The sequence below is a fragment of the Streptomyces sp. B8-7 genome (assembly GCF_058833805.1).
Genome location: NZ_JBYRRL010000001.1, coordinates 1,493,904 through 1,551,041, shown reverse-complemented (window position 1 = coordinate 1,551,041; position 57,138 = coordinate 1,493,904). Strand labels below are relative to the sequence as shown.

Below are 57,138 nucleotides of genomic sequence, written 5' to 3'. Positions count from 1 at the left end.
ACCAGGTGTGCGCCGAGAACGCGGGGCCGGTCGAGCAGGTGGTCACCCACCTCGCCGAACGGGGCCATCGGCGTATCGGCCTGGTCGCCGGGCTGCCCGGGCTCAGCACCACCCGAGAACGGATCACCGGCTACCGTCACGGCCTCGCCGCCGCCGGCCTCCCCCACGACGACCGCCTCGTCGTCCACGGGGACTCGGCCGCATCCGGCGGCGAGCTCGCCACCGCCGCCCTGCTCTCGCTCGGTGCCCCACCGACCGCCCTGGTCACCGCCAACAACGCGATGACCATCGGAGCCCTGCGGGCCCTGCGGGAGCGCGGGGCGTCCGTGCCCGACGACATCGCCCTGTGCTGCTTCGACGACTTCCCGTGGGCGGACCTCTTCTCCCCCCGCCTCACCGCGATCGCCCAGCCCAGCAGGGACATCGGCGCCCGCGCGGTGCAGATCCTCCTCGACCGGCTCGCCGCACCGGACGCCCCCGCCCGGACGCTGCGACTCCCGTGCACCCTCGTGCACCGCACATCGTGCGGGTGCCCACCGGAGCGGCCCGGCTCCCGGAAGGGACGCGCCGTCCCACCCGGCCCCGGTCCCGCCGCATCGCCGTGACACCGGCCCGGGCCACCGGCCACGCGCCGACCTGCCGAGCCGGCACCCGGCACCCGGCACCCGGCACCACTCTTGTCCCTGTCCGTGCCCCTGTCCCGTCAGCCGGCACTTCGCGCCGCACCGAAAGGAACCCCGCCGTGATCGTCGTCGCCGGTGAAGCCCTGATCGACCTCGTGCCGCAGGGGCAGGGCGCCCTCTCCGACCTGAGGCCCGCGCTCGGCGGCGGCCCGTACAACACGGCCGTGGCGCTCGGCCGGCTCGGCTCCCCCACCGCCTTCTGCTCACGCACCTCCCGGGACGCCTTCGGTGCGGCGCTGCTCGACGGGCTGCGCGCGGCCGGTGTGGACGTGTCGGCGGTGCAGCGCGGCGATGAACCCACCACGCTGGCGGTCGCCTCGGTCGACGGCCACGGCTCTGCCGCCTACTCCTTCTACGTCGAGGGCACCGCGGACCGACTCTTCACCGCTCCCTCGCAGCTGCCCGCGGGAACCCGCGCGCTCTCGCTGGGCACCTGCTCGCTGGTGCTGGAGCCGGGTGCGACGCAGTACGAGGAGCTGATGCGGGCCGCCGACACTCGCGGCGTGTTCACGGCGCTGGACCCGAACATCCGGGCGGGGCTGATCCCCGACGCGGACGCCTACCGCGCCCGGTTCCGCGGCTGGCTGCCGTCCGTGGCCCTGCTGAAGCTGTCGGACCAGGACGCGCGGTGGCTGGGCGGCGGCCCCCGTGAGTGGCTCTCCGCCGGGCCCGAGGCGGTGGTGATCACTCGTGGCGGGGACGGGATGACCGTGTTCACCCGGGACGGCGCGGAGCACTCCGTCCCGGGTGCGCACGTCGGCGTCGTCGACACCATCGGAGCGGGTGACACGGTCAACGCGGCCCTGCTGCACGGCCTGTCCACGTGGGACGCCCTCAGCCGGGAGGCACTGGCGGGGCTGGACGGCGGCCGCTGGAGCCGGCTCCTGCGGTTCGCCGCCCGTGCCGCCGCGATCACCTGCTCCCGCGCCGGTGCCGAGCCCCCGTACGCCGCGGAGCTGGTCGGCCCCGACGGCCTGGACGAGCTGCACAAGCCGGACGAGCAGGCCGGCCGGGCCGGGCCGGACGGATTCGGCACGCGCTAGGCGCACTGCCCCGGAGGGTTTGCCGAGCCGGTGGACGCGTCCGGTCGCGGCACCGGCTGTTCTGCCCGGGGCGGTTGTGGCCGTTGCGGCGGTTGTGGCCGTTGCGGCGGTTGCGGAGGGAGCGCCGCCGGCTCGGGATGCCCGGCGCGCCTCTCCGGCCGGAGGACGGGGACCGCCGAGGCCCGGGGCCGGCTCCCCTCACGAGGTGCGCCGGCCCCGGCCCCCTGGCCTCGCTGCTCCGCCGCCGGGCGGGCTCAGGCCTTGCGGGCTCTCGGGGTCTTCGCCGTGGCCTTCGCGACGCTCTTCGCCGTCGTCTTGGCGGCGCTCTTCGCCGTGGTCTTCGTCGCGGTCTTCCTGGCCGCCGTCTTCTTCGCGGGGGCCGCCTTCTTGGCCGCGGCGGTCCTGGCCGCGGCCTTGTGCGGAGCCTGCACGGAGGCGGCGTCGCTGACCCGGTCGGCGCCGAGGATCTCCCGCAGGAACTTGCCGGTGTGGGACGCCGGTACTCCGGCCACCTCCTCGGGTGTGCCCTCGGCCACGACCAGGCCGCCGCCCGCGCCGCCTTCGGGGCCCATGTCGACGACCCAGTCCGCAGTCTTGATCACGTCGAGGTTGTGCTCGATGACGATGACCGTGTTGCCCTTGTCGACGAGACCGGCCAGCACCTTGAGCAGCTTGCTGATGTCCTCGAAGTGCAGACCGGTGGTCGGCTCGTCCAGGACGTAGACGGTACGTCCGGTGGAGCGCTTCTGCAGCTCGCTGGCGAGCTTCACGCGCTGGGCCTCGCCACCGGAGAGGGTGGTCGCCGACTGGCCGAGCCGGACGTAGCCGAGGCCGACGTCCTTCAGCGTGTTCAGATGCCGGGCGATCGCGGGCACCGCCTCGAAGAACTCCGTCGCCTCCTCGATCGGCATGTTCAGCACGTCGGCGATGGACTTGCCCTTGTAGTGGACCTCCAGGGTCTCCCGGTTGTACCGGGCTCCGTGGCAGACCTCGCACGGGACGTAGACGTCCGGGAGGAAGTTCATCTCGATCTTGATCGTGCCGTCACCGGCGCAGTTCTCGCACCGGCCGCCCTTGACGTTGAACGAGAACCTGCCCGGCTGGTAGCCGCGGACCTTGGCCTCGGTCGTCTCCGCGAACAGTCTGCGGACGTGGTCGAACACCCCGGTGTACGTCGCCGGGTTGGAGCGCGGCGTGCGGCCGATGGGCGACTGGTCGACGTGCACGACCTTGTCGACGAGGTCGTCGCCGTCGACCCGGGTGTGGCGGCCGGGCACGTTGCGGGCGCCGTTGAGTTCACGGGCCAGGTGCGTGTAGAGGATGTCGTTGACGAGGGTCGACTTGCCGGACCCCGAGACACCGGTGACGGCGGTGAACAGGCCGAGCGGGAACGACACGTCGATGTCGCGCAGGTTGTTCTCGCGGGCGCCGTGCACGGTGAGCCGCCGTCCCCGGTCGCGCGGGCGGCGGACGTCCGGCAGCGGAATCGACTTCCGGCCGGACAGGTACTGCCCGGTCTGCGAGTCATCGGTGGCGAGCAGTTCCTTCAGGGATCCGCTGTGCACGACCTTGCCGCCGTGCTCGCCGGCGCCGGGGCCGATGTCGACGATCCAGTCGGCGACCTTGATGGTGTCCTCGTCGTGCTCGACGACGATGAGGGTGTTGCCCATGTCCCGCAGCCGCACCAGCGTCTCGATGAGCCGGTGGTTGTCGCGCTGGTGCAGGCCGATGGACGGCTCGTCGAGGACGTAGAGGACGCCGACGAGGCCGGAGCCGATCTGGGTGGCGAGGCGGATCCGCTGGGCCTCCCCGCCGGACAGGGTGCCCGCCGCGCGGTTCAGCGAGAGGTAGTCGAGGCCCACGTCGACCAGGAACCGCAGGCGTTCGTTGACCTCCTTCAGCACCCGCTCGGCGATCTTCTTGTCGCGGGCGTTGAGCTTCATCTCGCCCAGGAAGTCCGCACAGTCGCTGATGGACATCGCGGAGACCTCGGCGATCGACTTCCCCATGATCGTGACCGCGAGGACGATGGGCTTCAGGCGCGTTCCCTCGCAGGTGGGGCAGGGCACCTCACGCATGTAGCCCTCGAAGCGCTCCCGGCTCGCGTCGGACTCCGCCTCGCTGTGCCGCCGCTTGACGAAGGGCACGGCGCCCTCGAACGGGGTCGTGTACACGCGCTCGCGGCCGTACCGGTTGCGGTACCGGACCTCGATCTGCGTCTTGTGGCCGTGCAGCAGCGCCTTCCTGGCACGCTGCGGCAGGCCCGCGAAGGGGATGTCGGTGCGGAAGCCGAGGGCGTCGGCCAGGGCGCCGATGAGACGGCCGAAGTAGTCCTTGGTGTGACCGTGCGACCAGGGATGGATGGCGCCCTCGTCGAGGCTCTTGTCCTCGTCGGGAACGATCAGCTCCGGGTCGACCTCCATGCGCGTGCCGATGCCGGTGCACTCGGGGCAGGCGCCGAACGGCGAGTTGAAGGAGAAGGAGCGCGGCTCCAGCTCCTCGAAGGAGAGGTCGTCGTACGGGCAGTACAGGTGCTCCGAGTACATGCGTTCGCGCTCGGGATCGTCCTCGGGGAGGTCGACGAAGTCGAGCACGACCATGCCGCCGGACAGACCGAGGGCGGTCTCCACCGAGTCGGTCAGGCGGCGCTTGGCGGAGTCCTTGACGGTGAGGCGGTCCACGACCACCTCGATGGTGTGCTTCTCCTGCTTCTTGAGCGCGGGCGGATCGGACAGCTGGACGGTCGTCCCGTCCACGCGCGCACGGGAGTAGCCCTTGGTCTGGAGGTCGGCGAAGAGGTCGACGAACTCGCCCTTGCGTTCGCGCACCAGCGGTGACAGCACCTGGAAGCGGCTGCCCTCGGGCAGTTCCAGCACCTTGTCGACGATCGCCTGGGGCGACTGGCGCGAGATGGGGCGCCCGCACCGGGGGCAGTGCGGCTTGCCGACGCGTGCGAACAGCAGCCGCAGGTAGTCGTAGACCTCCGTGATGGTGCCGACCGTGGAGCGCGGGTTGCGCGAGGTCGACTTCTGGTCGATCGAGACCGCCGGCGACAGACCCTCGATGAAGTCGACGTCCGGCTTGTCCATCTGGCCCAGGAACTGGCGGGCGTACGAGGAGAGGGACTCCACGTACCGCCGCTGGCCCTCGGCGAAGATCGTGTCGAACGCCAGCGAGGACTTGCCCGATCCCGACAGGCCCGTGAAGACGATGAGGGCGTCCCGTGGGAGGTCGAGCGAGACATTCTTCAGGTTGTGCTCGCGCGCGCCACGGACGATGAGACGGTCGGCCACGCCGGTCCGCACCTTTCTTGAGAGAAGAGACAGGGGCGGGGCCCCCGTCCTTGCTCAGACTAAGGGGAGCCACTGACAACGCCGGACGGATTCACCGGTTGCCAACAATCCCCGGCCTTCCAGCATGCCCGACGCCGTCACCGACCATATAGCACGCGCATTCGATTTACGGGCGGGTTCGCACTCCTTCACCCGAACGAGTGGTGGCACTAAGGTCAGCAGCATGAATGATCACGCTCATGACCTGGACCGAGTGCAGGACGCGACCGCGCGACTGCTGACCGCGCTCGCCACGCTGGACGACGCCGCTGTGACCGACCCGTCACGCCTGCCCGGCTGGAGCCGCGGCCATGTGCTCGCCCACCTCGCCCGCAACGCGGAGGCCCTGGTGAACGTCCTGGAGGGGCGGCCCATGTACCTCTCCGCAGAGGCGCGCGACGCCGACATCGAGGAAGGCGCCCCGCGCCCGCTGGACGTGCAGGTCACGGACGTCCGCGAGACCGCGGCCCGGTTCCGCGCCCTGGGCGAGGTGCCTGCCGACTGGTCGCGCACCGTGGAACTGCGCAACGGCGTCACCGACTCCGCGGCGCGCGTGCCGTTCCGGCGCTGGGCCGAGGTCGAACTGCACCACGTCGACCTCGGGATCGGCTACGAGCTGGAGGACCTGCCGGCGGAGTTCACGGAGCGGGAGATCGACTTCCTCGTCCGGCGCTTCTCCGGCAGCCCGGACGTGCCGCCGACCCGGCTGACCGACGGCACGCGCGCATGGCACACCGGCCGCGAGGCCGACCGGCCCGCGGTCACGGTCACGGGCTCCCGCGCCGACCTGCTCGGATGGCTCGCCGGACGCCGGGACGGCACATCCCTGACGCCGGAGGGCGGCGCCCTGCCGAAGCTGCCGCCCCTGTAGCGCGCGGCGTCGGCCCGCGGCCCCGGCCCGCTCCCGGCGATAGGCTGCCGCCATGACGTACAGCGGACAGGTGACGGTCGGCGGACCGGCGGACGTGCACGAGCTCAAGGACCTGATGATCACCAAGATCGCGGTCGGCCCGATGGACAACAACGCCTACCTGCTGCGCTGCCGGGCCACCGACGAGCAGCTGCTGATCGACGCGGCCGACGGGGCCGGCACCCTGCTCGGCATGATCGGTGACGACGGCATCGCGTCCGTCGTCACCACTCACCGGCACGCGGACCACTGGCGGGCGCTCGCCGACGTCGTCGCGGCCACCGGGGCGCGCACCTACGCCGGCCGGGACGACGCCGGGGGCATCCCCGTACCGACCGACGTCCTCGTCGACGACGGCGACACGCTCCGCGTGGGGCGCGTGGAGCTGACCGCCCGCCACCTCGTCGGACACACTCCGGGATCGATCGCCCTGGTCTACGACGACCCGCACGGCCACCCCCATGTGTTCACCGGAGACTGCCTCTTCCCCGGGGGGCCTGGGAGGACAACACGTCCCGAGGACTTCGAGTCGTTGATGTCGGGTCTGGAGGCGAAGGTCTTCGTGCTCCCGGACGAGACCTGGATCTACCCGGGCCACGGCGACGACACCACGCTCGGCGCCGAGCGGCCGCACCTCGGCGAGTGGCACGAGCGGGGCTGGTAGGTCGGCGGCATCGCCGCCCCGGTGGCCGATGGGGAATGGCCCCGCGCCTCTGGCATTCAGTTGGAGCCAGCATCCACCGCACGAAGACGGTCAGTTGAAGAGCCCCGTACCCGCCGCGATGGCCGCCTGGACAGCTGCACCGGCACCCGCCGCCGCAGCTGCAGGCAGGGCGGGCGTGACGATGCGTGCGATTCGACGCATGGTCCTGCGGCCCCGGGTCGGCTCGGCTCCTTCGCTCTCAAGGGTGTCGACCCGAGTGACCCGCGCGCCGGTCCGCGCCCGAGGAGGGGGCGCGCACCCCGTGTGGACCGCGTACACGCACCGGCGGTTCACGGGCGTTCCCTGCACGGGTGCGCAGGCGGTCGACTGGAGGCAGGCCCGGACGGGAAGGACGGTTCCCCGCACGGCCGGAGCCGCCGGCCTGCCCTCCCCGCCCTCGGACGGCGGCCCCGGCCGCACCCGTGTGCCCGGCGGCCCCGGCCGCACCCGGCTGCCCCTCGGACCGGGCGCCCCCGGCGCGCCTGCGTGGGGAGGCGCCGTCCCGCTCTCACGCCTCGGCCCGTGCGGCCCCCGCCAACGCCACGACCCGCTCCACTGCGAACGCGTACCCCTGGACCCCGCACCCCGCGATGACGCCGTCGGCGCGCTGTGAGACGTAGGAGTGGTGCCGGAAGGCCTCGCGCCGGTGGATGTTGGAGATGTGCACCTCCACCACCGGCAGCCCGTCGCAGGCGTTCAGCGCGTCGAGGATCGCGACGGAGGTGTGCGAGTACGCGGCGGGGTTGATCACGATGCCGCAGTGGCGGAGCCGGGCCTGAAGGATCCAGTCGACCAGTTCACCCTCGTGGTTCGACTGGCGGAAGTCGATCGTGCCGCCGTGCGCGGCCGCCGTCTTCGCGCACAGGGCCTCGACGTCGGCGAGGGTGTCCGAGCCGTAGATCTCCGGCTGGCGCTGGCCGAGCAGGTGCAGCGTGGGCCCGTTGAGGATCATGATCGGGGCGTCGGCCACGGTACGGGGCACTGTTTCCTCCGGTCCGTTCTGGTGGGGCGGCCCGACGGGGCCGCGTTCGCCCTTGGTCTATCACGGGCGGGCCGGCCCGCGGCCGTCCCCCGGGAGCCGGTGTGGACCGCGGACACACCGATCCGCGACTCGTGTCCTCCCACGGCGGTGTCGTCCGCGTCGACGGCCCGCCCGGCGCGTCACCGCCACCCGATGAGGGGCGTCGCGCTTCCCCGCGCCCCGTAACTCCGGGTGAGGGCTGGTGGTTGACGCGGCATGCACGACGTACACTCCGTGACCCCGGTGACAGCGCCCGGAATGCTGCGGCTCGCGACGGCCTCGCTGGCCGGCACGGCCATCGAGTTCTACGACTTCTTCGTCTACGGCACGGCCGCCGCCCTCGTCCTGGGGCCGTTGTTCTTCCCGACGTTCTCGCCGCTGGCGGGGACCCTGGCCGCCTTCGGGACGTTCGGGGTGGGCTTCGTGGCGCGGCCGCTGGGCTCGGTGCTGTTCGGGCACATCGGGGACCGGCACGGCAGACGGCCTGTCCTGGTGCTGTCACTGCTGCTGACCGGCGCCTCCACGGTCGCGGTCGGCTGTGTGCCCTCCTACGGCACCATCGGGGTCGCGGCGCCCGTACTGCTGCTGGTGCTGCGGTTCCTGCAGGGGCTCGGGCTCGGCGGGGAGTGGGGTGGGGCGGTGCTGCTGACGGCCGAGCACGCCCCCGCCCGGCGGCGCGGGCTCTGGTCGAGCTTCCCGCAGGTGGGGCCGGCCGTGGGCTTCGTGCTCGCCAACGGGGTGACGCTGGCGCTGGCGGCCACGCTGTCCGAGGCGCGGTTCGCTCAGTGGGGCTGGCGCGTGCCGTTCTGGGCGGCGGGGCTGCTGGCCGTGGCGGGACTCTGGCTGCGCTCGTCGCTGACCGAGAGCCCGCGGTTCCTGGAGATCGACGCCCCCGCGCGCGTGCCGCTCGCCGAGGTCGTACGCCGCCACGGGCGGCTGGTGGTGCTGACGGCGGGCGGCCTCGCGATCGGGTACGCGATCTTCTACGCCGTGACGACCTGGTCCCTGGCGTACGCCACCGAGCGGCTCGGCGTGAGCCGCACGGTGATGCTGGCCTGCATCATGGCGGCGGTGGTCGTCAAGGGGGCGCTCACACCCGTGGCCGCCCTGCTCGGCGACCGGCACGGGCGGCGGCCGATGTGCCTGGCCGGGTGCGCGGCGGCCGCCGTGTGGATGTTCCCGATGGTGGCGCTGCTGTCGACCGGTGAGCCGCTGCTGATGTTCCTCGGCTTCCTGGGGGCCCTGCTGGCGTTCGTCACGATGTTCGCCGTTGTCGCGGCGTATCTGCCGGAACTGTACGAGCCGCGCGTGCGGTGCACGGGTGCGGCGGTCGGCTACAACCTGGGCGGGGTGCTCGGTGGCGCCCTCACTCCGATCGTGGCCACGGCCCTGGCCGAGCAGGGCGGCCGGGTGCCGTGGGGGGTGGCCGCCTATCTCACCGGCATCGCACTGGTGAGCCTGTGCTGCTTCGCGCTGCTGCCGGAGACACGGCCGGCGCTGACGGCGGAGCCGGCCCGCGGGCTGACGCCCACGCGGTGACCGCCGGTTCCTGGCAGACCGCGAGCGGCACCGGGTGCACGCCGTCCCGCAAGGGACCGCCCGGCCCGGTACGGCGGTCGGCGGGCCCACGAGGGTCGGCGCGAGCAGCGTCATGTGGGTGGCCGAGGCCGGGGACGGCCCTGGGGACGGCCGTGCGGAGACCGGGCACGCGGAGACGGGCGTGCGGAGACCGGGCACGCGGACCGGTCGGCGCGGCTGCGGGGACCGCGTACGCCGGAGACCGGGAAGTCTTCCTGCCTCCGGCGTACGTGGTGCGCGGGCCGGACGCGGTCAGGCGTCGGCACCGTCCTTCGGCGCGTCCTGACCGCCGTGCGCGGGCTCGGCCGTGGGCTGCTTCCGGCTCGCCATCAGACTGGTGACCGTGGTGACGGCCAGGACCGTGCAGATCACCCCGAGCGAGACGGGGATGCTGATCTCCGGTGCGGGGACCCCGGACTCGTGCAGCGCGTGGAGCACGAGTTTGACGCCGATGAAGCCGAGGATCACCGACAGGCCGTAGGAGAGGTGGACCAGCTTTCTCAGCAGTCCGCCGATGAGGAAGTACAGCTGCCGCAGACCCATCAGCGCGAACGCGTTGGCGGTGAAGACGATGTACGGGTCCTGCGTCAGGCCGAAGATCGCGGGGATCGAGTCGAGGGCGAACAGGACGTCGGTGGTGCCGATGGCGAGCATCACGACCAGCATCGGGGTCATGACCCGCTTGCCGTTCTGCCGAATCCACAGCTTGGTGCCGTGGTACCGGTCGGCGACGCCGAAGCGGCGCTCGGCGGCCTTGAGGAGCTTGCTCTCCTCGTACTCCTCGTCGTGCTCCTCGGCGCGGGCCTCCTGGACGAGCTTCCAGGCCGTCCAGATGAGGAAGGCGCCGAACAGGTAGAACACCCAGGAGAAGCTCGCGATGATCGCGGCTCCGGCTGCGATGAAGACGGCGCGCAGGACCAGGGCTATGAGGACGCCGACGAGCAGCACCCGCTGCTGGTACTGCGAGGGCACCGCGAACTTCGCCATGATCAGCACGAAGACGAAGAGGTTGTCGACGCTGAGGGACTTCTCGGTGATGTAGCCCGCGAAGAACTCGCCCGCGGGCTGTCCCCCGGCATGAACCAGCAGGCCGATCCCGAAGAGGACGGCGAGAACGATCCAGACGACCGTCCAGATGCCGGCTTCCCTGACCGACACGTCATGAGGTGTGCGGCCGATGAAGAAGTCGACCGCGATCAGGGCGGCGAGGCCCACGATCGTGAGGACCCACAGGGTCACGGATACATCCACTGCGCCTCCGGCAGTACGTCACGGCGAACTGTCAGTCAGCGTCGTCGCTGCCGGAGGTCTCTTCCACCCGGAGGCGCGGTGCGGCCCGGGCCGACGCCCCGGGATCTGGCCTGATCCGTATTGACGGGGTCGCCGCAACTGGCAGGGAGTACTCCCCTCCGTACGGACCAGGGTACCCATATCACCAAGGGAAGGTAAAGAGGAAAGTAAAGAGACGTCCAAACACGCAGGTCGGAGCAGCTTTACGCGGGCTTGGCCGAGTCAGCGGTTCCAGGTGCGCCGGGTCTCGGCGACCTGCGTGAGGACCTGCCGGACCACCTGGCTGCCGGCCGGCACGAGCGCCGGCTCGTACGTCCAGCAGTGCCCGACCCAGGGGTCGGCGAGGTGGTCGTCGGGCACCGGGGTGAGGCGCAGCAGCGACCGCCACAGCGGATCCAGCAGCGGCCCGTAGCCCGCCGCGTCCTCACGGTCGGCGACCAGCATCAGGTGGACGCCGACGGCCGGGCCCTCGTCCGCGAGATAGCGCAGCTGGTTCACCGCCCGGTCGTCGAAACCGTGCGGGAAGTCGTTGACGATCACCAGGTGGTGCGAGGCGTCGAAGCCGGGCGGCAGCGCCTCGGACGCGCCGCCGCGCACCGCCATCTGCACGAGGTCCACCCGCTGGGTGAGCCTCGCCAGCACGTCCGCGACCCCGGCCGCGCCCTGCGCGGGCGGGCCCGCGAGCACGCCGCACCGGACCAGCGGGTCCAGCGCCGCGACACCCGCGCCCGCCGGGTCGATGACATGCACGGTGAACTCGCCCGCCGGATGCACCGCGAGCAGCCGCGCCGCGTGTGCGACCGCCGTGTCCATGCTCAAGCGGCGCAGTTCGTGGGAGTCCGTGGCAGCGCCCTCGGCCGAGCCGGAGCGGCCGCTGTCGATCCACAGGCCGCGCTCCAGCGGCAGCCGGACCAGCATCGGGATGCGCAGCCCGGCGCATTCGGGCAGGTGGAGATCGCCCAGGCGCATCGCCATCGGCATCTCCATGGGAACGCGGTACCCGTGCCAGACGGGGTTGTCCCAGCGGGCGTACGCGGCCGGGAGGGCGGGCTCGACGACGTCCGACTCGGCGGTCAGCTGGGCGAGGTCGCGGTCCAGCGCCTGTCTGGCCTGTTCGACGAGCTGGTCCCGTCGGCCCTGTGCGGCCTGGCGCGCGGCGTCGCCCCGGCCGTCGAGGCGGGCGCGCGGGTCGGAGAGCGCCTGCCCGAGTTCCTTCTCCATCCGGGAGTCGGCGAAGTCGACGGCGCCGCGGTACGAGGCGGTGGTGCGGGCGAGGTCCTCGAACATGCCCCACACCTGGTTGTAGAGCCGCTCGTCCATCGACCACCCGCTGGCGTCGCCCGCCACGGGGGGCGCGGGCCGGCCTGGCTGGGCCGGAGGCGGCGGGGCGCTCCGCCTGCGAGGGTGGCGGTAGTCGACCGGACCGCCGGAAGCGGTGCCGGAAGCGGTGCGGGAGGCCGCGGTGCCGGCTCCGGCCGGGGCAGGTTCTTCCGCCGGGACCGCCGCCGACTGCGGTGTGCCCGTCCCGGGCCGCCGGCCGCGGTCCGCTGCGGCTGTCCCGGCCGGGGACTCCGGCCCGGCGGGAGGGCCGTCGTACGGCGGGCCGGCGGACGGGCCGGTGTGCGCGGTGGTGTCACCGTACGGCGGACCGGGCCGCGAGGCCGTGCCGCCCTCGTGGCGCTCGCCGCTGCCCCCGCGGGTGCTCCCGTGCGTGGCTCCGCCCTGGTCGGCTCCGGCGGCGGGCAGTGCCGTCTGCCGGGCACGGCCGGTGTCCCCCGTGCGCTGCGGGGGCGCCGCCGGGGACCGGGGCATGCCGCGTGTCACGGCTTCGTCGATCTCCCGGGCGAGCTGGGCCGCCGTCGCCAGCCCCTGATCGGTGAGCAGCTCGGCCAAGCCGCCCGCATAACCCTGGCCGACCGCACGCACCTTCCACGCGCCCTGCCTGCGGTACAGCTCCAGGGCGACGACGGCGGACTCGGCGTCGAGGCCGGTGATGGTGTAGCGGGCGACCCCGGTGCCGTCGGCGCCGGTGACGGCGAGGGCCGGTGCGGCCACGGCGCCGAAGCGGACCGGTCCGCCGATGCCCGGCGGCAGGGCGAGCAGGATGCTCACCCGGTGCACGGCGTCCGGGACGGCCGACAGGTCCACGGCCAGACGGTGATCGGCCGCCGCCCGGCGGGGGACCTCCAGTCCCGGCAGGGTGGGCGCGCCCGGGTGGGCGACGTCCTCGGCGCCACCGGCCCTGCCGCTGCGGTCCCCGAGCACGGCACCGGCCACGACCGGTTCGCCGGCCGAGACCCGGATCTCCAGGCGGGTCTGGGAGAGCGGATGGTTCTGCCCCCGCACCAGCTCGGCCGTCATCGCCTCGGTCCCCCTGTGTCGTTCGTGGTGATGTCGTGTCCCGCTCGCCGGGCCGGGCCTCCGCGGAGCCCGGACGCCGGTCCTACAGGACGGGCAGGATGGCCGGCATCAGGTCCTGGAAGGTGCGGCCGTTGGCCGGGGTGCCCAGGGCGGTCATCGTCCAGCCGCTGCCGCTGCGGTGCACCTTGGCCATGATCTGCGCGGTGTAGGCGCCGCCTCCGGCCAGCGTGTAGCGGGCCAGCTCCTGGCCGTTGGTCTCGTCGACCAGGCGGCAGAACGCGTTCTGCACCTCCTGGAAGGTCTGGCCCGTGAAGGAGTTCACGGTGAAGACGATCTGGTCGATGTGGACCGGTACGCGCTGGAGGTCGACGAGGATGGCCTCGTCGTCGCCGCCCTGGCCGACACCGCCGACGAGGTTGTCGCCGGTGTGGCGCACGGAGCCGTCGTCGCTCACCAGATGGCGGAAGAACACGACGTCGACCGGCTGCTTGTCGGCGAACAGGACCGCGGAGGCGTCCAGGTCGATCTCGCGCGTACGCGAGCCGAACAGGCCGCGCCGGGGGGCCGCCTGCCATCCGAGACCCATGCGCACCGCGCTCAGGCTGCCGCCGTCGTTCTTCTGCAGACTGATGGCCTGACCCTTGGTCATGTTGACGGTCACGCGCTGATTCCCCTCTCGAACGTCCCCTGTTGCCGCGAACTGTGCGGCTGACCGAAACCCTACGCAGCGCCACTGACACTGCCGAACCCGGGACCGTACTTTGTGTCGGTCTTGCAACACTGCACGCGCACGGGAAGGGACCGGGGTGCCCGGCGGTCCCCCGGTGTCCCCGTGGCCCGGTCAGGCCAGGCCGGCCTCCTTCATCTGGCGCAGTTCCCTCTTCATCTCCGACACCTCGTCGCGCAGCCGTGCCGCGATCTCGAACTGCAGGTCGGCCGCGGCGGCCCGCATCCGAGCGGTCAGCTCCTCGATCTGCTCGGCGAGTTCCGCCGCCGGACGGTCGGTCGGCACCGTCGCGGTCCCGCCCTTGGCGGACCTGCCCGCCTTGGCGCCCGTCCCGGCCGCCCCGCCGCCCTTGGCGCCGCTGCCGCCGAGCGACGGGACCGGTGCCTTGGCTCCCTTGCCGTCCTGGTGCCCCCGGTAGCCGGAGCCGAGGAGCTGCTCGGTGTCGACCTCCTCGCGGGCGATCTGCGCGACGATGTCGTTGATCTTCTTCCGCAGGGGCTGCGGGTCGATGCCGTTCGCCCTGTTGTAGGCGATCTGCTTCTCCCGGCGGCGGTTGGTCTCGTCGATGGCCTTCTCCATCGCCGGGGTGATCTTGTCGGCGTACATGTGGACCTGGCCGGAGACGTTGCGCGCGGCGCGGCCGATGGTCTGGATCAGGGAGGTGCCGGAGCGCAGGAAGCCCTCCTTGTCGGCGTCGAGGATCGCCACCAGGGACACCTCGGGCAGGTCGAGTCCCTCGCGCAGCAGGTTGATGCCGACCAGCACGTCGAACTCGCCGCTGCGCAGCTCGCGCAGCAGCTCCACGCGGCGCAGCGTGTCGACGTCGCTGTGGAGGTAGCGCACCTGGATCCCGAGTTCGAGGAAGTAGTCGGTGAGGTCCTCGGCCATCTTCTTGGTGAGCGTGGTGACCAGGACGCGCTCGTCCTTCTCGACCCGGGTGCGGATCTCGTGCACCAGGTCGTCGATCTGCCCCTCGGTGGGCTTGACGACGACCTCGGGGTCGACGAGGCCGGTGGGGCGGATGATCTGCTCGACGACGCCGTCCCCGCGGGACAGTTCGTAGGTGCCGGGTGTCGCCGAGAGGTACACGGTCTGGCCGATGCGCTCCTGGAACTCCTCCCACTTCAGCGGACGGTTGTCGAGGGCGGAGGGCAGCCGGAAGCCGTGGTCGACGAGAGTCCGCTTGCGGGAGGCGTCGCCCTCGTACATGGCGCCGATCTGCGGGACCGTCACGTGGGACTCGTCGATGACGAGGAGGAAGTCGTCGGGGAAGTAGTCCAGCAGGGTGTTGGGCGGCGAGCCCGGCTGCCGTCCGTCGAAGTGCATCGAGTAGTTCTCCACACCGGAGCAGGAGCCGATCTGGCGGAGCATCTCGAGGTCGTAGGTGGTGCGCATCCGCAGGCGCTGGGCCTCCAGCAGCTTGCCCTGCTTCTCCAGCTCGGCCAGCCGCTCGCCGAGCTCCTTCTCGATGTCGTTGACGGCCCGCTCCATGCGCTCCGGACCGGCCACGTAGTGGGAGGCCGGGAAGACGTACAGCAGCTCGTCGTCGCTGATGATCTCGCCGGTGAGCGGGTGCAGGGTCGACAGGGCCTCGATCTCGTCGCCGAACATCTCGATCCGGACGGCGAGCTCCTCGTAGACCGGGAAGATCTCGATGGTGTCGCCGCGCACCCGGAAGGTGCCGCGGGTGAACGCCATGTCGTTGCGCGTGTACTGGATGTCCACGAAACGGCGCAGCAGCTCGTCGCGGTCGATCTCGTCGCCGACGCGCAGCGGGACCATGCGGTCGACGTACTCCTGCGGGGTGCCGAGGCCGTAGATGCAGGACACGGAGGCCACCACGATGACGTCCCGGCGGGTGAGCAGGGAGTTGGTCGCGGAGTGCCGCAGCCGCTCCACCTCCTCGTTGATCGAGGAGTCCTTCTCGATGTAGGTGTCCGACTGCGGGACGTAGGCCTCGGGCTGGTAGTAGTCGTAGTACGACACGAAGTACTCGACCGCGTTGTTCGGCAGGAGCTCGCGGAACTCGTTCGCCAGCTGGGCGGCCAGGGTCTTGTTCGGCGCCATCACCAGGGTGGGGCGCTGGAGCTTCTCGATCATCCACGCGGTGGTGGCGGATTTGCCGGTACCGGTCGCACCCAGCAGGACGACGTCCTTCTCGCCTGCCTCGATGCGCCGGGCCAGGTCGGCGATGGCGGTCGGCTGGTCGCCGTTGGGCTGGTAGGGGCTGACGACCTCGAAGGGCGCCACCGTGCGTTCGATGTGGGAAACGGGCCGCATGGAGTCCACCGTACGACCCGGCACTGACAACGGGGCGGGTTCGGGCCCGCGGCCGGCCGCCCGGAGGGGCGCTCGGGCCGGGCCGGGCCTGGTCCGAGCGGACCGCCGGGACGGGTCAGCGGTGCTGTGAGGCCCGCGGACCGCGGGCGAGGCGTCGGGCGGGGTGGGGCTCCACCGGCGTGCGGACGGGTACGCCCGGCTTGCGTTCCGCGCGGGGCCGGTCGGGGCGGCCCGCGACCGTCAGCGGGTCGGACAGGACGACCATCGCCGCGAGACCGAGGAAGACCACAGGCCCGATGAGCACCGGCGCGAGCAGGGCCGCGGGCGGGTCACCGGCGGCCGGGGCGGTGCCGTGGAGGCGGACGCTGACCGCGGCCATGCCCAGGTAGTGCGTGCCGGCCACGCCGAGCGCCAGGACGAGGCTCGCTCCGACGCTCCGGGCGAAGCCCCGCGCCTGGCCGGCCGCCCGGAGCGCGGCGGTGGCGGCCGCCATGGCGATCACGACGGACGCGGCGACGGTGGGCGTGTCGTACTCCAGTTCGCCGTCCAGGCGCATCCCCGCCATGCCCAGGTAGTGCATCGTGGCGATGCCCAGTCCGGCGACCGCGCCGCCGGTGAACAGGGCCGCGCCGCGGGCGCCCCGGTAGCCGACGATGAAGACCCCGATGCCCACCATGCCGATGGCGACGCCGAGACTGGCGTAGGTGACGGGCCGGTCGTAGTGGACCGGGGCCTCCCCGACCGCGAAGCCCATCATCGCGATGAAGTGCATCGTCCAGACGCCCGAGCCGATGGCGGCCGAGCCCAGGGCGAGCCATCCGGGGCGCCACGTCTGCGTGACCAGCAGGGACCGTGCGGTGCAGTGCAGGCCGAGGGCACCGCCGAGCCAGGCCGTCAGAGTGGCCGCCACGGGGGTGACCAGCCCGTAGCTGAATCCGTCGATCGTGCCCTGCATGTGCGGCAGCCCTTCCGCCCTGTGCGTCCCGCGATGTCCTGACATCCCTCCTCCCGGGAACCGCCGGACGGTCGGGCGAGGTGCAGAGAGTATGACCCCCGTCTGAACAGCCGAACGATTTTCCCGCGAAGAAACACAGACCCGCCCCGGTCCCCGACGGGTGTGCACGACCGGAGGCACCCGTCTCACATGTCCGCGCAGCCGTCGCCTCGCCCCCGCGTCCACCGCGCGCCCGCCCCCACGCGGCCCTGGCCCTCCGCCGCGACGGCGGGCGTGAAGGTGCCCCCTCGGCCTGCGGGGCGGCAGGAGCCCGCAAGGACGCGCGCGGACCGCCACGACGGCGGCGCTGTTGCCGCCGCGGCCGCCCGGGGCCGCCCGGGGCCGCCCGGGGCCGCCCGGGGCCGCCCGGGGCCGCCCGGGGCCGCCCGGGGCCGCCTGGACGGACGGCGGGGGCCGGGCAGACCCACGCGTCTTACGCCGTCTGGTCCCTTCCTCCCGGCGGCCGGGATGCCCACCGGGTCCTCGGCTGGCTGAATGACAGAGCGGCCCCGGCACGCGGTGATGTGGTCGAGCAGGGAGGACTTCCATGGCAGGTGTTCGTGTCAACGGCGTCGGTCTCTTCTACGAGACGGTCGGCGCCGGTGACCCGCTGGTGCTGGTGCACGGCTCATGGGGTGATCACCACAGCTGGGAGCCGGTCCTGGCCGGCCTCGCCCAGCGGTACCAGGTGCTGGTCTACGACCGGCGCGGCCACAGTCGGAGCGAGCGCCCGCCGGGACAGGGCTCCCGCGCCGAGGACGAGGACGACCTGGGCGCACTGATGGAAGAGCTGGGCCTCGCACCGGCGTATGTCGCGGGGAACTCCTTCGGTGCGTCGATCGTTCTGGGCCTGGCCGGCCGACGCCCTGAACTCTTCCGGGGCCTGATCGTGCACGAGCCCCCTCTGATGGGCATGGTCGCCGATGAGCCCGATCTCCTGCCCCTGATGAACGCCACCGACCGGAAGATCGGTGCTGTCCTGGACCACCTGCGCGCGGGCGAGACGCACGCCGGTGCCCGCCTGTTCGTGGAAGAGGTGGCCTTCGGCCCCGGCGCCTGGGAACAGCTCCCGGACAGGATGCGTGAGACGTTCCTGGGAAACGCCCCCACCTTCCTCGACGAGCAGCAGGATCCCGGCTGGGCGGTGCCGGACCCCGGCGCCCTGTCGCGTTTCACCGCGCCCGCGCTGGTGACCCGGGGGACCGCGAGCCCGCCGTGGTTCGCCACCATCACGACCCGGATCGCCGACGCCCTGCCGCAGGCACGGCTGCACACCTTCGACGGGGCCGGGCACGTTCCTCACGTGACCCACCCGCAGGACTACGTGGAAGCCGTGACCGGCTTCCTTCGGACGGCGGGCCGTCGGCCGTAGCCCATGCGCCGCCGGCGCCGCGGCAGCACACGTCGCCGGGGCGGCCGGGCTGCGGCCGCGAGGGGACACCCGCCCCGGCGGACACCCCGCTCGCCGCGGACTCGGAGCGCGGCCCCGCGCCGGGCGGCGGCGCCGTCACCGGCCGGCCTCCCCGCGGACCGCGGGGAGGCCGGGAGAATCCCCGTTCGCGCCGCGTTGTCGGTGGCGGGCCGTACGGTGGTCGCATGAACAGCGATGGGCAGGACGGGCAGCGGGTGGTGTGGGCCGTCGTCACCACCGACATCGGACCGCTGCTGCTGGCGGCGACCCGCGAGGGACTGGTCAACGTCGTCTTCCACGCCACCGACGAGGTGCGCGACCGGGCTCTGGAACACCTGCGCTCACGGCTGGGCTCCGAACCGGTCCAGGCTCCCGGATCGCCCCTGCTGGCCGAGGCGATACGTCAGGTGGAGGCCTATCTGTCCGGTGCGCGGAACGGCTTCGAACTGCCCCTGGACTGGTCGCTGATCTCCGGCTTCAACCGTCAGGTGCTGCGCGAACTGGCCGCGGGCGTCCCGTACGGAGCGGTCGTCGGATACGGCGACCTGGCCCAGCGGGTCGGCCAGCCGGGCGCCGCGCAGGCCGTGGGGGTCGCGATGGGCTCCAACCCGTTGCCGGTGGTGGTGCCCTGCCACCGGGTCGTGGAGAGCGACGGCGGCATCGGCGGGTTCGGCGGCGGCCTGGAGACGAAACGCAAGCTGCTCGCACTGGAGGGCGTGCTGCCCGAGCCTCTCTTCTGAGCCTGCCCGGCGCTCCGGGCGTGCCCGGCGCTCCGAGCGGGCTCGGACGCCGCGGTCCACGGCCCACCGCCTCCGGCGCGCCACTCCAGCGGGGCCACACGGGCCGCTGCCGGCCTTCTCCCGCAGGACCCGGCCGTGCGCGGCCGGCTGCCGCCCCCGGTCAAACCCGGTCGGGCTCACCGCCCGGGTTTGACCGGGGGCGGCAGCCGCCAGAGATGAGGGGAGAGGGAGTCCTGCAGACGGAAGGCGGGCGCATGGTGCTGGTGGTGTCCGAGGAGGTCCGGGAGGCGGTCGAGGGGCGTCGCCCGGTGGTGGCTCTCGAGTCCACGATCATCGCGCACGGGCTGCCCCGGCCGCGCAATCTGGAGGTGGCACGGGAGCTGGAGGCCGCCGTCCGGCGCGAAGGGGCGGTACCGGCCACGATCGCGGTGCTGGACGGGCGGCCGCTGGTCGGTCTGGACGAGCGGCAGCTGGAGCGGATCGCCGAGGAGGACGGGATCCGCAAGCTGGGCGACCGCGATCTGCCCCTCGCGGTGGCGTCGCGGGCGAGCGGCGCGACGACCGTGTCGGCGACGGCGGCGCTGGCCGCTCTCGCGGGGGTACGGGTGTTCGCGACGGGCGGGCTCGGCGGGGTGCACCGGGAGTGGACGGTGACGCAGGACGAGTCGGCCGACCTCGGTCTGCTGGCACGCACCCGCATCACGGTGGTCTGCGCGGGCGTGAAGTCGATCCTGGACGTGCCCGCAACGCTGCAACGACTGGAGACCCTGGGGGTGGCGGTCGCCGGATACGGCACGGACCGGTTCCCGGGCTTCTACCTCTCCGACTCGGGGCATCCGGTGGAGTGGACGCTGGACGACCCGGGACAGGTGGCGGCGGTGATGCGGGCGCAGGACGCCCTGGGTGCGGCCCGGTCGGCGCTGATCGTCGCCAACCCGGTCCCCCGGCAGGAGCAGTTGGACCCGGAACTGCACGCGCGTGTGCTCGCCGACGCGCTGCGCGCCTGCGCGGCGGAGGGCGTCGGCGGACAGGCCGTGACGCCGTTCCTGCTCGACTACCTGGTGCGGCACACCGACGGCGCCTCGCTGACCGCCAACCTCGCCGCGGTCCGCGGAAACGTGCGGCTGGCCGCACGGATCGCGACGGCCTGGGCCGGGGAGTGAACCGGCCGCGGGACGGGGCGCTGCTCGTGGCGGGAGACGTGATCACCGATGTCGTCGCCCGGCACCGCGGGCCGCTCGCCGCCGGCACGGACACGGCCGCGGCGATCCGTCTCGTGCCGGGCGGGGCGGGCGCCAACGTGGCCTGCTGGGCGGCACACGGCGGCTGTCCGGAGGTGCGGATGCTGGGGCGGGTGGGGGCCGACTCCTCGGCATGGCACGAGCGGGAGCTCGCCGCACACGGGGTGCGCCCCTTCCTGGTCGTCGACGCGCAGACGCCGACGGGGACGGTGGTGTGCCTCGTCGACGCCGAGGCGTCCGCCGAGCGGACGTTCCTCACCGACAGCGGTGCCTCCCTGCGGCTCGGTCCGGGCGACTGGTCCGACGGGCTGCTGGACGGGGTGGGGTGGCTGCATCTGTCGGGCTATCTGCTGTTCTCGGAACCGAGCCGCGCCCTGGTGGCCCGGGCGATCCGCTCGGCCCGCGCGCGGGAGGTGCCGGTGAGTCTGGATCCGGCGTCGTCGGGGTTCCTGGAGGGACTCGGCGCGGGGCGGTTCCTGGCGCTCGTCGAGGGGGTCGACGTTCTGCTGCCGAGCCGGGACGAGGCCCGCCTGCTGACCGGCCTCGAGGATGCCGGGGAAGCGGCGGCCGAGCTCAGCCGGCACGTCCCGCTCGTCGTCGCCAAGCAGGGCCGGGCGGGGGCGGTGCTGGCGCGGTCGGGCACCGTACGCGCCCGGGTGCCGGCCGTACCGGCGACCGCCCGCGACACCACCGGAGCCGGCGACGCCTTCACCGGCGGGTTCCTCGCCGCGCTGCTCAAGGGCGCCGGGCCCGAGGCGGCGGCGACGGAAGGGGCGCGGGCCGGGGCGCTCGCCGTCCAGCAGGTCGGCGGCCGGCCGCCCAAGGCCGCGCGGACCGGGCAGAGCGCGGACCGGGCATAGCGCGGACCGGGCATAGCGCCGAGAGCGCCGAGAGCGTACGACGGACGGGCATCGGGCGGCCGGAGTGACCGGGAGCCCGGCGGGACGGCGGCCGTGCACGGCCGCCCCGACGGCCGACGGGCGGCCCGGGCTCTTCCGGCCGCCTCGCCGAGCCGTCCGTCCGGCTATGCCCTGCGGCCCCACGCCGAGATCAGCGCCGGTGCGGCCAGGTCCATCTCGCCGGAGGCGATGTGGGACAGATGGCGGTCGATGTCGGCGTCGGTGGCCAGTCCCGCGGCGACGAGCCGGTCGCGCAGCTGACGGATCGTCGCCGATTCGAGTGCGGCGCAGTGCGGCGAGGTGACGGGGAAGCAGGCGTCGGCCTCGACCTGGCGCAGGCCCGCCGTACGCAGGAGACGGGGCAGCGTGCGGCCGTGGGCCGGCACCAGACCGTGGTCGGCGAGCAGGGAACGGACCCCCTGTCGCAGCCGGTTGGCCAGTTGCTGCTCGGGGCCGTGGTCGTCGGGGCAGATCAGCGGCTGCAGCGCGGCGTCCGTGTCCTGGAGGAGCAGGCGGCCGCCGGGCCGCAGGGCTCCGACCATGGTGCGCACGGCCTGCTCGCGGTCGGCGACGCCGCCGAGGGCGAGTCGTGCGTGGACCAGGTCGAAGCCCTCGCCGGGCGGTTCCTGCGCGGCCACGTCGTGCACCCGCACCTCGACCGGTGGACGGGTGGGCGCGTCGGCCCAGGAGGTGTCTGTGGCGGTCGCCATGACCTTGCCCGTGGGGCCGACCCTCTTGGCCAGCCAGGCGATGATGCTGGTGCCGGACGCGCCGACCTCCCAGCAGCGCCAGCCGGGTCCCACACCGAAGCCTTCGAGGTGACGGAAAGTGACGGGGTCGAAGAGTGCGGCGAAGGCGTCGCGCCACTCCGCGACCTCGGCCCGGCGGCGGGTGCCCTCCGACCGCGAGTCGGCCCCGCCCTGCTCGCGGGGGCCGTGGGAGTCCCGGGGGGTGAGGTGCCCGAGGAGGTCGGACTGAACCTGGGACTGCTGGGTCCGGGGCTGAGCGTCGGCCTGTGCGGGGCCCTCGGGCCGGCCGGGATGGCCCGAGGGGCCAGAGACGCCAGAGGGGCCAGAGGGGCCAGAGGGGTCAGGGTGGCCAGAGTGGTCAGGGTGGTCGCGGTGATCGAGGTCGTCGAGCAGGTGTCCGTCGGTTCGCGTCATGCCGGAATCATCCCAGTTGTGTCGGTTGTCAGGATGTGGCGACGCTCGGAGTGAGTGGAAGTCCGCGGCCGTGCCGTGCGCACCGGTGCCGTGCGCGGACGCGCGGCACCGGTGCGCGGGCGCCGCCGCGGGCCGGGTCCGCTCCTCCTCGGCGATCGCGTCGGGTCTCCGACGTGCGCCGGAACCATGCACCGGCGGTGCCGGGCAGCGGCGACGTCCTCCCAAGTCCGCCTGTCCACAGGCGGGAACCAAGCGGAATCGACGCTTTCCACAGGCTCACCCGCCACGATTCGCTCCCTGGCAGACTGGCGCCACAGAGCGCGGGCAGGCGGCGCGGGGAGAAGCAGGCGAGGAGGATCCGATGTCCACCATGGCGGGGAATCTGCGCAAGGTCACCGGCCTCGGCGCGGTCGACGGCCTGCGCAGAGTGGCGCGTCTGGCCCGGCGGCGGCGCAGAGTCGACCTGAGCCACCCCGCGCGCTCGCCGCTGGGTTCCTCGGTGGTCAACTGCGTCGCGTACGAGAGGGGAGCGCGCGTCGCCGTGGACGGCGACCTGGCCGACACGGTGCACCGGGTCCGGCGCAACGGCGACGGTTTCGTGTGGCTGGGCCTGCACGAGCCGACGGACCATGAGTTCGCGGGCGTCGCCGAGCTGTTCGACCTCCACCCGCTGGCCGTCGAGGATGCGATCGAGGCACACCAGCGGCCCAAGGTCGAGCGGTACGGGCAGACGCTGTTCGCCGTGTTCAAGACCGTCTGCCACGTGGAGCACGAGGAGTTGACGGCGACGAGCGAGGTCGTCGACACCGGGGAGATCATGGTCTTCGTCGGCCCGGACTTCGTCGTCACGGTCCGGCACGGACACCACGGCTCGCTCGGTCCGCTGCGTGAGGAGCTGGAGTCCAGCCCGTCCCAGCTGGCCAAGGGGCCGTCAGCGGTGCTGCACGCGGTCGCGGACCAGGTCGTCGACGACTACCTGAGCGTCATCGAGTCGGTGCAGCTGGACATCGACCAGGTGGAGACGGACGTGTTCGCGGAGGACGGCGCACGGGCCGATCCGGGCCGCATCTACCAGCTCAAGCGTGAACTCCTCGCGTTGAAGCGGGCGGTGGTTCCGCTGGGCCGACCGCTCCTGGACCTCGCCGACCGGCCGGTGCGGGTGGTCGACCCGGAGATACAGGCCTACTTCCGCGACGTCTCCGACCATCTCATACGGGCGGCGGACCAGATCGCGGCGTTCGACGAGCTGCTCAACTCCATCCTGCAGGCGCATCTGGCGCAGGTGACGGTCGCGCAGAACGAGGACATGCGGAAGATCACGGCCTGGGCCGCCATCGTCGCCGTGCCGACGATGGTGTGCGGCGTCTACGGCATGAACTTCGATCACATGCCGGAACTCCGCTGGCGCTACGGCTACGGCATGGTGATCGCCGTGATCACCGTGGCCTGTCTGGCTCTCCACCGCGGTTTCCGGCGCAACGGCTGGCTCTGAGCGGCCCCGCGCCGGTCAGCACGGCGGCCCGCCTGTCCGGGCCGCCGCTACGCGGGACGCGCAGTGGGACCGGCCGGGGCGCGGTACGAGAGAGCTCCCCCGCCCGGCAGCGCCGGCCCGGGCAGCCGGGCGGGGCATCCGGGAAAGGGCGCACGGCCGGTGTTCCGGTCGGCGCACGGTCGCCCCGCCCGACAGCCGGGCGGGGCGGGGCGGTCCGTGGTGGGAGTGGAGCGGAGCGGGTCAGGCCTTGGCGTAGACCCGTTCCACCCAGGCCGCGATCTGGTCGTCCGACAGGTGCCGGGCGATGTCGGCCTCGCTGATCATGCCCACGAGGCGCTTGTTGTCGATGACGGGCAGCCGGCGGATCTGGTGGTCCTGCATCTCCCGGAGCACGTCGCCGATGTCGGCGCGTGCGTCGATCCAGCGGGGGGTGCCGTGGGCCATCTCACCGGCGGTGACCTCGGACGGGTCGCGGCCCATGGCCACGCACCCGACGACGACGTCACGGTCGGTGAGAATGCCGCAGAGCCGGTCGTTCTGGTCGCCGATGGGGAGAGCCCCGACGTTGAGCTCACGCATCAGCTGCGCGGCGCGGTCGAGGGTCTCGTGGGCGGGGATCCACTGTGCACCGCGGTGCATGATGTCTCCGGCGGTGGTCATGAACTACCTCCCGGGGCCGGACGGCCGGCGCGGCGCCGGTCGCACCGCGAGTCCCGGCGCCCTTCATTCTCGCGGCGCGACCGGGCGCCCGCACCCGGAGCCGGTCGCGGGCCGGTACGCAGGCCGGCCCGCCCTGCCGACGGGCTGCGCACAGGGACGGCGGACACCGCGCGCGGCGACCGCCGCATCGCCCCCGGTCGCCGCGGCCGTGGCCGACGGACGAACCGGCCCCCGGGAGACGGGGCCGGTCGGGCCCGGCGCTTCGGGTGGGGCCCACGACAGGCCCCTCGGTCCGGTGGCCGGACGGTCGCTGTACGAGTGGCCTCCGCACGGCCGGTACGGCGGTTCAGCCGTTCCACGCCGGACGGCGTGGGTCGTCGGCCCGTACGACGACGTCGGCGGTGGCGGCCGGGTCGGTCTCCCGTTCGTACCGGGCGAAGGCCGGAAGGGTCCAGTGGCCGGATACGGGGGTGCGGCGCCGCAGCGCGCCCGGTGAGAGGAGGACGTGGACGGTCAGGTCGAAGGGGAACCAGTTCTTCAGCAGGAGCGGTCCATGGAGCAACAGCACCGACCCCTGCGGGAGTCGGACGTAGTCACTGCGGGTGGCACGGTCGGTGACCGGGTCCCACAGGTCGGGCAGGACGCGCCCGTCACCTCCCGGCTCAAGGGGGCCGAACACCTCGCGCCAGAGCGCGGAGGTGTCGAACCAGCCGCCGTAGTAGGCCTCCGGATCCCGGTGGCCGTACTCCAGGCGGAGCGAGGCCGGGCGCAGGAAGCCCTCCGTGCCCACGACGATCGAAGAGCGGCCGCGTATCCGCAGCGCCGCCGCGACGCGGTCGGCCAGTGCGCCGGGGCTCGCGGCGGGAGCACCGTCGAGAGCGACGCGGGGCCACCGGCCGCCGTCGGCCGGCTCCAGGTCGAGCAGGCGGTCGGCGAGGGCGTCGGCGAGCCGGTCCCAGGTGATCGCTTCGAGTCGCACACCGCCATCATGCCGCGCCCCCGCCGGCCTGCCGCCGCCCGGTGCCTGCGCGGGACCCGGACGCGTGGGAAGCGTGCCCGTGGCCGGGTGGGGCGAGGGGGCCCGCCGGGCATGAAGCGGACATGACCCTCCCCGCGACCTCCCTGCCCGACCGTGGACTGCTCGTCGTCCAGCCCCTGCGGGTCAGGCGCTGCTCGGTGTGCCGGCGCGGGCCGCTGGACCTGCTGGTGCTGGAAGAAGGCGCACCGCGCTGTCTGGGCTGCGCCGACCTCGCTCACCTGGTCTTCCTGCCGCGCGGTGACACGGCGCTGACGCGCAGGTCGCGGGAGGAGAGCGGGCTGTCGGCGGTGGTGGTGCGCTACAACCGGCGCAGGAGCCGGTACGAGCGGCAGGGCGTACTGGTCGAGGAGGCGGCACTGGCCCGCGCCGAGGCCAGGTGCCTCGCGGACGCGGAGGTGCGGCGGCGGCGCCGGGCGCGGGACGCCCGTAGGAGGGCGGCGGAGGACGCACGGTTCGCCCAGGCGTTCGCCTCGGAGATACGGCGGCTCTTCCCGGGCTGTCCCGGGGACCGTGCCCGCGAGATCGCCGGACACGCCTCGCTCCGCGGCAGCGGGCGGGTGGGGCGCAGCGCGGCCGGCCGGGCGCTGTCCGAGGGAGCGGTGACCGCGGCGGTCGCGGCCTCCGTACGGCACGTGGAGACGCCCTACGACGCCTTGCTGATGAGCGGGGTGGCGCGGTTCGAGGCGCGACGGCGGATCAGGCCGGCGGTGGAGGCGGTGCTGCGCGGATGGCAGCAAGCGGTGACCGAGGCAGAGGTGGAGGCAGAGGTGGAGGCAGAGGCCGGGTAGAAGCAGCAGGTCGGCGTGGCACGTCCGGGTGGGGAGCCTGTGCTGTCGTCGCTCCGGCCGGAGCCGGGCGCGGCGGCGGCGACCCGCACCGGCCTGCGCAGGTGCGCGGAGGGAGCGGGTCGGAGCGGTCGCCCGGCACGCCCCTGCGGGCCGGGCGAAGCGGACGTATCGTTGCCGGAGAGTGCCGCTCGTCGCCGGCGGGGTGCTGCCGGAGGGGTTGCCGTCGGACGAGGCACGGCCGGTCGTACGCGCGGGCACGACGGATCGGACGCGCGGACACGGCCTGTGGTAGGCGCGAGCAAGGAACACGGCCATGGCAGATCCCAAGGGGTTCATGAAGACGCCTCGCCGGGACTGGCCCCGGAGGCCGGTGGAGGAGCGGGTCCGGGACTGGGACGAGGTCTACGTCCCCGGGGCGCTGCTGCCGGTCATCGGCGAGCAGGCGGACCGGTGCATGGACTGCGGGGTTCCGTTCTGCCACGAGGCGTGCCCACTCGGGAACCTGATACCCGACTGGAACGATCTGGTGGCGCGGGACGACTGGCGGGCGGCGTCGGACCGGCTGCATGCCACCAACAACTTCCCGGAGTTCACGGGAAGGTTGTGTCCGGCTCCGTGCGAGGCGGGATGCGTGCTGGCGATCAACCAGCCCGCTGTGACGATCAAGAACGTGGAGTGTGCGATCGCCGACCGGGCCTGGCAGGAGGGGTTCGCGCCGCCGCGGCCGCCGGACCGCCTGTCGGGGAAGACGGTGGCGGTGATCGGTTCGGGACCGACGGGTCTGGCGGCCGCGCAGCAGCTGACCCGGGCCGGGCACACCGTCGCCGTCTATGAGCGGGACGACCGGATCGGCGGGCTCCTGCGGTACGGGATTCCCGCGTTCAAGATGGAGAAGCACCATCTGGAGCGGCGGCTGGATCAGATGCGAGCCGAGGGGACGCGGTTCCGGGAGTCGACGACGGTGGGGAGGGACGTGGGCGCCGAGGAACTGCGGGCGCGCTACGACGCCGTCGTGGTCGCGACGGGTGCCACGGCCTGGCGGGAACTGCCGGTACCGGGCAGGGACCTGGCGGGCATCCATCAGGCGATGGAGTATCTGCCGCTGGCGAACCGGGTGGGCGAGGGCGATCTGGCGGCGAACCCGCTGTCGGCGGCGGGCCGGCATGTGGTGATCGTGGGAGGCGGGGACACGGGGGCCGACTGCCTGGGCACCGCCGTACGGGAGGGTGCCGTGTCCGTGACGCAGCTGGACATCTACGCGCAGCCGGGCGGGGAGCGCGACGAGGACGTCGAGCCGTGGCCGACCTACCCGAAGATCTACCGGCTGTCCCCCGCGCACGAGGAGGCACGGGACCTGCGGACGGCTCCGGCCGCCGAGGCGGACGCGCGGTTGTTCGCGGCGTCGACGCTGCGGTTCACCGGGGACGCGGACGGGCATGTGCGGGCGCTGCAGATGGTCGAGGTCGACCACCGGCGCCGGCCGCTGCCGGGCACGGACCGCACGCTGCCCGCGGACCTGGTGCTGCTGGCGCTCGGCTTCTCCGGGCCGGACCGGAGCGACGGGCTGGTGGAGCAGCTGGGGCTGTCGACGGAACCGCGCGGGACGATCGCGCGGGACGCCGGCTTCGCCACCAACGTGCCGGGGGTGTTCGCAGCCGGGGACGCGGCGCGTGGGCAGTCGCTGGTCGTCTGGGCGATCGCGGAGGGCCGGGCGGTGGCGGCCGCGGTGGACCGCGCTCTGAGCGGGAGTTCGCGGCTCACGGCGCCAATCTCGCCCGGCGACCGGCCCCTGTCGGTGTGATACCGCCCGGGCTCCGGCGTCACCCGGCATCCCGGGCGATCGGCGGCTCGCCGCGGTGCGGCGGTCCTCCCTCGGCGCCGCACACGGTATGGCCGTTCAGCACCTGGCGCACAGGGTGGACGTGGTGCACCTGGTGGTCGTCGTCAAAGAGGTCGGGCGGGATCGTTCAGGAGAGCAGGAAGTCCGCCGCTCCTGCCTTGGCGCCCTCGATGAACGCCGTCATCTCGTCGCACGTGTAGATGAGCGCGGGACCGTCGGGGTCGGTGGACTGCCGTACGGCGATACGGCCGTCGGCGAGTTTCATCGCCTCCAGGCAGTTGCCGCCGTTGCCGCCGCTCCACGGCTTGCGCCAGCCCTCGGTGCCCAGCTCCCGGGCGGGCATGCCGTTGTAGACGTGCTGCCCGCGGATCCGTGGCTCGGGCTCGGTGTCGATGCGATCCATTCACAGCTCCTTGCGGAGATCCCGCAGGATCTCCTTCGTGCGATGTGCCGTCGCGGCCTGCGCCGCCATGCGGTCCATGACCTCCAGGTGAGCGGCCACCTCGGAACGCGCGTCGAGGTAGACGGCGCCGGTCAGGTACTCGCTGTAGACCATGTCCGGCAGTTCGGGCAGGGCGAACCGGAACAGCACGAAGGGCCCGTACGTGCCGGGGTGCGGCCCTGTCGCGAACGGGACGACCTGCAGTGTCACATGCGGCAGCCGGGTCGCCTCGATCAGCCGGTCGATCTGGGCCCGCATCACCTGAGGTCCGCCCGCCGGGCGGCGCAGCGCGGTCTCGTCCATGACAGCCCAGAACTTCGGCGCGTCCTTGCGGGTGAGCAGTTCCTGGCGCTGCATGCGCAGCGCGACGTACCGCTCGATGTCGTCCGGCCGGGTCTGTCCGACGGCGCCGGACAGCAGCACGGCGCGCGCGTAGTCCTCGGTCTGCAGCAGACCGGGCACGAAGTGCGGCTCATAGCTGCGGATGAGGGCGGCGGCGCCCTCCAGGCTGACGTGCATCGAGAACCAGCCGGGCAGGACGTCGTGGAACCGCTGCCACCAGCCGGGCTTGTTGGCGTCCTCGGCCAGCCGCACGAAGGCGTCGACCTCGTCGTCCGGGACGCCGTAGGCCTTCAGGAGCAGCTGGAGATACGGGATCTTGAGCGCGACCTCGGCCATCTCCATCCGGCGCACGGTGGCCGGGGCGACGCGGAGGATGCGGGCGGCCTCCTCCCGTTTGAGGCCGGCTCTTTCCCTCAGGTCCAGCAGGCGCCGGCCGAGGACGACCTGCCCCACCGTCGGCGCGGACCGCGGCTCGCTCACGCTCCACCTCCATCGCACTCCACCGAAGAACCCCGACATGCCACGGAGTCACCTGTTCCGACAACCCGGCGCGCCGGGTGTGCCGCACGGCGGCCAGGTCGGCGGCACACGGAGCGCCGTCGCTCCGGACCGTTCGGGGCCGGCCGCCGGGCCGGAACGGTCCGGGCCCGTCTGCTCCGGACCGGCCGCCCCGACCGGCCGGACGGCCTCGCCGTTCCGACAGCCCGGCGGCGCCATCCAAGGATCCGTTCGAAACCTCAGGAGTGTCTCAGGGGTGTCATCGACATCCGTCGGACGGCCCGATCCGGACGATTTCCGTACGAATCAGGCCGTGCCGGATATATCCGGCGAGGTCTCGGCGATCCCAAGTGGCGCCGCGCGACGTGCTGTTGCGAGCAGTGTGCCACGCCAGTCCACCGCGTCCCAGAGCACTCTGCATTTTTCAGAGTGACACTTGCCAAGTGTTCCCGGCGGGGAGATAGTGGCAAGCGTGATTCCGTCCGCGCCCTTAGGAACAGACGCCGCCGCAGGCCCGCTCGGCCTCGGTGCCGCCACCGGCCCCCTCGGGGCCGGGTTCGAGCGCCGGTTCCGCTTCGAACTGGCCGCACATCCGGGTTCTCCCGCTCGGGCCAGACGACTGGCGCGGGCGCGACTGGCCGGCTGGGCGGTGTGCGAGGACACCTGCGACACGGCGGCGCTGGTGATATCCGAGCTGGTCACCAACGCGATCGTGCACACCGCGAGCACGGTCGTCGTCTGCGAGCTCCAGGACGGTGACGACGCCGTGCGGATCGCCGTGCGCGACGAGGGCTGCGCGCCCACCGAGCCGCACCCCTGCGCCCGGCGCACCGAGGAGGAGCAGGGCAGGGGACTGCTCCTCGTCCAGGCGCTGAGTCTGTCGTGGGGCGCCCAGGAGAGCGGTGCCGGGCTGCTGGTCTGGGCGGAGCTGCCGCGCCTGGCCGAGTCCGGCACCGGCCCGGACGGCGACCTGGGCTGGTCGGCCCGCCCGAAGCCCGGCTCCCCCCAGGAGGGCTCCGAAGAGGACGACAAGGCGGAGGGCCGACGCTGCCCGCCCCAGTCCGGGAGTCCGCCCGGGGACATCGGCGCCCGCAGCAGGGCGGGGGCCGGCGCGCCCGGCACCACCGGTACGGCGCGCCCCGGCACCAGTGGCGCCGAAGGGCGCCGCCTCGCCGCCGTACGCCGGTCGTCCGGGTGAGCACCTCTCCGGGCGCCGGCCGGATGCTCAGCATGGACACGCTCGTCGGGCTGGGCCGCGGGGCACACCTGGCGCACCCTCCTCGGCCGCTGCCCCTGCCGGCGGGCATGGCCGCCCCGCTCGGCTGCGACGCGGTCGCCGTACCCGCCCGGCTGAGCCCGACGCTCATGCCCCGCCTCCCGCGCATCGGCTGCGTCTACTCCGACACCGTGCACTGGTGGTGGCTCGTCCCCACCGAATCCGACCACGCCCTTGACTGGCCCGAGCCCGCGCACTACGCCCGCGGAGCCCTCGCCCCCGCCGCCCCGCGCCTGATCCACCGGCCCGACGGCACACTCCCCTACACCCCGCCCATCCCGCTCTACCTCGCCCTGTGCCGGCTCACGGGAGCCACCCCCGCCTGGTCGAGCCCGGTCAGCGCATAGGCCCGGCCCGCACGTCGGCACACCCATCGCCATCGCCCCCTCCCGGCCGGCGAATCCCCGCGGGACCGCGCTCCGCCGAGGCGTGCGCCCACGCACCCCGCCTCTGCGCCCTGCCGAGGGGCGGACCACCGCGACGACACCGGCTCTCGGTACCCGACGAGGGGAGGCCACAGGTGGGCGGAAGGCGGAGAGGGGCGGCAGCCGGGGAATCGGGGCGGCGGTTCATTTCCTCGGCGGTCGCTCACCCGGCCGGCGGCCGCACCAGGGTCCGGCTGCACGGCGGGAGCCCGTCCCGGTCGCGGCACTTCCGCGTGACGACCGGACCTCCGGGGCGGAACAGGCCTGCCCGGCAAGGCCCTCGGCACGTGCCGGGCTGGTCGCGGCGGCCCGTCGGCGGCCCTGCGTCACTCCGTGCCGTCGCCGCGGACGATCACGAGGAACGCGTCGGACGCGAGGTCCATCACCACCTCGGCGGGCAGCCCTTCAAGGCGGCGCGCCTGGGCGAACTCCTCCGCGGGCCACGATCCGCGCGGCCCGCCTGCGGGAAAGCGTTCGAGCACTCTTCGCCCGTTCACCATCCTGCACCTCCACAAAGCGTCGTCTCGTGTACGAGTTAACGCCCGCGGACGGCGAAAGGCCTCGCCCGGTGACGGGACTGAGACCTAGTCGACACGCGGCAACCGTCCCGTGTGAGCCGTGACGCGGCGCCGCACACACCCTCGTCACCGTGTGCGCCGGCCTCCGCACCCATGGTGACCGTCAGGGCCGGCTCCGGCCGTGGACGTCCTCCTCGACGGTGCCCGCCCCACCGGTCCCTCCCCCTCCCCTGCCGTCCGGGCGCGGTCGGGTCCGGCGGCTGTCGGTCGAGCCGGGCGGAGTCCGGGGGGCCGGACGCCGCGCGGCCGGGGAGGCCCGGTCGGCGGCCCGCCGGGAGCAGCTTCCCGCGCGGCACGCGCCACTCGGCACGCGAGGCGTGTCCGGAAGCGACGCGCCCCTTCCTGCGCGGCGGCCTCGCCGGGCGCGGTGCCGGTGCGGAACGGTGGAACTCGACGCCCTGCACGAGGGACTTCCCGCCCCTCCTCAGGCGTCGTAGGTCTGGATGCGGGTGCCGTGACCGCGGTCGACGAGCGCGGACAGGCGAGCCGTCAACTCGGAGACCACCGCGGGGACGTCGATCGTCAGCAGCCGGCGGTCCCGCATCAGGACGCGGCCGTCGACGATCGTCGTCGTCACGTCGGCGGCGCGGGCGCTGTGCACGAGCGTGGCGGCGAGGTCGTGCACGGGCTGGGTGTGCGGGCCGGTGAGGTCGACCAGGACGATGTCGGCGCGCAGTCCCGGTGCCAGCCGTCCGACCCGGTCTCCGAGGCCGACCGCCCGGGCGCTCTGCACGGTGGCGTGGTGCAGGGCCTGGCGGGAGGTCAGCCAGCGCGGGTCGCCCTCGGTGTGCTTCTGGACCAGTGCGGTCAGCGCCATCGACTCCCACACGTCGAGGGAGTTGTTGGAGGCGGCGCCGTCCGTGGCGAGGCCGACGGGAATGCCGAGCCCGCGCAGCGCGCGGAGGGGTGTGGTGGTGGGCCAGGCGAACTTCAGATAGCCGCGGGGCGCGGTCGCCACCGCGATCCGGCCGGTGGCCGCCTCCAGGACGGGCAGGTCGCGATCGAGGATGCCGGTGCCGTGCGCGAGGAGCAGATCGCCGTCGAGGAGCCCGGTGCGGGCCAGCACCTCGACGGGGGTGACACCGTGCCGGGCGAGGCTCGTCTCGGCCTGCTCGCGGTTCTCTGCGGCGTGCAGGTGCACGGGCAGACCGTGCGCGCGGGCCAGCTCGGCGGTGGCGGCGAGATCGGCGTCGGTGACGGTGTACGGGGCGTGCGGGGCGAGCGCGGTGGTGATGCGCCCGCCGGCCCCGCCCCGGTGGCGCAGGGCGAACTCCAGCGAGTCGGCCCGGCCGGCCGGCCCCTGCGAGGAGAAGTACGCCTGCCCGAGGTGGGCACGCATCCCGCAGGCGGCGACCACGGCGGCCACCGTGTCCATGGCGAAGTAGTGGTCGGCGAAGCACGTCACCCCGCCCCGGATCATCTCGGCGCAGGCCAGCAGCGTGCCCAGCTCCACGTCCCGGGCGGTGAGGTTGGCCTCGACCGGCCAGACCACGTCGTTGAACCATTCCTCGGTGGGCAGGTCCTCGGCGAGGCCGCGCAGGACGGCCATCGGGGCGTGGGTGTGGCAGTTGACGAGTCCGGGCAGGGCGACCTGGCCGCGTGCGTCGAGGCGCTCTGCGGCCGGCAGCTCCGCCGCGTCCGCGGCGCCGCTGACGGCGTCGATCGCACCGTCCCGGACGATGATCGCGGCGTCCTCCCGGAACCCGATCCGCTCTTGATCGTCGTGCGCGAGGAGGGTGCACCCGGTGATGATGAGATCGGCGGGAGATTCACTCATCACGCCAACGTACGCCCGGCTCATCGGAACGCGTGAGCCGAAACGCCTCCGGGCGTCGCCCTGCCGCCGGTGCGCTCCGGCGCACCGGCCGTCCCGATGGCCCCGGACACAGGGGTCCCGCGGTCTCAACCCCGCAGTCCCGAGTACGCGCAGTCCCGCAGTCCCGCAGTCCCGCTGGAGTGAGACCGGATCGCTCCGCCGGGGCCCGGCCGGAAGGGAACCGGCATGTTCCTGGGCACCTGGAACCTGGAGAACCTCTACCGGCCCGGCGGACCGTTCGGTCCCCGGGACGAGGCCGCCTACGCCGCGAAGCTGGCCGCGCTGGCGGCGGTGATCACCGAGCTGGACCCGGCGCTGCTGGGCGTGCAGGAGGTCGGCGAGCCCGAGGCGCTGGCCGACCTGACCGGGCTGCTCGGTTCCGGCTGGCACGTCGCACTGTCGGAGCACGCCGACGGCCGCGGGATCCGCGTCGGGTTCCTGAGCCGTACGCCGCTGCGGGTGCTGGCCGACACGACGGCGTTCCCGGCGCTCCTGCCGGTGCAGGTCAACGACGCGGGCCTGACGGCCGCCGCGGCGGGGCGGGGTCTGCTGGCGGTGGAGACGGATGCCGGGGCGGGCCCGCTGCGAGCGGCGGTGGCCCACCTGAAGTCGAAGCTCCTGACGTATCCCGGCCACCGCTTCCAGCCTCACGACGAGGGCGAACGGGCCCGCTTCGGCGCCTACGCCCTCTTCCGGCGGGCGGCCGAGGCGGTGGCGCTGCGCGCGCTCGCCGGGGACCTGCTGGCCGGTGACGGCAGGCTCCGGGACGTGGCGGTCCTGGGCGATCTCAACGACGGGGTCCGGGCCGCGACGACGCAGATCCTGCTCGGCCCGCCCGGCTCCGAGCTGGCCACTCTGGGGTACGACCGGCCCGACAAGGGCGACGCGGAACGGCTCTGGAACACGGCCCCGCTGATCCCCGACGAGGACCGCTTCTCCCGGATCAGCTCGGGCCGCCGCGAACTCATCGACCACGTGCTCGTGAGCCACCGCCTCGTGCACCGCGTCACCGCGGCGGGCTCAGGGCTCCCGGACGCCGGTCCGGCCGGTCTGCCGCCGGTGACCGACGATCCGACGCCACGGCGCAACGCACCCGGCTCGGACCACGCACCGGTGTGGATACGTCTGAGCACCTGACGTCCGCGGGCTCGGCCCCACCCACCGGAACCGCGTGCCGGGCGGGCGGGTGGCACGCGGGCGCAGGGCCGTCGGGCGCCGCACGGCCGAAAAGCGGGTGCGCCCGGGGGAAGGAGCCCGGATGATCCAGGGATGCGCCGCCCGGCCGGTCCGCACCCGTGGCCGTCGGGCCGCGTCCGGTTCCCGCCCGCCTTGCCGAGGAGCAGCCCGCATGATCCGACGCGTCATCGCGCCCACCTTGTTCCCGCCGCCGGGCTACGCCCATGCGTCACTGGTCGAGGCCGGCACGAGGCTGGCATTCCTCGCCGGGGCGGTCCCGCTGGATGCCGAGGGCAGGCTCGTCGGGGCGGGCGATCCGGTACGGCAGGCGGAACAGGTGCTCGCGCAACTCGGCGAGCAGTTGCGTGCCGTCGGCAGCGACTTCGCGCATGTCGTCGCCACCGATGTGTACGTGGTGGGCACCGAGCCTGCGGTGCTGCACGCCGTGTGGGACGTCGTCGAGTCGTCCGGGCTGAGTACGGGCCCGCACGCGTCGACGCTGATCGGCGTGACCTGTCTCGGGTACACCGGACAGCTGGTGGAGATCACGGCCACGGCCGTCGTCCCCTCAGCCGAGGCGTCCGTCACCTTGCGGAGGGCGGCCGGTGCGGACGTGGAGGAGGTGGCCGAGGTCCATCTGCGGTCTTTCGCGGCGGCGCTGCCCACTGTGGTGCGCCCCCGCTCCGACGACGACGTGCGGGCGTACATCCGCGATGTGGTGGTGCCCCGGCGGGAGACATGGGTCGCGGAGTCCGGCGGCGCGGTGGTGGGGATGATGGTGCTCGACGGCGGACTCCTCTCCCAGTTGTACCTCCGGCCCGACTGGCGCGGGCGCGGTGTCGGCGACCGGTTCGTCGCTCTCGCCAAGGAGCGCGCCCCGGGCGGCCTGAGTCTGTGGACGTTCCAGGTCAACCGGCCCGCCCGGCGCTTCTACGAACGCCACGGCTTCCGCCCGGTGGAGTACACCGACGGCAGCGGCAACGAGGAGCGCGAGCCGGACGTGCGGTACGTGTGGCGGCCCTGAGGAACCCCGGCGGCCCCGCGGGCCAGGCGGGCCTGGCGGTCCCGCGGCGCGAGGCGGCCACCGCCCCGTCTCTCCGTGTGGCTCCCGCGGCGGGGATATTCGGTCAGGCCGGCCCGCTCGGCGGGCTAGGGTCGGAGACATGGCTTCCCAGGACGCGGACGACAAGCAGCAGGCCGGTGTCGGCGGTGGTGCCTCTCAGCCTGATCCGAGGGTCGCTGCCGCGGTCGCCGCGGCCGAGGCCGCCGGTCCCGCCGGCGGTGAGAGTGTGCGGGTGGACAGCTGGATCTGGTCCGTCCGGCTGGTCAAGACCCGGTCGATCGGTGCCACCGCCTGCAAGGGCGGCCATGTCAGGGTGAACGGCGAGCGGGTCAAGCCGGCGCACTCGCTGCGGGTGGGCGACGAGGTGCGCGTCCGGCACGAGGGCCGCGAGCGGATCGTCGTCGTGCGGCGTCTGATCCGCAAGCGGGTCGGGGCCCCGGCCGCCGTGCAGTGCTACGTGGACAACAGTCCGCCCCCGCCGCCCCGTGAGGCCGTCGCCCCGGCCGGGGTCCGTGACCGCGGCACGGGCCGTCCCACCAAGCGGGATCGCCGCGAACTGGAACGACTGCGCGGCCAGGGTGGCCTGGGCTTCCTCCCGGACGGCCGGTCACCCCGCGAGAGCGGTGGCCCTCGTCCCGGGCCGTCGGGCCCCGGCACGGGCTGAGGGCGCAGGTCACGCACGCACCGTGCCGGTGGCGGCTCGCGCACTTCCGTCGTGTCCGGGCCTCAGCCCGACGCGTCGCGCCGGGCCGGTCAGGCGTCCCGCCGCATCCACCGCAGCAGTGCCGTGGCCTGATCGCGGCGGACCCAGGCGATGAGGGCGAGCGGCACCATGAAGATCAGCGGGGCCGCCGCGTTCTCCCCGTCGAACACCGTCAGCTGGACGACGAACGCGCCGACCATCAGCCCGCTCAGCGCCAGGGCCGCCACCGATGCGAGGACGGGCACCAGCAGTGCGACGGCACCGGCCAGTTCCAGTACTCCGACGGTGTACATCCCGGCGCTGCCCCAGCCGATCTCGTCGAAGGCCTCGACCGCGGACGAGTGTCCGATGAGCTTGGGCAGCGCGCTGGCGATCGCGTAGAAGAGCGCGAGCGCGATCTGAAGTCCGCGCAGCGCGAGCCGTGCGCGCCGGCCCCGTGTGCTCGGGGACTCGGGGACGCTCGTGCCCCGGGCGGCGGCTCCGGCGGCACCGGCGGGGGCGGGGGCGGGGACGTTGGCCTCGGACATGCCGTTCTCCTCTGGACGAGACGCTGTGGTGCTGTCATGGGGGTAGACCCGCGCGCCTGCCCGAACTCATCGCTCTCCAGCGCCTTTTCCGCGCCGCGCCGCACCGCTCGGGTCCGCCGGACGCCGGGGGTGCCCGCAGTCGGCTCGGAACTGCCGTGTGTCTCTCGCTTCGTCTGCCTCATGCTCGTTGAACGGCCCGCGTCCGCACGGCCGTTCCCCACCCGCACACCTTCACTCCTTCGTGTGAACGCCGCCCGGGCGAGCCGTCGGACACGGCGCAGGACGACGCCTCCGAGCCCCGGCCCCATGGCCGTCGCTCCCTCAGGCCATCAGGCCCCCCTCCCTCAGGCTCCACCCCGAATCCCGAAGCCCGGACCGTGGTTCGCCGACCGCGGTTCGCCGACCGCGGTTCGCCGAGTGCGAGCCCCGGACCGCGAGCCCCGGACCGCGAGCCCGCACCCGGCTCCGAACGCAGGCCTCGGGCCGCGCCGGACGCCCCCGCCCGCTCGGCGGCGTCCGTGCCTTGGCGAACGCGCGAGGCGGAGGTACGTTGCCCTCAGGAGTGACGACGACGATGCGTACGGGCAGTGAACCGGCGACCGCGCGCAGTGCGCTGCGGATGCGGTTCTGGCTGAGCCTGTGGGGTGTGTCCTGGGCGGTGTTCGGGACGGCCGCGTTCGCTCTGGTCGGCCGGACCGGTTGGGCGGTCGCCTGCGGGGTGCTGTGGCTGGTGGCGACCGTGGACCTGGTCGTCGTGATCCGCCACATCCGGCAGGGCCCGCACTACCAGCCGGGTCCCGGCGTCCCGCCGTATCAGCCGCCCCGGGGCAGCAGTCCGTGAGCGGCGGTCACCTGGCGGTCACGTGTCGAAGCCGGCCGCTCTGACGAAGCGGGGGTTCGGGTCGAGGGCGGCCGCCAGGCGGAAGTGGCGCTTGGCGGCATCGGGCCGTCCCTGGCGTTCGTAGGTCCGGGCGAGCGCGAAGTGGGCGAAGGCGTTGTCGGGTTCGCGCTCCAGGACGATCGTGAACTCGGACTCGGCGGAGCGCAGTCGCGCCGCCGCGAAGAAGGCGCGGGCCCGCAGCAGCCGGGCCGCGGTGTTCTCCGGATGATCGGCGATGACCCGGTCGAGCAGTTTCACCGCGCCGCCCGGGTCCCGGGCGGCGAGCAGTTGTTCGGCGGCGCGGAAGTCGATGACATGCGTCTCCGGAGTACGTCCGGTCGAACCGCTGGTCTCGGGCACGGCACAGTCCTTCCCACGCTGGAACACGGCAACGCCCGCGACGGCCTGAACGATTCCCCGCCCTCTCCTCCGCCCGGCCGCGACGGGCTCCCCGGGACGCCCGGCCGGCCCCGTCGGACGTGTCAGGAGTGGCCCGCGCGGCCGCGGGCACGCTCCGCGAGGCTCTCCCACACCTCGTGTACCCGGCGGCGCAGCTCGGGAAGCGGCACGTCGTTGTCGATGACGATGTCGGCGATCTCCCGGCGCTGCTCGCGGGTGGCCTGCGCGGCCATGCGTGCGCGTGCGTCCTGCTCGGTCATGCCGCGCAGGCGGACCAGCCGGTCGAGCTGTGTCTCGGGGGCCGTGTCGACGACGAGGACCAGGTCGTACAGCGGCGCCAGGCCGTTCTCGGTGAGCAGGGGCACGTCGTGCACGACGACGGCGTCGTCGGGAGCGGCCGCCTCCAGTTCACGGGAGCGTGCCCCGACCAGGGGGTGGACGATGGAGTTGAGCAGGGTCAGCTTGCCGGGGTCGTTGAAGACGATCGAGCCCAGTGCGGGCCGGTCCAGACCGCCGTCCTCGGCGAGGACCCCCTCGCCGAAGGCGTCGACGACGGCCGTGAGACCGGGCGTTCCGGGCTCGACGACCTCGCGCGCGATCCGGTCCGCGTCGATCAGTACGGCGCCGCACTCCACGAGCAGCCGCGACACCTCGCTCTTGCCGGCGCCGATGCCGCCGGTCAGGCCCACTGTCAGCATGGGCCGAGCTTATGACCCGCCGGGGACGGCCCACCCGGCGGGACCCGGCAGGTGGCCGGGACCCGCGTCGCCCCCGGTGCGGAGCCCGAGACAGGGCGGGCGGCTCGGCGACGGTGCGGGCGGCGGCACACGTGCGGCACGCACCCTGCTCACCGCGCCCTCGGGCGGTCGCACGTCCCGGACCGCCGCGAGCACCCGCACGCCCCGAGCGCCCGCACGTGACGGGGCTGGTCCGCGCGGGTGTCCCGCGGACCGGCCGGGGTCAGCCGTCGCCCTCCCGCTCCGCGAGGAACCGCTCGAACTCGCGGCCGATCTCGTCCGCGGACGGGATGTCGGCCGGTTCGGCGAGCATGTTGCCACGGGTGTCGGCGCCCGCGACGGCGTCGTACTGGTGCTCAAGTCCCTGGACGAGCGCGGTGAGTTCTTCGTCGCCCTCCCGGATCTGCCGGTCGATCTCGGTCTGGGTGCGCTGGGCGTCCGCCCGCAGCGCGTGCGCGATGCCCGGCAGGACGAGTCCGGTGGCTCCCGTGACGGCCTCCAGGACGGTGAGGGCCGCGTCGGGGTAGGTGGAGCGGGCGATGTAGTGGGGGACGTGGGCGGCGACACCGAGGACGTCGCGGCCGGCCTCCATGAGGCGGTATTCGACGAGCGACTCGGCGCTGCCGGGGACCTGGGCCTCGTCGAAGGGGCTGCGATGGCCGGGAACCAGCTCGGTGCGGTTGCCGTGCGGGGTGAGGCCGACCGGACGGGTGTGCGGCACACCCATCGGAATGCCGTGGAAGTTCACGGACAGGCGCACGCCGAGCCGCTCCACGATCTGCCCCACGGCGGCGGCGAAACGCTCCCACTCGACGTCCGGTTCGGGCCCGGACAGCAGCAGGAAGGGTGCCCCGGTGGCGTCCTGGACGACCCGTACGACGATGCCGGGCTCGTCGTAGGCGGCCCAGCGGTCGCGCCGGAAGGTGAGCAGCGGGCGGCGGGCCCGGTAGTCGACCAGCCGGTCGTGGTCGAACCGTGCGACGACCTGGTGCGGCAGCGCGTCGAGAAGCCGCTCGACGATCTGGTCGCCGGTCTCGCCCGCGTCGATGTATCCGTCGAAGTGGTAGAGCATGACCAGGCCTGCGGACTCCTGCGCGAGCGCCGTGTCGACGACCGCCAGACCCTTCGGCTCCCATGTGTACAAACCCTGCGGATCAAGCACAGTGACCGCTCCTCCTCGTGTCCGTAGGGAACAACGAGGGATCGCGTCCGCGCATTCCCGCGATCATGAGGGCAGCGGCCCGCGCCCGGGCGGCGCAGGAAGGGCGGCTCGCGTCAGGCAGGGGGCGGCGGTACGGCGCGCCGTCGCCCCTGGTGACGACCGAGGGGCCGCACCCCGGAACCCGGAAGGTGCGGCCCCTCGGACCATGGCTCTACGCCTCAGAGGCTGGGAACGTCCCGCGGAGGGAGGTTCAGCTCTGGCCGCCGGCCAGCTTCTCCCGCAGCGCGGCAAGGGCCTCGTCCGACGCCAGGGCGCCGGAGTTGTCGCCGCCCTCGGAGGAGTACGACCCACCGCCGGTCGCGGCCGGAGCGGCGGCCTCGCCACCCTCGGCGGCGGCAGCGGCGTCCGCCTCGCGGGACTTGATGACCTGCTGCTGGTGCTGCTCGAAGCGGGTCTGCGCCTCGGCGTACTGGCGCTCCCACTCCTCGCGCTGCTTCTCGTAGCCCTCGAGCCAGTCGTTGGTCTCGGGGTCGAAGCCCTCGGGGTAGATGTAGTTGCCCTGGTCGTCGTAGGACGCGGCCATGCCGTACAGGGTCGGGTCGAACTCGACCGCGGCCGGGTCGGCACCGAAGGACTCGTTGGCCTGCTTCAGCGAGAGGCTGATGCGGCGACGCTCGAGGTCGATGTCGATGACCTTGACGAAGATCTCGTCGTTGACCTGGACGACCTGCTCCGGGATCTCCACGTGGCGCTCGGCCAGCTCGGAGATGTGGACCAGACCCTCGATGCCCTCGTCGACGCGGACGAACGCACCGAACGGAACCAGCTTCGTGACCTTGCCGGGCACGACCTGGCCGATCTGGTGGGTGCGGGCGAACTGCTGCCACGGGTCTTCCTGGGTCGCCTTCAGCGACAGGGAGACGCGCTCGCGGTCCATGTCGACGTCGAGGACCTCGACGGTGACCTCCTGGCCGACCTCGACGACCTCGGAGGGGTGGTCGATGTGCTTCCAGGACAGCTCCGAGACGTGGACCAGGCCGTCGACGCCACCCAGGTCCACGAAGGCACCGAAGTTGACGATCGAGGAGACGACGCCGGACCGCACCTGGCCCTTCTGGAGGGTGGTGAGGAACGTCTGGCGGACCTCGGACTGGGTCTGCTCGAGCCAGGCGCGGCGGGACAGGACCACGTTGTTGCGGTTCTTGTCCAGCTCGATGATCTTGGCCTCGAGCTCCTTGCCGACGTACGGCTGCAGGTCGCGGACACGGCGCATCTCGACCAGGGAGGCCGGAAGGAAGCCGCGGAGGCCGATGTCGAGGATGAGACCACCCTTGACGACCTCGATGACGGTACCGGTGACGATGCCGTCCTCTTCCTTGATCTTCTCGATGGTGCCCCAGGCACGCTCGTACTGGGCGCGCTTCTTCGAGAGGATCAGGCGGCCTTCCTTGTCCTCCTTCTGGAGGACCAGGGCCTCGATCTCGTCGCCGACGGCGACGACCTCGTTCGGGTCGACGTCGTGCTTGATCGAGAGTTCGCGGCTCGGGATGACACCTTCGGTCTTGTAACCGATGTCGAGCAGGACCTCGTCCCGGTCGACCTTCACGATGACGCCGTCGACGATGTCGCCGTCGTTGAAGTACTTGATCGTCTCGTCGATCGCGGCGAGGAAGGCTTCCTCGTTACCGATGTCGTTGACCGCTACCTGCGGGGTGGTGGCGGTGGTCTCGGTGCTGCTCGTCATGTGGGAAAGGGCTCCGGTACGGACATTGAAGTCGTAGGTACTGCTACGCCGGAGCCCGTTTCGCTCTGCAGAAGCCGGACAGCCTAGGAAGCGCCCCACCTGGTGAGAAACCCGTGGCACACCTCGACAACCGAGGGGACATACAACAGATGCGAGCGCAGCCTGCTACGTCTGAGGTGCGCAGGCCCGCAGCGCAACTTGTAGCATACGGGGGCAGCCGGGCAGGGTCAATGCGCGAAGGCGCACACCCGGGGCGGATCGCCGCATTCCCGGCACACATTCCTTCTTCTGAGGCCACGTGACCCTCGGAGCGCCCCTCGGGTGACACCTCCGGGGACGGGCTGGACGGAAGAGTACGACGAGGGAGCCGATCATCCAAGAGCCCGTATCCTCCGAATCCGCCGCCCGGCAGCCGGCCCCGCCCACCGGCGTACCGACCGGCGCATCCCCCGGCGAGTCCGCCGGGCGGTCCGCCTTCGGGTCCGCCACCGGCCCCGCCGCCGAGCCGGAGGCGACCCGGCGGGCGGCCGGCACCGCCGAGAGCTCCCGCGCCAACCGCGGCTGGTGGGACCGGAACGCCGACGAGTACCAGGTCGAGCACGGCACGTTCCTCGGCGACGACCGCTTCGTGTGGGGGCCCGAGGGCCTCGACGAGGTGGAGGCCGAACTGCTGGGCCCGGCCGGGCGGCTGGCCGGCCTGGACGTGCTGGAGATCGGGGCGGGCGCGGCGCAGTGCTCGCGCTGGCTGGCCGGACAGGGGGCCCGGCCGGTCGCCCTGGACCTGTCCCACCGCCAGCTCCAGCACGCCCTGCGCATCGGTGGAACGTTCCCTCTGGTGTGTGGCGACGCCGGCGCCCTGCCCCTCGCGGACGCCTCGTTCGACCTGGCGTGCTCGGCCTACGGGGCCCTGCCGTTCGTCGCGGACCCGGTGCAGGTGCTGCGCGAGGTGCACCGGGTGCTGCGCCCCGGCGGCCGTCTCGTCTTCTCGGTGACCCACCCGCTCCGCTGGGCGTTCCCCGACGAGCCGGGCGCGGAGGGGCTCGCCGTGTCCGGCTCGTACTTCGACCGCACGCCCTACGTGGAGCAGGACGAGGAGGGCCGCGCGGTGTACGTGGAGCACCACAGGACGCTCGGCGACCGTGTGCGGGACGTCGTCGCGGCGGGGTTCCGGCTGGTCGACCTGGTGGAGCCGGAGTGGCCGGAGTGGAACACCTCCGAGTGGGGCGGCTGGTCGCCGCTGCGCGGCCGGCTGATCCCCGGCACGGCGATCTTCGTGTGCGAGCGGGACTGAGCCGGACCCGGCAGGACCCGGCAGGACCCGGCAGCCCCGGGCAGAACCGGGCGGCACCGGGTGCAGCGGGCGGCACCGGGCAGAACCGGGCGGAACCGGGTGCAGCGGGCGACCGGGCGGCACGCGGCGAGGAGGGCGGGCCGGTCGGACGACGTCGGACGGACGGCGCCCCTGGGCACCCTCGGCCGGGCGCGGCGACCGGGCCGGTCACCCACGCCCGGCCGGCTGCTCGGCTGCTCGACTGGTCGACTGGTCGGCTGCTCGGCTGGTCGGCTGCTCGACTGGTCGGCTGGTCGGCTGGTCGGCTGGTCGGCTGATCGACTGAGCGCGCGTGGGCGTACGACACTGTTCGGGTGATCCGTGACGAAGCCCTGGACGCCCTGCCCGTACGAGCGGTCCTGCCCGAGCTGGACGCCGCCCTGGGCGGGGGCGGCACCGCCGTGCTGGTGGCTCCGCCCGGCACGGGCAAGACGACGCTGACGCCGCTCGCGCTGGCCGGGCTGGTGGGCGGTGGTCCCGCACGCCGCGTGCTGGTCGCCGAACCCCGGCGGATCGCCGCCCGCGCGGCCGCCCGGCGGATGGCCTGGCTGCTGGGCGAGAAGACGGGCGGGAGCATCGGCTACACGGTGCGCGGCGAGCGGGCCGTGGGCCGCCGCACGCGCGTGGAGGTCGTCACCACGGGGGTGCTGCTGCAGCGGCTCCAGCGCGACCAGGAGCTGCCCGGCGTGGACGCGGTGGTCCTCGACGAGTGCCACGAGCGGCACCTGGACGCGGACACCGCGGCGGCGTTCCTGTGGGACGTGCGGGAGACCCTGCGGCCCGGACTGCGACTGGTGGCGGCGTCCGCGACGACCGACGCGGAGGGCTGGGCCCGCCTGCTGGGGGACGCCCCGGTGGTGACGGCGCACGGGGTCGCGCATCCGGTGGAGGTGGTCTGGGCGCCTCCCCCGCGCGCGGTGCGGCCGCCGCACGGCATGCGGGTCGACCCGGCGCTGCTGGCGCACGTGGCGTCGACGGTGCGGCGGGCGCTGGCCGAGCGGGACGGGGACGTGCTGTGCTTCCTGCCCGGGGTCGGTGAGATCGCGCGGGTCGCCGGACACCTCGGCGATCTGGGCGGATACGGGCCTATCGAGGTGCTCCAGGTGCACGGCCGGGCGCCGGCCGCCGTACAGGACGCGGTGCTCGCGCCCGGCGCGCGGCGGCGGGTGGTGCTGGCCACCGCGGTGGCGGAGTCGTCGCTGACGGTGCCCGGGGTGCGGGTCGTCGTCGATGCGGGACTGGCGCGTGAGCCGCGGGTGGATCACGCGCGCGGGCTGAGCGCGCTGACGACGGTGCGGGCCTCCCGGGCGGCGGGCCGGCAGCGGGCGGGCCGTGCGGGGCGGGAGGCACCGGGGGCGGTGTACCGCTGCTGGGCCGAGGCCGAGGACGCACGGCTGCCGCGGTTCCCCTCCCCTGAGATCAGGGTGGCCGATCTGACGGCGTTCGCGCTGCAGGCGGCCTGCTGGGGCGATCCGGACGCGTCCGGGCTGGCGCTGCTCGACGCCCCTCCCGCGGGGGCGATGGCGGCGGCGCGGGAGGCGCTGGCCGCGGTCGGGGCGGTGGATGCCGCCGGGAGGGCGACGGACCGGGGCCGGGTGCTGACCCGGCTCGGTCTGCACCCGCGCCTGGGGCGGGCCCTGCTGGACACCTCCGGTGCGGGCGCGGAGGTGCTGGCGCTGCTGTCGGAGGAGGCGCCCCGGGAGTACGGCGACGACCTCGCGGCGGCCCGGCGGGCGGCACTGCACGGCGGTGAGGGGTACGCGGCACGGTGGCGCGCCGAGGTCCGGCGGCTTCGGGGGGCGGCCCAGGAGGCGTCCGCGGCGCGGGAGACGGCCGGGGCACCGGATACGTCAGCAAACCCCGGGGCGTCCGGGGAGACGCCGGGTGAGGGCCGGGGCGGCGGCTTCGCGGGCCCGGCGGGGGACACGTCCGGCGGGGACCGGATCGCCGGGCTGGTCGCGGCGCTCGCCTTTCCCGAGCGGATCGCCAGGCTCGACGGCGGGTCGTACCTCATGGCCTCCGGGACGCGTGCCGAGCTGAGCGACGGCTCCTCGCTGCGCGGCCGGCCCTGGCTGGCGGTCGCCGTGGCCGACCGTCCCGTGGGCCGGGGGCACGCGCGCGTACGGCTGGCCGCCGCGGTCGACGAGGATCTCGCCCGGTCCGCCGCCGGCTCCCTGCTGGAGACCCGCGAGGAGGTCCACTGGGCGGACGGGGACGTCGTCGCGCGCCGGGTGGAGCGGCTGGGGGCGATCGAGCTCGCGGTGCGGCCGCTGCGGGAGGCGGACCCCGCCCTGGTCCGCGAGGCCCTGCTGGCCGGGCTGCGGCAGGAGGGCTTCGGGATGCTGCGCTGGTCCGCCGAGGCCGGGGCGCTGCGGCAGCGGCTGGCGTTTGTGCGGGTGCACCTGGGCGAGCCGTGGCCGGACGTCTCGGACGCGGGGCTCCACGCGCGCGTGGACGAGTGGCTGGAGCCGGAGCTCGGCCGGGCCCGCCGCCGTGCGGACCTGGCCCGGGTGGACGCCGGCGAGGCGCTGGGCAGGCTGCTGCCCTGGGCCTCGGGGGAGGCGGCGCGGCTGGCGGAGCTGGCGCCGGAGCGCATCACCGTACCGAGCGGGTCCAGGATCCGGGTCGACTACGGCGATCCGGAGCGGCCGGTGCTGGCGGTGAAGCTGCAGGAGATGTTCGGGGCCCGCCAGTCGCCGACGCTCGCCGGGGTGCCGGTGGTGGTGCATCTGCTGTCGCCGGCCGGGCGGCCCGCCGCGGTGACGGCTGATCTGGCCTCGTTCTGGGACAACGGCTATCCCGGGGTGCGGGCGGAGCTGCGCGGCCGCTATCCGAAGCACCCCTGGCCCGAGGACCCGGCCACGGCGGAGCCGACCCGCCGCACCAACGCGGCGCTCAGGCGCTGACCGGTCCGGCGGCCGGAACCGCGGAGCGGGCCGGGCGGGCCGGCCGCCTGCCCCGGGCCTCCGTCCCGAGGGCGAGGGCGAGGAGCAGGACGGACAGCGCCAGGAAGGCGCGCGGCAGGTGGGTGGTGAGCGCCAGGACCTGGGCGCGGTGGGAGGCGACCAGGTCGACGGTGTGCCGGGTGTAGTCCTCGCGCATCTTCACGTGCCCGGCGAAGGCCGTCACCTTGTCGCGGTCCCCGAGCAGGCTGCCCCCGCGCAGTTCCTCCCGGTGGTTCTCCTCGCCGTAGACGGGGGCGCCGGTGACGGGTTCGACCCAGAACCTGCGGACGGTGGTGTACCAGCGGGTGGTCCCGGTGGCGGCGACGGACTCGCGGGTGAGTCCCTCGACCGGCATGGTCCTGGGCAACGCGACCCGGGTCCAGGGCACGGTCTGCTCGAAGTAGTAGACCTCCAGGCCGCGGAAGTCGCGGGTGCCCCGGTAGTGGATGGGTGCGGAGGTGCGGGTCTGGGCGTCGAAGTAGTCGTAGTCCCGTTTCTCGGTCAGGAAGGGCCACTTGAACTCGATGCCCTCTCTCCTGACCGCGTCGCCGTCGACGGACTCGCCGGTGGCGTGGACGGGCTCCTGGGTGTGGGCGTCGAAGATGTAGCGCTCGGGGAGGCTGGAGACCATGCGGCCGTCGGGGCCCTGGACGTAGGAGAGCGTGTCCCAGACGACGACGTCCCGGCCCGCGGTGCGTTCGATGCGTTCGGAGGCCGCCACGTCGCCCTTGAGGGTCTGGACGATGGTCACCCGGGGGACGGTGCGGGGCTGCATGGTGCCGTAGTCGAGGAGGGTGGCGTCCGTCGCCTCCAGGACCACGGCCTGGTACTGGTTCGCCGGGACCTTGGCGAGCCGGGGGAAGGCGTACCAGCGCAGCAGCGGGGCGAGCGCCGCGAAGAACACGGCGAGGGCGAGCAGGACCAGTGCGGGCATGCGGCGCATCACGGCCTCCCTCGGGGCGGTCAGGGGTGGGCGGGGACCGTCGTCAGCAGCGGTTCGGGCGAGGTGCCGCCGGTGCGCGAGCCGAGCGCCACGAAGGCGAGGACGAGGGCGCAGGCGAGGGCGAGCCCGGTCGCGGCGGCGATCAGAGCGCGCATACGGGGCCTCCCGTCGGGAAGGGCGGCATTTCTCTGACCTGCCGTCAGATCTCGGCACGGTAGCAACGGGTGCTTGAGATGAGAAGTACGGCGCATGCAGGGCGTGGGCGGGGACGACGGGGCACGCACGGGGGCGCCCCCGCCGTGGTCCGGCGGGGGCGCCCCTGGTGGATGCCTGTTACGCGGAGGGAGACGCCGACGGCGTGGCCGTGGCGCCGGGCGTCCCGGTCGCCGACGGCTCGGTGGTCGGGGTCGGGGTCGGCGTGGGGGTGGGCGTGCGGGTGGGCGTAGGCGTGGGGGTCGGCGTCGGCGTCGACGGGTCAGGGGTGGGTGTCGACGGGTCGGGAGTGGGCGTCGGCGGGTCGGGAGTGGGCTTCGGTGACGGAGCCGCCTCCACCGAGAGTTCGAGGGTGAGCGCGGCGCCGCCCGTGGTGGTGATGCGCAGCAGGTACGTGCCTGCGGTGCCGCCCGCGTACAGCTGCGGCAGCACGAGTACGCCGTCCGTGCCGGTCCTCAGGTCCGTGAGCGTGCGTACGGCGGCGCCGGCGTCGTCCTTGAAGTAGGGGCCCTTGTCGTTCTCGCTGAGGTCGTCGGCCGACGTGACGAGCGTGACGGTCGCGGCGACGCCGCGCGCCACGGCGTCCCGGTACGTCGCCCGGATCCGCACCTGCTCGGCGAACTCGCCGTCGAGCGGGGACGTGAGGGCGTCCTTCCCGACGCGGGTGAGGGTGTCGGCACGGCGTGCGGTGACCACGGCGGTGTAGTCGAGGCCGTTGACCGCACGGCCGACCACGGTGGCCCGGACGGTGAAGGCGCCGGTCCGCTGCCCCGCGCGCAGCGCAGGCGCGACCGCGACGCCGGAGCCGTCGGTGAGGACCGTGGCGACGCTCTCGCCGCCGGTGAAGACGGCGTCGGTGTCTCCGGTGACGGTGAATCGGATGCGGACCTTGCCGACGGCCTCGCCGGACCGGGTCTCCGCGCGGGTGCTGATCCGCTGTGTGAACGCGTCGCCCGTGGCCGCGGTGAGCTGGGCGGTGCCCGCGTCCCGCAGGTGGTGCACGGTGTCGGTGGGCGTGCTCGGCTCGGTGGGCGGCGGGCTCGGCGGGGTGGGAGCCGGGGTCGGCGTTCCGCCGCCCGGCGTACCGTCCGTGGCGCCTCCCGTGCCGCCCCCCTGGGTGCTTCCCGGGGTACTTCCCGGGGTACTTCCCGGGGTGCTTCCCGGGGTGCTTCCCGGGGTGTTCGGAGAGGGCGACGGCGTGGACGGGGCGGGCGTCGGCCGAGCGGGCGGCGACGTGTCGCTGCGGTTGCCGGGCAGCGCACCCGTGCCGTCGGGGATCTCGTGGGTCCCCCTGCGGTAGTACTCCAGCCACGACAGGACCGTGTCGAGGTAGGCCGTGGAGTTGTTGTAGCTGAGGATCGCGCGGCGCAGGTCGCCCTCGCGCGCGAGGTCCCAGCCGAAGCGGCACAGGTAGTGCGCGGCGGCGAGCGCGGCGTCGTAGACGTTGTTGGGGTCCTTCCGGCCGTCGCCGTTGCCGTCCCGGCCCGCCCAGGCCCAGGTGGAGGGGATGAACTGCATCGGGCCCACGGCCTGGTCGTAGGTCGCGTTGCCGTCGTACGCGCCGCCGTCGGTGTCCTTGATGAGCGCGAAGCCGTTGCCGTCGAGCTGCGGGCCGTAGATCGGGGCGAGGGTGGTGCCGCCGGCGTCGACCCGGCCGCCGCGCGCCTGCCCGGACTCGACCTTGCCGATGGCGGCGAGGAGTTGCCAGGGCAGGTTGCAGCCGGGCTTGGCGGTGCTCAGTTCGGCGGCGGCCCGCTTGTAGGCGTCCAGGACGGTCGCGGGTATGCCGGCCTCGGCCGCTGCCGCGGCGGCGGCCGGGGCCGTCATCGACGTCGCCGTGGGAGCGGGTGCGGGGCTGTTCAGCGGCGGGAGGTCCGTGTAGTACGGCGAGTTGCCGGTGGCGCCGGTGGCGGTGTCCGCCTCGGCCGTGCTCTGGGAGTCGGTGGTGGGTCTTCCGCCGTCGCCCTGGACCGTCGCCCCCGGGGCCTGGGACGCGGACAGTGCCGCCACCGCCAACGCGGCCGCGGCGGTCGCCGCCGCGCCCTTGCACAGCCGCCTGCCGAATTGCGCCGCCATGAAGTGACCCTCCCGCGGACGCCTGAACGTCCGACTCCGTTTCCTGCCCTCGCCCTGATGTGACCGTCGAAACCCGGGGTCGGTTGCCTGCGCGCCGGATATCGGCGCTTTGTGCGTTCGCGCCGCCGCGTCGACCGCCCGACCAGTCACTCCGTCCGGCCGGCCGGCCGCACCGGCGTACTGCTCACGCGACCCTACGACAACTTCGGCACGCCGGGGACTCCTTCGCGCGCCGTCTTCACCGTTTGGCCACGCGGCGTTGGCCGATGGCCGGGGCGGAAGGGGGAACGCGCCGCCCACGCCCTTCGCGCATACTGAACGACACCGGCCGGAGGGGCTGTCGCGCCCGCATCCGGGCCACCGCCGCCCGTGGAGAGACCACTTGCCGTTCACCCTGAGCCATGCCGCGGCGGCACTGCCCGCCCTGCGTACCGACGGATCAGCTCGCGGCCGGCTGGTGCCCGCCGTCCTCGTCGCCGGTACGTTCTCACCCGACCTGACCTACTACGCGGCGAGTGTCCGTCCCGGGGCGATGGAACTCGGCGACGTGACGCACTCGTTCGCCGGGGTCTTCACCGTCGATGTGCTGCTCTCCTGGGCTCTCGTCGGTCTGTGGCTGGTGGTGCGGGAGCCGCTGGTGGCCCTGCTGCCCCGGCATCGCGTGCACCGGGCGGCGGCTCTGCTGCGCTGCGGGGCGCCCCGGGCGCGGGTGCGTGCCTCGACGGCGGTGCGGTGGTACGTCTCCGCGGCCCTCGGTGCGCTGACGCACGTGGTGTGGGACGCGTTCACCCATCTCGACCGGTGGGGCATGCGGTGGTTCCCGGTGCTCGGCCGGGAGGTCGCCGGGTCACCGCTGTACTGGTACCTGCAGTACGGGGGTTCGGCGGTCGCCGGCGTGGTCCTCGTCGTGTTCGCGGCGGTCGCCCTGCGGCGGGCTCCGGCGGACGCGCCGGCCGGGGTGCCGGTGCTGTCCGCGCAGGACCGGTGGCGGGCCGGCGTACTGGTGGGCGGCTGCGTGCTGGTCGCCACGGTCCTGCGGGTGTCGCGCCGGGCGGCGCACCAGCCGGTCTGGGCCCGACCGTGGGAGGTGGTTCCGACGGTGTGCTTCGGGGCGGGCGCGGGCCTGCTGGCCGGCGTGCTGCTCTTCGCGGTGGCGGTCAGGGTGTGGCGCCCGGCTCCGGCTCCGGACCGGACCAGCAGGGAGTCGAGCCGGGCGGCGGTCCGCTGAGGGCGGGGACGGCCGCGACGAAGACGGTCAGCGTGCCCGCGGGACGGGTGCGGGGCAGCAGGGTGAGGAGCAGTGCGAGGTAGCCGCGGGCCTGGTCGGCCCAGAGCCGCCAGGCGGCCGTGCCGTCGGCCGTGCGGCCCGGTGCGCCGGGGGTGCGGAGCCGGCCCAGTGGCCCGAGGGCCCGGCACCGGCCGAGTGTGCGGCTCGCGTCGGCGGTGGCCCGGCGCAGCACCTCCGCCGGGCCGGGGACGGTACGGGCGGTGCTTGCGCCGGCCGCGAAGGCCGGGACCGGCGCGAGCGGCGGTCGGGCCGGCCGGCGGTTGAGCATGCGTATACCCATGCCCGCATCCTGACGGGCATCGGCCCGGCCCTGCTGTTTCGCGGGGGCCACGCGGGTGACGGCGCTCCGGGGGCGGTGGGTCTGCCGCGGCCGTGCCCGGACGCCCGGCTGACGGACACCGCTCGCGCCGGGAACCCTGCCCCGGGGTGGGGCGCCGGGCTGTGCCCGCGCCCGGGTGCCCAGGGCCTGCCGCGGACCGCGGCGGGCTCCGGGCCGTGGTCCCCGCGGTCCTCCCCGGGGCAGGGGTGCCGCGCATCCCGTCAGGGGCGCCCGGACGTGACGCGCCCGGGCGGCGGACCGGCCGGACCGCACACGCCCGGACAGCCGCCCGCGCTCGTGCCGTGGTACGGCGTCGGTCGGCCGCGGCGTCGCGGCCGGTCGCACGGCTCCCCGCGCCCCTTCAGGCGCTACCGGACCACGGTGGAGGCCGCCGGCCTGTTCAGTGGGCCGCGGATTCCCAGTCCGGCCCCACGCCCACCGAGACGTCCAGCGGGGCGCGCAGCTGGACGGCGCCCGCCATCTCGCGACGGACGATCTCCTCGACGGCGGCGCGCTCGCCGGGGGCGATCTCCAGCACGATCTCGTCGTGCACCTGCAGGAGCATCCGGGACTCCGAAGAGGCCTCGCGGAGCGCGCGGTCCACCTGCAGCATGGCGATCTTGACGATGTCGGCCGCCGTGCCCTGGATCGGCGCGTTCAGCGCCATCCGCTCGGCCGCCTCGCGGCGCTGGCGGTTGTCGCTGTTGAGGTCGGGCAGATAGCGGCGGCGGCCGAACAGCGTGGCCGTGTAGCCCGTGGCCCGCGCCTCGTCGACGACCCGGCGCAGATAGTCGCGCACCCCGCCGAAGCGCTCGAAGTACGTGTCCATCAGGGCGCGCGCCTCGGCGGCCTCGATGTTCAGCTGCTGGGACAGGCCGAAGGCGGACAGACCGTACGCCAGGCCGTACGACATCGCCTTGATCTTCCGGCGCATCTCGGCGTCCACCGCGGAGCGCTCGACGGCGAACACCTGGGAGGCCACGGTGGTGTGCAGGTCCTCACCAGAGGTGAAGGCCTCGATCAGGCCGGCGTCCTCGGACAGGTGGGCCATCACGCGCAGCTCGATCTGGCTGTAGTCCGCCGTCATCAGGGACTCGAAGCCCTCCCCGACCACGAAGCCGCGGCGGATCGCCCGGCCCTCGTCGGTGCGCACGGGGATGTTCTGCAGGTTCGGGTCCGTGGACGACAGGCGGCCGGTCGCGGCGACCGTCTGGTTGAACGTGGTGTGGATCCGGCCGTCCGCCGCGATCGTCTTGATCAGTCCCTCGACCGTGACGCGCAGCTTGGCCTGCTCCCGGTGCCGCAGCATGATCACCGGCAGCTCGTTGTCGGTCTGGCCGGCGAGCCAGGCCAGGGCGTCGGCGTCGGTGGTGTAGCCGGTCTTGGTCCTCTTCGTCCTGGGCAGGCCCAGTTCGGCGAAGAGCACCTCCTGGAGCTGTTTGGGCGAGCCCAGGTTGAACTCGTGTCCGGCCGCGGCGTGCGCCTCCTTCACCGCCTGCTGCACGGCGCCCGCGAACATCTGCTCCATGGCCTCCAGGTGGGCGCGGTCGGCCGCGATGCCGTGCCGCTCCATCCGGGCGAGCAGGGCCGAGGTCGGCAGCTCCATGCCGCCCAGCAGCTCCGCGGCGCCCACGTCCTCCAGCCGGTCCTCGAAGGCGGCACCGAGGTCCAGGACCGCGCGGGCCTGGATCATCAGTGCCTCGGCCTCCGCGCCCTCGTCCGCGCCGAAGGCCAGCTGTCCGTCGGCCGCGGCGCCCGGGGCCAGCTCCCGGCCGAGGTACTCCAGGGACAGCGCGTCCAGATCGAAGGAGCGCCGGCCCGGCTTGACGAGGTAGGCGGCCAGCGCGGTGTCCATGCCGACCCCGGCCACGCTCCAGCCGTGCTCGGCGAAGACGCGCATCACGCCCTTGGCGTTGTGCAGCGTCTTGGGCCGGGCCTCGTCGGCGAGCCACGCCGTCCAGGCCCGGTCGTCGGCCTCGTCCAGCTCGGACGGGTCGAACCAGGCGGCGGCCCCGTCGGGCGCGGCCAGCGCGATCTCGGCGACCGACCCGGCGCCCAGCGCCCAGGTGTCGACGGTGGCCACGCCGAGCGCTCCGGCGCCGTGCTCGGCGAGCCAGCCGGCCAGCTCGCCGGTGCCGAGCACGGAGCCGTCCAGCTCGACGCCCTCCGCGACGACCGGCGCGGCCTCGGCCTCCTCCGCGCCCGGGTCGACCGCCAGCAGGCGCTCACGCAGCGAGGGGTTCCTGATCTCCAGGGTGTCGAGGACCGTCGCGACGCCCTTGCGGTCGTACGGCGCGCGTGCGAGGTCACCGACCGCCTTGGGCAGCTCGACGGTGCGCACCATCTCGGTGAGCCGGCGGTTGAGCTTGACGGACTCCAGGTGGTCGCGCAGGTTCTGTCCGGCCTTGCCCTTGACCTCGTCCACGCGCTCGACCAGGTCCGCGAACGAGCCGAACTGGTTGATCCACTTGGCGGCGGTCTTCTCGCCGACGCCGGGGATGCCGGGAAGGTTGTCGGAGGGGTCGCCGCGCAGGGCCGCGAAGTCGGGGTACTGCGCGGGCGTCAGCCCGTACTTCTCGAACACCTTCTCCGGGGTGAAGCGGGTCAGCTCGGAGACGCCCTTGGTCGGATACAGCACCGTGGTGTGCTCGGTCACCAGCTGGAAGGAGTCGCGGTCGCCGGTGACGATCAGCACCTCGAAGCCCTCGGCCTCGGCCTGCGTGGCGAGCGTGGCGATGACGTCGTCCGCCTCGTACCCGTCGACCGCGAAGCGCGAGACGTGCATCGCGTCCAGGAGCTCGCCGATCAGCTCGACCTGGCCCCTGAACTCGTCGGGGGTCTTGGAGCGGTTCGCCTTGTACTCGGTGAACTCCTCCGAGCGCCACGTCCTGCGGGACACGTCGAAGGCCACCGCGAAGTGCGTGGGCGCTTCGTCACGCAGGGTGTTGGCCAGCATCGACGCGAAGCCGTAGATCGCGTTCGTCGGCTGGCCGGTCGCGGTGGTGAAGTTCTCCGCGGGCAGCGCGAAGAACGCGCGGTAGGCCAGCGAGTGCCCGTCCATGAGCATGAGCCGCGGACGGTCGCCGCCGGAGGTCTTGTCGGTCTTCTTCGGTGCTGTCTCTGCCACGCCCCCGATCCTGCCACGCCCCACTGACACCCGGCCCCACGCCCGGCCCCGCGCCCGGTCCCGCGCCCGGTCCCGCGCCGCCCCCGGTTCCCGCCCACGCCGTGCCCGCCACCGGTTCCCGCCAGCGGTCCGGTACGCCCGTGCCGCCCAGCGGTCCCGTGCGCCCGAAGCCGTACGCCGCCGCTGTACGCCGCCGCCGTACACCCGTGCCGTACGCGGGCCCCGTACGCCCGTGCCGTACCGCGTTCCCGTGCGCGGTGTCCGTTCACCGTCTCCGGGCGGCGCGCCCGTCCACACCCCGGGCGCCGTGCCCGTGCGGCGCTCCGCGGGGCGTGTCCCCGCGCCGCTCCCGTGCGGCGTCCTCGCCCGCGGCGCGTGCGAGGATCGGACACGTCCCTCACCCTCGCAGTCGAAGGAGAGCGTGCGATGGCGACGAAGCCGCCCACCGCCGATCCGGTCCAGGACGCGCCGCAGGTCGCGGAGCCGCAGCACGCGGCGGCGGGGCTCCCGGCCATCGGGCACACCCTGCGGGCCGCCCAGCGGCAGATGGGCGCCAAGCGGACCGCGCTCACCCTGCTGCGGGTGAACCAGAAGGACGGCTTCGACTGTCCGGGCTGCGCCTGGCCCGAGCCGGACCACCGGCACACGATGGAGTTCTGCGAGAACGGCGCGAAGGCGGTCGCCGAGGAGGCCACGCTGCGCCGGGTCACCCCCGAGTTCTTCGCCGCGCACCCGGTGGCCGACCTGGCGTCCCGCAGCGGCTACTGGCTCGGCCAGCAGGGCCGGCTCACCCACCCCGTGTACCTGCCCGAGGGCGCGGAGCACTACGAGCCGGTCTCCTGGGAGCGCGCCTTCGACATCGTCGCGGAGGAGATCGCCGCGCTCTCCTCCCCCAACGAGGCCGTCTTCTACACCTCGGGCCGCACCAGCAACGAGGCGGCCTTCCTCTACCAGCTCTTCGCGCGCGAACTCGGCACCAACAACCTGCCCGACTGCTCCAACATGTGCCACGAGTCGTCCGGCTCGGCGCTCGGCGAGACCATCGGCGTCGGCAAGGGCAGCGTCCTGCTGGAGGACCTCCATCAGGCCGACCTGATCGTGGTGGCCGGGCAGAACCCCGGCACCAACCATCCGCGCATGCTCTCCGCCCTGGAGCGGGCGAAGGCGAACGGCGCGCGCGTCATCACCGTCAACCCGCTGCCCGAGGCGGGCCTGGAGCGCTTCAAGAACCCGCAGACCGTCAAGGGCCTGGCCCGGGGTGCCGCGCTCACCGACCTGTTCCTGCAGATCCGCATCGGCGGCGACCAGGCCCTCTTCCGCCTCCTGAACCGACTCGTCCTGGAGACGGACGGCGCGGTCGACGAGGCCTTCGTACGCGAGCACACCCATGGCTTCGAGGAGTTCGCCGAGGCCGCCCGCGCCGCCGACTGGGACGAGACGCTCACGGCCACCGGCCTCACCCGCGCGCAGATCGAGGAAGCCCTCGGCATGGTCCTCGCGGCCGAACGGATCGTCGTGTGCTGGGCCATGGGCCTGACCCAGCACAAGCACGCGGTGCCGACCATCCGGGAGGTGGTCAACTTCCTGCTGCTGCGGGGCAACATCGGGCGCCCCGGGGCAGGCGTGTGCCCGGTGCGCGGCCACTCCAACGTGCAGGGCGACCGCACCATGGGCATCTTCGAGCGGCCGGCGCCCGCGTTCCTGGACGCCCTGGAGAAGGAGTTCGGGTTCGCGCCGCCGCGCGAGCACGGCTACGACGTCGTCCGCGCCATCCAGGCGCTGCGCGACGGCGAGGCGAAGGTCTTCTTCGCCATGGGCGGCAACTTCGTGGCCGCCTCCCCCGACACCGACGTCACCGAGGCGGCCGTTCGGCGCGCGCGGCTGACCGTGCACGTGTCGACCAAGCTGAACCGCTCGCACGCCGTCACGGGGGCGCGCGCCCTGATCCTGCCGACGCTGGGCCGCACCGAACGCGACGTCCAGGCCGGCGGCGAGCAGTTCGTCACCGTCGAGGACTCGATGGGCATGGTGCACGCCTCACGGGGCCGGCTGGAGCCCGCGAGCCGCCACCTGCTGTCGGAGCCGGCGATCGTGTGCCGGCTGGCGCGCAGGGTGCTGGGCGAGCGGTCGCGCACTCCCTGGGAGGAGTTCGAGCGGGACTACGCGGCCGTCCGCGACCGCATCGCGCGCGTGGTTCCCGGATTCGAGGACTTCAACGCGCGCGTGGCCCGCCCCGGCGGCTTCACGCTGCCGCACGCCCCGCGCGACGAACGGCGCTTCCCCACCGCCACCGGCAGGGCGAACTTCACCGCCGCCCCGGTGGAGTTCCCCGCGCTGCCCGAGGGCCGGCTGCTGCTGCAGACGCTGCGCTCGCACGACCAGTACAACACCACGATCTACGGCCTGGACGACCGCTACCGGGGCATCCGCAACGGCCGACGGGTGGTCCTGGTCAACCCGGAGGACGCGGGCGCCCTCGGTCTCGCCGACGGCACGTACGTGGACCTGGTCGGCGAGTGGAAGGACGGCGTGGAGCGCCGCGCGCCGGGCTTCCGGGTGGTGCACTACCCGACCGCGCGGGGCTGCGCGGCCGCCTACTATCCCGAGACCAACGTCCTGGTGCCCCTGGACGCGACCGCGGACACCAGCAACACCCCGGCCAGCAAGTCCGTGGTGGTCCGTCTGGAACAATCGGCGGCCGACTGAGCGTTTGCTCAGTCGAGAGCGACGCACTGACCGAACGAACGGAGCCGGGCCCATGGGCGAGCAGCAGCACGTGAAGTTCCCGCAGGAAGTCATCGACGAGTACGCGGCCCTCGGTGTCGACCTGCCCGCCCTGTTCTCCGCGGGCCACCTGGGCCTGCGGATGGGCGTCCAGATCGTGGAGGCGTCCGCCGAGCGGGTCGTCGGCACGATGCCGGTCGAGGGCAACAC

Annotated in this window: 46 protein-coding genes and 2 pseudogenes (2 of these 48 running past the window's edge); 24 read left to right on the top strand and 24 right to left on the bottom strand. The window is 73.7% G+C overall.

The window, feature by feature from the left end; translation table 11 throughout:
* A protein-coding gene (locus tag AC5K6T_RS06450; RefSeq protein WP_493206405.1) for a LacI family DNA-binding transcriptional regulator crosses the window boundary here: on the top strand, positions 1 to 605 show its 3' portion. 475 nt of this gene lie to the left of the window's left edge; only the last 605 of its 1,080 coding nucleotides appear in the window; the start codon falls outside the window, past its left edge; the stop codon is at positions 603 to 605.
* A 137-nt stretch (positions 606 to 742) separates the two neighbouring features.
* Positions 743 to 1,726 (top strand): carbohydrate kinase family protein, encoded by a 984-nt coding sequence (locus tag AC5K6T_RS06445; RefSeq protein ID WP_493206404.1) that lies wholly within the window; start codon positions 743 to 745, stop codon positions 1,724 to 1,726.
* Between the two features lie 254 nt (positions 1,727 to 1,980).
* Here the strand turns inward: AC5K6T_RS06445 and uvrA are convergent, their stop codons facing one another.
* The gene (gene uvrA, locus AC5K6T_RS06440) at positions 1,981 to 5,019 is read right to left on the bottom strand and encodes an excinuclease ABC subunit UvrA (protein WP_493206402.1); all 3,039 of its coding nucleotides are present in this window, start codon (positions 5,017 to 5,019) and stop codon (positions 1,981 to 1,983) included.
* A gap of 223 nt (positions 5,020 to 5,242) precedes the next feature.
* Here uvrA and AC5K6T_RS06435 point away from each other — a divergent pair, with 223 nt between their 5' ends.
* Entirely contained in the window at positions 5,243 to 5,929 is a 687-nt protein-coding gene (locus tag AC5K6T_RS06435) for a maleylpyruvate isomerase family mycothiol-dependent enzyme (protein WP_493206400.1), read from the top strand.
* 52 nt (positions 5,930 to 5,981) lie between these two features.
* On the top strand, positions 5,982 to 6,632 hold the full coding sequence (locus AC5K6T_RS06430) for an MBL fold metallo-hydrolase (RefSeq protein ID WP_493206399.1): 651 nt from the start codon (positions 5,982 to 5,984) through the stop codon (positions 6,630 to 6,632).
* A gap of 547 nt (positions 6,633 to 7,179) precedes the next feature.
* On the opposite strand, the gene aroQ is transcribed toward AC5K6T_RS06430, so the two are convergent.
* Positions 7,180 to 7,653 carry a type II 3-dehydroquinate dehydratase gene (gene aroQ, locus AC5K6T_RS06425; protein ID WP_493206398.1) on the bottom strand — a complete coding sequence of 158 codons (474 nt, stop codon included), beginning with the start codon at positions 7,651 to 7,653 and terminating at the stop codon, positions 7,180 to 7,182.
* A 297-nt stretch (positions 7,654 to 7,950) separates the two neighbouring features.
* Here aroQ and AC5K6T_RS06420 point away from each other — a divergent pair, with 297 nt between their 5' ends.
* The gene (locus AC5K6T_RS06420; protein ID WP_493207383.1) at positions 7,951 to 9,231 is read left to right on the top strand and encodes an MFS transporter; all 1,281 of its coding nucleotides are present in this window, start codon (positions 7,951 to 7,953) and stop codon (positions 9,229 to 9,231) included.
* 291 nt (positions 9,232 to 9,522) lie between these two features.
* Here the strand turns inward: AC5K6T_RS06420 and AC5K6T_RS06415 are convergent, their stop codons facing one another.
* The 5 genes from AC5K6T_RS06415 to AC5K6T_RS06395 all read right to left on the bottom strand — a co-directional run bounded on the left by AC5K6T_RS06415 (position 9,523) and on the right by AC5K6T_RS06395 (position 16,883).
* Positions 9,523 to 10,521: a TerC family protein gene (locus tag AC5K6T_RS06415; RefSeq protein ID WP_493206397.1), complete on the bottom strand. Its 999-nt coding sequence runs from the start codon at positions 10,519 to 10,521 to the stop codon at positions 9,523 to 9,525.
* A gap of 261 nt (positions 10,522 to 10,782) precedes the next feature.
* Positions 10,783 to 12,921, bottom strand: a complete 2,139-nt coding sequence (locus tag AC5K6T_RS06410) for a TerD family protein (RefSeq protein ID WP_493206396.1) — start codon at positions 12,919 to 12,921, stop codon at positions 10,783 to 10,785.
* Positions 12,922 to 13,003: 82 nt separating this feature from the next.
* Complete coding sequence (locus AC5K6T_RS06405; protein WP_493206395.1) at positions 13,004 to 13,582, bottom strand: TerD family protein; 579 nt, start codon at positions 13,580 to 13,582, stop codon at positions 13,004 to 13,006.
* A gap of 180 nt (positions 13,583 to 13,762) precedes the next feature.
* A complete protein-coding gene (uvrB, locus tag AC5K6T_RS06400) occupies positions 13,763 to 15,928 on the bottom strand; it encodes an excinuclease ABC subunit UvrB (RefSeq protein ID WP_493206394.1) in 2,166 nt (721 codons plus the stop codon).
* Positions 15,929 to 16,043: 115 nt separating this feature from the next.
* Entirely contained in the window at positions 16,044 to 16,883 is an 840-nt protein-coding gene (locus AC5K6T_RS06395) for an MHYT domain-containing protein (RefSeq protein ID WP_493206392.1), read from the bottom strand.
* A 586-nt stretch (positions 16,884 to 17,469) separates the two neighbouring features.
* On the opposite strand from AC5K6T_RS06395, the gene AC5K6T_RS06390 reads away from it, so the two are divergent.
* From AC5K6T_RS06390 to AC5K6T_RS06375, 4 genes are all read left to right on the top strand, one after another.
* Entirely contained in the window at positions 17,470 to 18,294 is an 825-nt protein-coding gene (locus AC5K6T_RS06390) for an alpha/beta fold hydrolase (RefSeq protein WP_493206390.1), read from the top strand.
* Between the two features lie 224 nt (positions 18,295 to 18,518).
* Positions 18,519 to 19,073 (top strand): methylated-DNA--[protein]-cysteine S-methyltransferase, encoded by a 555-nt coding sequence (locus AC5K6T_RS06385; RefSeq protein ID WP_493206389.1) that lies wholly within the window; start codon positions 18,519 to 18,521, stop codon positions 19,071 to 19,073.
* Positions 19,074 to 19,327: 254 nt separating this feature from the next.
* Positions 19,328 to 20,236 carry a pseudouridine-5'-phosphate glycosidase gene (locus AC5K6T_RS06380; protein WP_493206388.1) on the top strand — a complete coding sequence of 303 codons (909 nt, stop codon included), beginning with the start codon at positions 19,328 to 19,330 and terminating at the stop codon, positions 20,234 to 20,236.
* Positions 20,233 to 21,174, top strand: a complete 942-nt coding sequence (locus AC5K6T_RS06375) for a carbohydrate kinase family protein (protein ID WP_493206387.1) — start codon at positions 20,233 to 20,235, stop codon at positions 21,172 to 21,174. Before AC5K6T_RS06380 ends, AC5K6T_RS06375 begins: the two co-directional genes overlap by 4 nt.
* Positions 21,175 to 21,338: 164 nt before the next feature.
* Here AC5K6T_RS06375 and AC5K6T_RS06370 read toward each other — a convergent pair.
* A pseudogene (locus AC5K6T_RS06370) lies at positions 21,339 to 22,076 on the bottom strand (methyltransferase domain-containing protein); the annotation flags it as partial.
* 661 nt (positions 22,077 to 22,737) lie between these two features.
* Here AC5K6T_RS06370 and AC5K6T_RS06365 point away from each other — a divergent pair.
* A complete protein-coding gene (locus tag AC5K6T_RS06365) occupies positions 22,738 to 23,868 on the top strand; it encodes a magnesium and cobalt transport protein CorA (protein ID WP_493206386.1) in 1,131 nt (376 codons plus the stop codon).
* A 240-nt stretch (positions 23,869 to 24,108) separates the two neighbouring features.
* Here AC5K6T_RS06365 and AC5K6T_RS06360 read toward each other — a convergent pair whose 3' ends face one another.
* Together AC5K6T_RS06360 and AC5K6T_RS06355 are read right to left on the bottom strand one after the other, a co-directional pair.
* The gene (locus AC5K6T_RS06360) at positions 24,109 to 24,528 is read right to left on the bottom strand and encodes a CBS domain-containing protein (protein WP_493206384.1); all 420 of its coding nucleotides are present in this window, start codon (positions 24,526 to 24,528) and stop codon (positions 24,109 to 24,111) included.
* Positions 24,529 to 24,874: 346 nt separating this feature from the next.
* A complete protein-coding gene (locus AC5K6T_RS06355; protein WP_493206382.1) occupies positions 24,875 to 25,507 on the bottom strand; it encodes a nucleoside/nucleotide kinase family protein in 633 nt (210 codons plus the stop codon).
* Positions 25,508 to 25,629: 122 nt separating this feature from the next.
* Here AC5K6T_RS06355 and AC5K6T_RS06350 point away from each other — a divergent pair, with 122 nt between their 5' ends.
* Both AC5K6T_RS06350 and AC5K6T_RS06345 read left to right on the top strand, forming a co-directional pair.
* Entirely contained in the window at positions 25,630 to 26,355 is a 726-nt protein-coding gene (locus AC5K6T_RS06350; protein WP_493206380.1) for a DUF2293 domain-containing protein, read from the top strand.
* A 313-nt stretch (positions 26,356 to 26,668) separates the two neighbouring features.
* Positions 26,669 to 28,156 (top strand): glutamate synthase subunit beta, encoded by a 1,488-nt coding sequence (locus AC5K6T_RS06345; RefSeq protein ID WP_493206379.1) that lies wholly within the window; start codon positions 26,669 to 26,671, stop codon positions 28,154 to 28,156.
* A gap of 166 nt (positions 28,157 to 28,322) precedes the next feature.
* Here AC5K6T_RS06345 and AC5K6T_RS06340 read toward each other — a convergent pair whose 3' ends face one another.
* Entirely contained in the window at positions 28,323 to 28,598 is a 276-nt protein-coding gene (locus tag AC5K6T_RS06340; RefSeq protein WP_493206378.1) for a DUF397 domain-containing protein, read from the bottom strand.
* The gene (locus AC5K6T_RS06335) at positions 28,599 to 29,459 is read right to left on the bottom strand and encodes a Sco1979 family transcriptional regulator (RefSeq protein WP_493206376.1); all 861 of its coding nucleotides are present in this window, start codon (positions 29,457 to 29,459) and stop codon (positions 28,599 to 28,601) included.
* Between the two features lie 490 nt (positions 29,460 to 29,949).
* Here AC5K6T_RS06335 and AC5K6T_RS06330 point away from each other — a divergent pair, with 490 nt between their 5' ends.
* The gene (locus AC5K6T_RS06330) at positions 29,950 to 30,675 is read left to right on the top strand and encodes an ATP-binding protein (RefSeq protein ID WP_493206375.1); all 726 of its coding nucleotides are present in this window, start codon (positions 29,950 to 29,952) and stop codon (positions 30,673 to 30,675) included.
* Between the two features lie 23 nt (positions 30,676 to 30,698).
* Entirely contained in the window at positions 30,699 to 31,100 is a 402-nt protein-coding gene (locus tag AC5K6T_RS06325) for a hypothetical protein (protein ID WP_493207381.1), read from the top strand.
* 404 nt (positions 31,101 to 31,504) lie between these two features.
* On the opposite strand, the gene AC5K6T_RS06320 is transcribed toward AC5K6T_RS06325, so the two are convergent.
* Together AC5K6T_RS06320 and AC5K6T_RS06315 are read right to left on the bottom strand one after the other, a co-directional pair.
* Positions 31,505 to 31,678 (bottom strand): DUF8839 family protein, encoded by a 174-nt coding sequence (locus AC5K6T_RS06320; protein WP_493206373.1) that lies wholly within the window; start codon positions 31,676 to 31,678, stop codon positions 31,505 to 31,507.
* Positions 31,679 to 32,180: 502 nt separating this feature from the next.
* Positions 32,181 to 33,533 carry an amidohydrolase gene (locus tag AC5K6T_RS06315; protein WP_493206372.1) on the bottom strand — a complete coding sequence of 451 codons (1,353 nt, stop codon included), beginning with the start codon at positions 33,531 to 33,533 and terminating at the stop codon, positions 32,181 to 32,183.
* A 225-nt stretch (positions 33,534 to 33,758) separates the two neighbouring features.
* On the opposite strand from AC5K6T_RS06315, the gene AC5K6T_RS06310 reads away from it, so the two are divergent.
* The 4 genes and pseudogenes from AC5K6T_RS06310 to AC5K6T_RS06295 all read left to right on the top strand — a co-directional run bounded on the left by AC5K6T_RS06310 (position 33,759) and on the right by AC5K6T_RS06295 (position 36,475).
* Positions 33,759 to 34,709 carry an endonuclease/exonuclease/phosphatase family protein gene (locus AC5K6T_RS06310; protein ID WP_493206371.1) on the top strand — a complete coding sequence of 317 codons (951 nt, stop codon included), beginning with the start codon at positions 33,759 to 33,761 and terminating at the stop codon, positions 34,707 to 34,709.
* 121 nt (positions 34,710 to 34,830) lie between these two features.
* Positions 34,831 to 35,253 (top strand): annotated as a pseudogene (locus tag AC5K6T_RS06305) (RidA family protein); the annotation flags it as partial.
* Positions 35,254 to 35,292: 39 nt separating this feature from the next.
* Complete coding sequence (locus AC5K6T_RS06300) at positions 35,293 to 35,772, top strand: GNAT family N-acetyltransferase (protein ID WP_493207379.1); 480 nt, start codon at positions 35,293 to 35,295, stop codon at positions 35,770 to 35,772.
* A 139-nt stretch (positions 35,773 to 35,911) separates the two neighbouring features.
* Positions 35,912 to 36,475, top strand: coding sequence for an RNA-binding S4 domain-containing protein (locus tag AC5K6T_RS06295; RefSeq protein WP_493206369.1), 564 nt, complete (start codon positions 35,912 to 35,914; stop codon positions 36,473 to 36,475).
* Between the two features lie 89 nt (positions 36,476 to 36,564).
* On the opposite strand, the gene AC5K6T_RS06290 is transcribed toward AC5K6T_RS06295, so the two are convergent.
* Complete coding sequence (locus AC5K6T_RS06290; RefSeq protein ID WP_493206368.1) at positions 36,565 to 37,041, bottom strand: DoxX family protein; 477 nt, start codon at positions 37,039 to 37,041, stop codon at positions 36,565 to 36,567.
* Between the two features lie 574 nt (positions 37,042 to 37,615).
* Here AC5K6T_RS06290 and AC5K6T_RS06285 point away from each other — a divergent pair.
* Positions 37,616 to 37,882, top strand: coding sequence for a DUF6343 family protein (locus AC5K6T_RS06285; protein ID WP_493206367.1), 267 nt, complete (start codon positions 37,616 to 37,618; stop codon positions 37,880 to 37,882).
* Positions 37,883 to 37,900: 18 nt separating this feature from the next.
* Here the strand turns inward: AC5K6T_RS06285 and AC5K6T_RS06280 are convergent, their stop codons facing one another.
* The 4 genes from AC5K6T_RS06280 to rpsA form a co-directional block, all read right to left on the bottom strand.
* Positions 37,901 to 38,281 carry a tetratricopeptide repeat protein gene (locus AC5K6T_RS06280; protein WP_493206365.1) on the bottom strand — a complete coding sequence of 127 codons (381 nt, stop codon included), beginning with the start codon at positions 38,279 to 38,281 and terminating at the stop codon, positions 37,901 to 37,903.
* A gap of 122 nt (positions 38,282 to 38,403) precedes the next feature.
* The gene (gene coaE / locus AC5K6T_RS06275) at positions 38,404 to 39,018 is read right to left on the bottom strand and encodes a dephospho-CoA kinase (protein ID WP_493206363.1); all 615 of its coding nucleotides are present in this window, start codon (positions 39,016 to 39,018) and stop codon (positions 38,404 to 38,406) included.
* Between the two features lie 262 nt (positions 39,019 to 39,280).
* The gene (locus tag AC5K6T_RS06270; RefSeq protein ID WP_493206361.1) at positions 39,281 to 40,219 is read right to left on the bottom strand and encodes a PAC2 family protein; all 939 of its coding nucleotides are present in this window, start codon (positions 40,217 to 40,219) and stop codon (positions 39,281 to 39,283) included.
* Between the two features lie 250 nt (positions 40,220 to 40,469).
* Positions 40,470 to 41,963, bottom strand: a complete 1,494-nt coding sequence (gene rpsA / locus AC5K6T_RS06265; RefSeq protein ID WP_493206359.1) for a 30S ribosomal protein S1 — start codon at positions 41,961 to 41,963, stop codon at positions 40,470 to 40,472.
* Positions 41,964 to 42,333: 370 nt separating this feature from the next.
* Here rpsA and AC5K6T_RS06260 point away from each other — a divergent pair, with 370 nt between their 5' ends.
* Both AC5K6T_RS06260 and hrpB read left to right on the top strand, forming a co-directional pair.
* Positions 42,334 to 43,254 (top strand): class I SAM-dependent methyltransferase, encoded by a 921-nt coding sequence (locus AC5K6T_RS06260; RefSeq protein WP_493207377.1) that lies wholly within the window; start codon positions 42,334 to 42,336, stop codon positions 43,252 to 43,254.
* 353 nt (positions 43,255 to 43,607) lie between these two features.
* Positions 43,608 to 46,199 (top strand): ATP-dependent helicase HrpB, encoded by a 2,592-nt coding sequence (gene hrpB / locus AC5K6T_RS06255; RefSeq protein ID WP_493206357.1) that lies wholly within the window; start codon positions 43,608 to 43,610, stop codon positions 46,197 to 46,199.
* On the opposite strand, the gene pgfA is transcribed toward hrpB, so the two are convergent.
* From pgfA to AC5K6T_RS06240, 3 genes are all read right to left on the bottom strand, one after another.
* Positions 46,189 to 47,181 carry a cell envelope lipid trafficking protein PgfA gene (gene pgfA / locus AC5K6T_RS06250; protein ID WP_493206356.1) on the bottom strand — a complete coding sequence of 331 codons (993 nt, stop codon included), beginning with the start codon at positions 47,179 to 47,181 and terminating at the stop codon, positions 46,189 to 46,191. The genes hrpB and pgfA overlap by 11 nt on opposite strands.
* Positions 47,182 to 47,201: 20 nt before the next feature.
* Positions 47,202 to 47,336: an SPW_0924 family protein gene (locus AC5K6T_RS06245; RefSeq protein ID WP_493206354.1), complete on the bottom strand. Its 135-nt coding sequence runs from the start codon at positions 47,334 to 47,336 to the stop codon at positions 47,202 to 47,204.
* A gap of 178 nt (positions 47,337 to 47,514) precedes the next feature.
* Complete coding sequence (locus AC5K6T_RS06240; protein WP_493206352.1) at positions 47,515 to 49,470, bottom strand: lytic transglycosylase domain-containing protein; 1,956 nt, start codon at positions 49,468 to 49,470, stop codon at positions 47,515 to 47,517.
* 382 nt (positions 49,471 to 49,852) lie between these two features.
* Between AC5K6T_RS06240 and AC5K6T_RS06235 the strand changes: the two genes are divergently transcribed.
* The gene (locus AC5K6T_RS06235; protein ID WP_493206350.1) at positions 49,853 to 50,698 is read left to right on the top strand and encodes a DUF4184 family protein; all 846 of its coding nucleotides are present in this window, start codon (positions 49,853 to 49,855) and stop codon (positions 50,696 to 50,698) included.
* Here AC5K6T_RS06235 and AC5K6T_RS06230 read toward each other — a convergent pair.
* Both AC5K6T_RS06230 and polA read right to left on the bottom strand, forming a co-directional pair.
* Positions 50,628 to 51,038: a hypothetical protein gene (locus AC5K6T_RS06230; RefSeq protein ID WP_493206349.1), complete on the bottom strand. Its 411-nt coding sequence runs from the start codon at positions 51,036 to 51,038 to the stop codon at positions 50,628 to 50,630. The genes AC5K6T_RS06235 and AC5K6T_RS06230 overlap by 71 nt on opposite strands.
* Before the next feature lie 439 nt (positions 51,039 to 51,477).
* Positions 51,478 to 54,204 (bottom strand): DNA polymerase I, encoded by a 2,727-nt coding sequence (gene polA, locus AC5K6T_RS06225; RefSeq protein ID WP_493206347.1) that lies wholly within the window; start codon positions 54,202 to 54,204, stop codon positions 51,478 to 51,480.
* A gap of 426 nt (positions 54,205 to 54,630) precedes the next feature.
* On the opposite strand from polA, the gene AC5K6T_RS06220 reads away from it, so the two are divergent.
* Positions 54,631 to 56,910 carry an FdhF/YdeP family oxidoreductase gene (locus AC5K6T_RS06220; RefSeq protein ID WP_493206346.1) on the top strand — a complete coding sequence of 760 codons (2,280 nt, stop codon included), beginning with the start codon at positions 54,631 to 54,633 and terminating at the stop codon, positions 56,908 to 56,910.
* Between the two features lie 52 nt (positions 56,911 to 56,962).
* On the top strand, positions 56,963 to 57,138 hold the 5' end (the start) of the coding sequence (locus tag AC5K6T_RS06215) for a PaaI family thioesterase (RefSeq protein ID WP_493206345.1). It continues 322 nt past the right edge of the window; only the first 176 of its 498 coding nucleotides appear in the window; the start codon lies at positions 56,963 to 56,965; its stop codon lies off the right edge, out of view.

Bases quoted from the DNA above. Each gene is read 5' to 3' on its own strand.
- AC5K6T_RS06435 (WP_493206400.1), top strand. From the start codon at position 5,243: ATGAATGATCACGCTCATGACCTGGACCGAGTGCAGGACGCGACCGCG.
- AC5K6T_RS06430 (WP_493206399.1), top strand. From the start codon at position 5,982: ATGACGTACAGCGGACAGGTGACGGTCGGCGGACCGGCGGACGTGCAC.
- AC5K6T_RS06420 (WP_493207383.1), top strand. From the start codon at position 7,951: ATGCTGCGGCTCGCGACGGCCTCGCTGGCCGGCACGGCCATCGAGTTC.
- AC5K6T_RS06410 (WP_493206396.1), bottom strand. From the start codon at position 12,921: ATGACGGCCGAGCTGGTGCGGGGGCAGAACCATCCGCTCTCCCAGACC.
- uvrB (WP_493206394.1), bottom strand. From the start codon at position 15,928: ATGCGGCCCGTTTCCCACATCGAACGCACGGTGGCGCCCTTCGAGGTC.
- AC5K6T_RS06395 (WP_493206392.1), bottom strand. From the start codon at position 16,883: ATGCAGGGCACGATCGACGGATTCAGCTACGGGCTGGTCACCCCCGTG.
- AC5K6T_RS06390 (WP_493206390.1), top strand. From the start codon at position 17,470: ATGGCAGGTGTTCGTGTCAACGGCGTCGGTCTCTTCTACGAGACGGTC.
- AC5K6T_RS06385 (WP_493206389.1), top strand. From the start codon at position 18,519: ATGAACAGCGATGGGCAGGACGGGCAGCGGGTGGTGTGGGCCGTCGTC.
- AC5K6T_RS06380 (WP_493206388.1), top strand. From the start codon at position 19,328: ATGGTGCTGGTGGTGTCCGAGGAGGTCCGGGAGGCGGTCGAGGGGCGT.
- AC5K6T_RS06365 (WP_493206386.1), top strand. From the start codon at position 22,738: ATGTCCACCATGGCGGGGAATCTGCGCAAGGTCACCGGCCTCGGCGCG.
- AC5K6T_RS06360 (WP_493206384.1), bottom strand. From the start codon at position 24,528: ATGACCACCGCCGGAGACATCATGCACCGCGGTGCACAGTGGATCCCC.
- AC5K6T_RS06350 (WP_493206380.1), top strand. From the start codon at position 25,630: ATGACCCTCCCCGCGACCTCCCTGCCCGACCGTGGACTGCTCGTCGTC.
- AC5K6T_RS06345 (WP_493206379.1), top strand. From the start codon at position 26,669: ATGGCAGATCCCAAGGGGTTCATGAAGACGCCTCGCCGGGACTGGCCC.
- AC5K6T_RS06340 (WP_493206378.1), bottom strand. From the start codon at position 28,598: ATGGATCGCATCGACACCGAGCCCGAGCCACGGATCCGCGGGCAGCAC.
- AC5K6T_RS06325 (WP_493207381.1), top strand. From the start codon at position 30,699: ATGCTCAGCATGGACACGCTCGTCGGGCTGGGCCGCGGGGCACACCTG.
- AC5K6T_RS06320 (WP_493206373.1), bottom strand. From the start codon at position 31,678: ATGGTGAACGGGCGAAGAGTGCTCGAACGCTTTCCCGCAGGCGGGCCG.
- AC5K6T_RS06315 (WP_493206372.1), bottom strand. From the start codon at position 33,533: ATGAGTGAATCTCCCGCCGATCTCATCATCACCGGGTGCACCCTCCTC.
- AC5K6T_RS06310 (WP_493206371.1), top strand. From the start codon at position 33,759: ATGTTCCTGGGCACCTGGAACCTGGAGAACCTCTACCGGCCCGGCGGA.
- AC5K6T_RS06295 (WP_493206369.1), top strand. From the start codon at position 35,912: ATGGCTTCCCAGGACGCGGACGACAAGCAGCAGGCCGGTGTCGGCGGT.
- AC5K6T_RS06290 (WP_493206368.1), bottom strand. From the start codon at position 37,041: ATGTCCGAGGCCAACGTCCCCGCCCCCGCCCCCGCCGGTGCCGCCGGA.
- AC5K6T_RS06285 (WP_493206367.1), top strand. From the start codon at position 37,616: ATGCGTACGGGCAGTGAACCGGCGACCGCGCGCAGTGCGCTGCGGATG.
- coaE (WP_493206363.1), bottom strand. From the start codon at position 39,018: ATGCTGACAGTGGGCCTGACCGGCGGCATCGGCGCCGGCAAGAGCGAG.
- rpsA (WP_493206359.1), bottom strand. From the start codon at position 41,963: ATGACGAGCAGCACCGAGACCACCGCCACCACCCCGCAGGTAGCGGTC.
- pgfA (WP_493206356.1), bottom strand. From the start codon at position 47,181: ATGCGCCGCATGCCCGCACTGGTCCTGCTCGCCCTCGCCGTGTTCTTC.
- AC5K6T_RS06245 (WP_493206354.1), bottom strand. From the start codon at position 47,336: ATGCGCGCTCTGATCGCCGCCGCGACCGGGCTCGCCCTCGCCTGCGCC.
- AC5K6T_RS06240 (WP_493206352.1), bottom strand. From the start codon at position 49,470: ATGGCGGCGCAATTCGGCAGGCGGCTGTGCAAGGGCGCGGCGGCGACC.
- AC5K6T_RS06230 (WP_493206349.1), bottom strand. From the start codon at position 51,038: ATGGGTATACGCATGCTCAACCGCCGGCCGGCCCGACCGCCGCTCGCG.
- AC5K6T_RS06220 (WP_493206346.1), top strand. From the start codon at position 54,631: ATGGCGACGAAGCCGCCCACCGCCGATCCGGTCCAGGACGCGCCGCAG.